Here is a 57,671-nt window from a genome sequence, read left to right as displayed (position 1 = left end):
ATGCTTGTTCTTGGCCGCATTGAACAGCTTGCCGATGATGCGGTCGTGAAGGTCGATGATTTCATCAGTGACGGTGGCCATGCCCTCGATGGCCAGTGCTACCAAGGTGGCGTAACGCCGCTGCGACTCGAACTTGGCCAGGTCGGCGGGCGTCATCTGGCCGCCCTCGCGGGCGATCTTGAGCAAGCGGTTTTGGTGTACCTGCCGTTCGATGCCAGCAGGTAGGTCAAGCGCCTGCCAGGCTTTGAGGCGTTCGATGTGTTCAAGCATGTGGCGCGAGTTCGGCTTGGCGGGCGATTGGCGCAGCCACGCTAGCCACGTCATTTTGCTACCATCCTTGCGCTTGAGCAGTTCGTCCAGGCGCTGGCGATGGACAGGTATCAAGGAATCGGCCAATGCCGCATGGATGCTCCGGTTGGCACGGGTAATGGCCTCGGCGCTTGCGCGCTCGATGGCATTCATGGCGGGTAGGATGATGCTCTGCCGCCGCAGGTTTTCAACAAGGGTGCTGGCCAGCACAATGCCTTTGTCTGTTTGCAAGGCCAGTTCGGTCAATGTATGCACGGCTTGCCGGTAGTGACTCATGGTGAAGGGCTTGAATCCAAACACCGTTTGCAGCTCGACCAAGTGCTCCCGCCGTGTCTGCTCGCGCTGGCCGTAATCGTTCCAGCTTTCCACCGGCACCTTGAGTTGTGCGGCCACCATGCGCAGCAGGGGCGGAAATGGAGGTTCATCGACGCCCAAGAAGATGCCAGGGAATCGCAAGTAGCAAAGCTGCACGGCGAAGCCCAATCGATTCGCGGCGCCGCGACGCTGACGGATCACCGACAGGTCGGTTTCGTTGAACGTGTAGTGCCGTATCAGTTCGTCTTTGGCATCTGGCAGTGCCAGCAGACTTTCGCGCTCGGTGGCGGACAGGATTGAGCGGCGTGGCATGGTCAGTCTTCCCGCAGGTACTGGTACAAGGTTTCGCGGCTGATGCCGAAGTCACGGGCCACCAAGGTTTTTTGGTCGCCTGCCGCAACTCGCCGTTTCAACTCGGCAATTTGTTCGCTGTTCAGCGATTTCTTTCGTCCCCGGTAGGCACCGCGCTGCTTGGCCAGCACGATTCCCTCGCGCTGACGTTCGCGGATCAGGGCGCGCTCGAACTCAGCAAAGGCTCCCATGACCGACAGCATCAGATTGGCCATCGGTGAGTCCTCGCCGGTGAACGTCAGCCCTTCTTTGACGAACTCCATGCGCACGCCCCGTTGTGTCAGCCCTTGGACGATGCGGCGCAGGTCATCAAGGTTGCGTGCCAACCTGTCCATGCTATGCACCACCACGGTGTCGCCCTCGCGGACGAAGGCCAGCAGCCTTTCAAGTTCGGGACGTTGTGTGTCCTTGCCTGAAGCCTTATCGGTGAATACCTTGCCGACTTCTATTTGTTCCAGTTGTCGATCAGGATTCTGGTCGAAGCTGCTGACGCGGACGTAGCCGATACGTTGACCTTGCAAGATGCCTCCAAAGGTAAAAATGTCAGGATGAAATCTATTACCCTTGGCTGAATGTGTCAATAAATATAAATTCACACTCTACTCTGACGTTGTTTGTGCTCAACATCTGACATCAGGTTAGGGCATAGCTCAAACTGACACTGTTTGCGAGATAGGCAAGCGCCTTGAATCAGCTTCGCCGCGTTGCCCTCTGCCGCGTCGAACGCAGATTGATAGTGAAAGCCACCACAGTGGTGAGCAGAACGACAAACTGCGCTAGGACCGTTTGCCACGACGGATAGATGCCAAGCAAATCGATCCGAGGGATTGCAATCGGACTGGTATGCAGGAGTCCGGCCTCTTGCAGACCCGCAATGCCCTTGCCAGCCAGGATCACCGCGAGCACTGCTACCAGCATAGAACTGGCCGCAAAAAACTGCCCGATCGGCAATCGCGCGCTGGTGCGTAGCAGTACCACTGCAAGTAGCGCCAAAAGCGCCATGCCCGTACCCAGGCCAGCGAGCAGAGGCCATCCATTACCCTCTGTCCAAAGAGCGGCGTAGAACAGTACCGTCTCAAACACCTCGCGGTACACCGCGACGAATGCCAGCGAGAACAAGAACCACGCCGTGCGCTTGTTGAGCGCCGAGGATAGCTTTTCCTTGAGGTAAATCTGCCAGCGACCGGCGACGCTCTTTTGGTGCATCCACATTCCGACGCCGAGCAGGACCACAGCCGCAAACAGTGAAGAAAAGCCTTCCGTCAATTCCCGGCTCGCACCGCTGACGCCGACCAAATAGGTCGCCACGCCCCAAGTGATGCCACCTGCCGCCAGTGCGGCCATCCATCCTGCATGCACATAGACCCCGACATCCCGGCGTTCGGCCTTCTTGAGAAATGCCAGCATGGCGACGACCACTAACAACGCTTCTAAGCCTTCCCGCAGCAAAATAGTCAATGCCCCGATAAAGGCCGCGACGGTATCGTTCTCCGAAGGGGCAAGAACTTTGTCTGCTTCATCGAGCAAGCCGTGTAACTGTTGGTGCGCGGCCTGCACTTCGGCCGGAGTACCGTTTGCCACCAATGCTCGGTAGGACACCATTGCAGCTTCGATCTGCTCGAACAACGGGCGGTTGCGGGTGGCGAGCGCCGGTTCAACGGGCTCGAAACCATCAAGGTAAGCGGACAAGGCCAACTTGGCTGCGGTCGCACGATCCCCGTTTTGCAATGCAACCACGCTCTCGCCAAGCTTGGCCTTGGCTATTGCCGTGCCTTTCGGCTTGTTTGCGTCCAACGCACTCGGGTTAGCGCGAAGATATGCGGTCAGCGCTTTAGCTGAGGGTTCATCCAGCTTGTCCGCCAAGACATGCTCGGAGGTTTGCGTCAATGCTTCCAGATTGGCAACCGTTTGACGGGCTTGCCCATTCGTTTGCCAAAGCTTTGCCCCTGCGGTCTTGTCGCTCTGTACATAGGGCAACGTACCGACAAAGAATGCCAGCGCCCAGCGATCCTCGTCCGATAATGAGCCAAAGCCTTGCATGGCAGTCCCTGGGACGCCGTTGCTGATGATCTGATGTAGTGCGAACAAGCTGCGCTCCCGCGCCCGCAAGTGCTCGGCCAGCGCGGTTGGTTTGGGGTTCAGGGAGGTAGCCAAGGGGCCATCACCGTGCCCTTGCATGCCATGACAGGCCGCGCATTGCGCCTGAAACAACTGCGCACCCCGCGCCAAGTCCGGTACGGCGGCTGGGGCCACCGGGAATGGATACGCTTTTTGCACGGCGCTGGATAGCGCATGCGCCAGTTGCGCCACGATGGCTGGATCAGCTTTATTCGCTACTGCGCGGCGAAGCTCCGTAGCTTGTTGCAGCAAGCGCGCCTTGTCGGTCTTACTCGGTAGCTCGCCCAATTGACGCTCGGCGGTGGCGACGAACTCCTGCATCTCTGCATATTCCGACGCCTTCAGCACCGTGCCATTGGCTACGGCACCGCCGTAATCGACAGCCACATAGTCCAGAAGCTGCCAAATTTGCTTGGCTTTGGTTTCGGTGCTGTCGGCTGCGAGTGCTGGCCCGCTGATAAGCGCATAAGTCGCGAGCAACAGCGCCATCAACCAGCGATAAGGTGCTCGGCAAGGCATAGGAGAGTGTCAGAATAATTTATTGTAAATGATTATAATTCTCAATTGGCTTTGCGTCCACCGCCCTGCCTTGGATCAGCCCGTTTATGATGAGCAAGACCGCCCCTGAGGTGATGGCAACATCAGCGAGATTGAAGGCAGGCCAGTGCGAGTGCCGCCAATGGAAGTCGAGAAAGTCCACGACCTGCCCGCGCAATAGGCGATCCGCGACGTTTCCAAGCGCCCCGCCGAGAATCAGGCTGTATCCCAGTGCTTCAAGGCTTGGCAACCGCTGTTTCAGCATGCGTACCAGCCAAGCCGAGACTGCCAAGCCAAGGACGATGAAGAAGTAGCGTTGCCAACCGCCCGCGCCTGCCAGAAAGCTGAATGCGGCCCCCGGATTCAGTACATGAACGAAATTGAAGAATGGCGTGACTTCGACCTGTTCGCCATAGGCATACGTGCGGACGACGGCGAGCTTGGCGAACTGGTCGGCCATGAAGGCGCACACGGCCACCACATACCAGACCGAGGCCGACGTGTGGCGAGCCGTCTGCCACGTGGGAGCGACAAGCGGTATCAGCCGTCCGGCAAGAACGGTGCTGCCCAATCCTAGACACCAGCCCGCCAGCACATCAGCCGGGAAGTGCATTCCAGCAGCAATGCGCGACCATCCGACCAAGACGGCATAAAGCACCAAACCGACGCGGCCACGGCGACCCATCAAAGGCCAAAGCGCGCCGATAACTAACGCCGAATAGGTAGCATGCCCACTGGGCAGGCTGTAGTGCCGCTCATGCTCACTGATGATGCGCACTAACTCGCCGAAGACGGCGGGCGGACGCGGGAAGTCGAGCCACAGCTTCAAGACAGTGGCGGCCAGCAAGGCCAGCAGGAAGGCGGTGCCAAAAACAATGAGCCGATGCCAAACTGCATCAGCGCGGGCTAAATTGGTTGCTGACTTCGACCACCACCACAGACCCAGCAGCGTCAAGGGCGCTGTCCAGTAATTGCCTACGAGGCTGAAGAACCACACCAGCGGTCCCAGCGCGGCAGGCGTTCCCGCATTGATGACCTGGAACAACGCGACGTTCAGACCATACCAGTCATAGAGAATGAATTTCCAGTTCATCGGCGCAACAGCCTCAAGCCATTGCCCACGACAAGCAAGCTGGCTCCCATGTCGGCAAACACGGCCATCCACATGGTCGCGTGACCAGTGAAGGTGAGTACCAGAAACACCGCTTTAATGCCCAGTGCCAGCACGATGTTTTGCATCAGTACCTGAGCCGTCGCACGTGACAGGCGCACAAAAGTCGGAATCTTGCGCAAGTCATCGTCCATCAGGGCGACGTCCGCCGTCTCAATGGCCGTGTCGGTGCCAGCGGCCCCCATTGCAAATCCGATGTCAGCACGTGCCAACGCCGGGGCATCGTTGATACCGTCGCCGACCATCCCGACCTTGCCAGTCTGCGCCAGTTGTTCGACCTCGCGCAGTTTGTCCTCTGGCAGCAAATTGCCCTGCGCCCGATCAATCCCGGCTTGTGTGGCAATTGCCTGCGCGGTGTGCGGGTTGTCGCCAGTCAGCATCATGGTGTTGATGCCGAGCGCATGCAGCTCGCCGATAGCGCTCCTGCTGCTGTCCTTGATGGTGTCTGCCACCGCGATCAGGGCTTGCGCACGCTTTGTGCTCACCAGGATCACTACAGTTTTGCCTTCGCGCTCCATCGCAGCGATGCGCTGCTCCAATTCAGGTGGACAATGCCCCAGCTCTTCGAGCATCCGATGGTTGCCAAGGTGATAGGTCACACCGTCAATGCTGCCTCGCACGCCACGACCGGGCAGTGCAACGAACTCGGCAACATCGTGTAGCGCAACCCCTTCGGCATGCGCTGCCTGCGCTATGGCTTTGGACACGGGATGGTCAGAGCGAGCCGCGAGACTGGCGGCAATGCTTCGGCTGCTGGCTGGTAGCGCATCGCCCCACGCGACGAAATCGGTTTGCGCAGGTTTGCCGTGCGTGATCGTGCCGGTCTTGTCCAGTGCCAGCCAGCGCAGCTTGCGGCCTTCTTCCAGATAGACGCCACCCTTGATAAGAATGCCGTGCCGCGCCGCCGCCGCCAAGCCGCTAACGATGCTGACCGGTGTGGAGATTACCAGCGCGCACGGGCAGGCGACGACCAGCAAAACCAGCGAGCGGTAAATCCAGTCCAGCCACGCTGCGCCCATGAATAGCGGGGGAATCAGTGCGACCGCAACCGCCACACCGAATACGGTTGGCGTGTACCAGCGTGCAAACTGATCGACAAAGCGTTGAGTAGGTGCGCGGCTACCTTGGGCAGCTTCCACCGCGTGGATAATGCGGGCCAATGTGGAGTTGCTGGCCGTGGCCGTAACGCGATACTCAAACGAGCCGGATTCGTTGATGGTGGCGGCGAACACCAGATCACCAGGCGCTTTTTCAACTGGCAGGCTTTCACCAGTGATCGGCGCTTGGTTGACCGTAGAGCGTCCTTCCAGCACTTCGCCATCGAGGGCGATACGCTCACCCGGCTTGACCCGAACCCGGCTGCCGATGGCGACCTGCTTGGCATCCTCTTCGCGCCACGAACCATCCGGCTGCTGCACCGTGGCTTGTTCCGGGGCAAGGTCGAGCAGGCCACGAATGGCGTTGCGAGCACGGTCCAGCGACTTTGCCTCGATCACTTCAGCGAGTGCAAACAGCACCATCACCATCGCTGCTTCCGGCCAGTGACCGATCAACATGGCGCCCGTGACGGCTATTGACATCAGGGCGTTCATGTTGAGGTTGCGGTTCTTGAGCGCAATCCAGCCCTTCTTGTAGGTGGAAAGGCCGCCCGCGAAGATCGCGACGAGCGCCAGAACAACGACTGACCAATGGTTGCCGTTGTGGAACCAGTAGACGGCTTCCGCAGCCAATGCAGCCGCCAAGGAGATGCCAAGCGGCCCCCAGTTGGTAGATGCGACTGTCGATATCGCCGGCGAGGCGTTGGCTTCCTCCGCATTGAGCACTTGCGCCTCGAAGTTCAGAGATTTCAGCGCGGCCAATACTTCCGGCAGGGTGTGGGCAGCATGGCGCACGGACAGGGTGCGCTGCATCAGGTTGAAATCGAGATTGGTCACCCCGGCTACCGTGGCAAGCTTGTTGCGGATCAGCGCTTCTTCGGTTGGACAATCCATCTTGGCGATGACCAGCTTGGTCGTCTGCTCGTCAGAAGCTTTATCCATGCGCACGGCCTGCATGCCGATGGCCTTCAAGGCTTGCTCAACCGGAGTCAACGATGGCAGTTCATGCCGCACGGCCAAGGTGCGCTGCATCAGGTTGAAGTCAAGCCCGACCACGCCCGGCAGCGCGGCTAGCTTGCTTCGGATCAGCGCCTCTTCCGTGGGGCAATCCATGTTCTCGATGCGGTAGACCGCTTGGGCCGATTCAGCCGTTAGCTGGGCTTGCGCAGGGGGCTGGCTGATCGGCACGGTCGAGCAGCCGCACCCCTTTGAACCGCATTCGCTCATGACAATTCCTTTACGCAGATTTCTGTATTGCTCATTAAAGACCCTATAGCTACTATAGAGTCAAGTTTTAAATGAGGATGAAATATGGAAATCAGGATTGGTGAACTTGCCAAGCGGACAAGGTGCGAGATCGTCACCATCCGCTATTACGAGAAGGAGGGGCTATTGCCAAAGCCAGCGCGCAGCGGCGGCAACTTCCGGCTATACGGTGACGCTCACGTCGAGCGCTTGCAGTTCATCCGCCATTGCCGTTCGCTCGACATGACGCTGGGAGCAATCCAGGCATTGCTGGACCTGCGAGATAACCCGAATCAGGATTGCGGCGAGGTCAATGCGCTACTGGATGGCCATATCCAACAAGTAGAGGCCCGCGTGGAAGCGTTGTTACAGTTGAAGAAACACTTGGCCGTTTTGCGCGAGAGGTGCTCAGGCGCTCGACAGGTAGAAGCATGCGGCATCTTACAAGGGCTGGCAGATTGTTGTAGCCAGGCCGTTTCCGCCTCAAATGCGCCTGTGGCGTGACCTGCCAACTGCATGATCGAGCTTTCGCTTAGCGTGCTTTATTTTCCGTTTTCTGAGGCGACCCCAAGTAGAGAAATCATCCGAAAAACTGTAGAAATAGTAAATATATATATTATTAGCAACTTATTTACTAATAGACAATTGGAAAAAGGTATTATTAATTTATAAAATGTGGAGCGCTATTAACTCAAATTCTTTATAAAAAGGCTTTAAAGAGTTTTAATAAGAAAAACGAGGGATTGAAATAAGAAAACCCTGGATTCTTCACTTATCGCTAAGGAGAGGAATGGCCCAGGGACAGTAATAATATTATAGAGTAAATTTCGTGCAAGAGCAAAATGAATTATTAGACGAGCTATTAATTATCTTTTCAAAGCAACGATTTGAAGGGTATTTGACTAAATCTTTAAATACGACAGAGGCTTTAGTTAACTATTCCTGGAATATTGAGCTTTGTCAGGGGCTTTATCCTTTTATTCAGATATTAGAAATAGCTTTACGCAATAGTCTTCATCAAAGTATTACGGTTTTATTTGATAGGGAAGATTGGTTTGAATTAGATTTTCTAGGTGAATGGGAGAAAGAACAAGTAAAGCAAGCAAAAAAGACGCTCAGTAAAAATAAGAAACCCATTGAGCCTGGTAGAGTTGTTGCCGAGCTATCTTTTGGTTTTTGGACAGCACTATTGGATGTACGTTATGAGCACAGTCAGATTTTGTGGCCAAAATTGTTTAAAACGAGACTTTTTCCTTTCTTAAAGCGGTCACAACGAACACGACATTTTCTTTCTAAAGAATTTACACAAGTACGAAGACTTCGTAATCGAATCTTCCATTACGAACCGATTTGGTACTGGCATGACTTACTTAACCGATATGAACAAATTATTTTTCTAATTAATGCAATATCTAATAAGGCAGCAAACTATTTGAGGCTCTTTGAGGATTTTGAGTATATCCATGGTAATGGGAGAAATAGTTTACAACAAAAAATCGTTAGAGTAATTGAAAATAATCATAAGGAATAAATCATTTGTAAACTTAAAGGTGGATTTAATAGCGCAAGCCAAATAAATATTTTATGACGAAAAGCAGTTGCATTAGTGGGTTGAATCCGCGCCCCACCCGCTATAATAAGTCTGATAATAAAATTAACCAGACCTAATTATATAAGTCTTCATTAAATAAAATAGTCTCACCAGTGGCGAGACTATTTTATTCATCCTCGGATAACAGTTCGTGTAATTTTTCTTGCAACAATTTTTTATCAGGAAGTTGAATTTGGTACTCTGCAATCAAGGCGGGTGATAGAGTTCTGTTTAATGAAAATTCTACAACCTCCTTATCTTTACTCGCACATAACAATAATCCTATAGAAGGATTCTCATGTGATTTTTTCACCGTTTTATCCAATCCTTCTAGGTAGAATGATAGCTTTCCTAAGTATTCAGGTTCAAACCGCCCTACTTTTAATTCTACAGCTACTAAGCAATTTAAACCTCGATGAAAAAATAACAAATCAATTAAAAAATCTCTTCCACCTACTTGTAGTGGATACTCTGTTCCCACAAAGCAAAAATCCTTACCTAGTTCAATTAGAAAGTTTTTGAGTTTCGTTAATAAGCCTCTATGAAGATCTATTTCTCCATGATCATCCTGAAGACCTAAAAATTCAATCATATAGGTATCTTTGAACGAATTTTTTGCTTCTGGGTGGGATTGCTCTAAAGCTCCTGAAATTTGAACAGGATTTAACAAGGATCTTTCATAAAGTGCGGATTTAAATTGCCGCTCTAATTCTCTTTTACTCCATTGTTCTTGAAGGCATTTATGAAGATAAAATTCTCGTTCTTCCCTTGTTTTACTCTGATTGATAATTATTAAATTATGGGTCCAAGGTAATTGTCTCACCAGTGGTGAGACAATTTGATCATTATGATAGGTTTCATAAAATTGTTTCATTCTAAAAAGGTTAGGTCTTGTGAAACCTCTAATACCGGGTTGAGTCCGGGATATATAGCTTGCCAGATGTTCTACAACTCCTTCACCCCATTCAGCAACTGAAATTTTTTGACTAATGTACTCACCAATACGCCAATATAAATCAATTAATACAGTGTTAACCGCTTGATAAGCCTTATTTTTTGAAGAGGTAATTAAATTAACAATGTCTTCAAAATTTTGCTCATGAATTTGTACGGATTGTATTTTACCCATCTTAAACCTTATTTCATAATATCTCGTAATTTTCTCATATGATTACACTCCAATACAGCTTAATCTAAAGGTTTAAAAAACGGTGATTTATTAACTATTAGAAACATTTTATAATTATCAGAAACATGAGGTTTTGGGATATTCAGTAGAAACATTCCCCTTAGCTATATTTTAATCTGCTATTACATAAATCGTACATTTTTACTGCATATTATTTGCCGATCTTCTATACGAGCATAATTAATAGTTGGAAACATATAGATAAAACTATCTTCGGCAATAAGATCAATAATTAAATCAAGATGTTCATTAGAGGATTTTTCTGCGCACAAATTAACTGCAAATTCATTTATTAATCCAGCCAATAAATCTGCTATTTGCAAGGCAGCATAATTTTCTGAATTTTTAAATTCAAAATTATGTATTGGTAAGTAATCAGGATAAATATAAAAGCACTTATCTCGCACTTTTGACTTTAATATCCTTTGTTTCTCCTCTGGATTACCTTTTAAGCTAGTAATAATCCAATCTCTTTTTTTTAATACCCAGGAATCATCATGGACTACATCAAAATTTTTACCATCAAAAAAATATGTCCAATGATTTAGTAGCTGATATACGCAGGGTAAAGTTGTATCTAACCAGGAAGGTTGGGCAGGCTCATTTTGAATTGAGTTGCCATTAATTAGTTTTACACAGTCTTCAAGAGTCGTATTTAAAATCCAGCGATAAATTAAGGCTGCCTGCTCACAGTCGTCTTTTAAAATTTTAATATGTTCAATTAAAGATTCATACCCTTCCTTCGAGCCCCTTTCCATAAAGAATGAGTACAGCTCAATTAATTTAAATATATAGCCTAGGCCTGCTATTCTAACAAAATGAAACCATAAATCCTGCATCCTAAAAAAGAGCCAATCTGGGTCGCCTGTAATATAAGATTTATTAGGAAATTTTTTCTCATAGGCACTATCATGAAAAAATGTTAGAAAAGAGTGGAATAAAAAAAGAGGTTTATATACTGAATACACTTTAAAACTAGAGTCCTCACTTTCACTTAACTCAGTCAGTACCTTATAGCATTTATTAACACGTCCTTTTTTTTCCAAGGTTTGAGTATTTAACTTCTTTAGATTGATTTCGAAAAAAGTTTCTTTCCAGAATTTTTTTGCAAGTATTTTCTGAAAAATTATGTGAAGCAAATGTAATACAAGGCTGCTTCTTATCTCTGAATCCCTGCTCGGTATTACCTGACTCATCAAAATATACGACATTTATACATTTACTTTTTATCACTCGTTGTATTTCCTTATTGAGCTAGCCTTACTTTGTAACTTTATTACAATAATAAATTTTGTGCTCTTGCCGTCTGAATTTTAGTTTCACTCCCCTATCAAAACAGGTAAATCGTATCTTTTAACAGTAGGCCGTTTCATATCCTGTACCAATATACGGAATTAACTGGTTGATATATTTAGTGTAGTCCTTCCTGCGCCAACCATTTTGCAAATAGCATGAATTAAATGTGTTTTAGTAGTATACAGTGTGTCTGCCAATTCTATTGTCCATTATAAATTTTTTCTGGCCTGCCTTTTTTAATTTTTTTGTTCAGTAAGTCTAAAAAATTAATTTAAAATAAACTTTGATTAATATACAGAGTTTATGGACTGAATTTAAGTTGAAATTTGCTATTTTAGGTAGACTAGTTGATGCGTCCGGAAACCCATCCTTTTATGGCGTTGCGGTGTATGAAAATGTTTAATTTTAAGGTAAGCCTATCTAAGGCTAATGATTAGATTTAAAATTTAAATTAACCTAATAATAGGTCTAGCACCATGGCAAACCTATCCATGAATTTTTAATAATCAATTAGCTCCTCATGGTTTTATTTTTGGCTATTACTAATTATATGATGAGGTGATTATCTCATCATATAAGGATTACTATACGAATAGATTGCAATTTAATACCTAAAATTAAAATTTGCTGTGTGGGTAATACCTAATAACTGATCATGAATTCTACGCTTAGATTCATCAACCAAAATTTCCTTAGCATTATTAATTTTTTGAAATTCTTCTGGTGCTTCGAGAGATTTATTTCTGTCAGGATGATACTTAAGGCTTAATTTTTTGTATTGCTTTTCAATATCACTCTTATTTGAGTTTTGATCAATGCCTAATACTTCATAACAACTTCCATATTTATCAATAAATACCTCTATTGGACTTATTGGTTGCTTTCTTTTATTTTGCTCAGGAAAAATAAATTCTTCTTTCAAATTTGATCTAAAAAATTTCATAAACTCTTCTTGATCTTTTTTGGGATCTCTTGTTGATTCAAATTCCAGCATATTTCTAATGAAAATTAAATCCTTTTGAGCATTGGAAAGAGAAATGGTAGGCACATCTTTGTTTTTCCCAAAGGAAAAGAAGCGTATACTATAATTAAACCAATTAGTTACAGTATTTACTCTCTGATCACCAAACAAAACATGATTAATTGCCATATCAATTAATTTGAATTTTTCATCAAAACTTATTTTCATTTTCCTTAAAGAAAAATTTATATTTTCAGTAATGGATTTAAAAATTGATACATGCTTATTTTCATCTAAATTTTGTTGATAAAGATGATTAAGTTGATCTTCTAAGGACGCCTTATCAAATTCTTCAGTAAGAAAATTAATGTAAAAAGGGGAAATTTGTATATTTTCAAGTATAGCGAGTCCAAACTCTGTCCCTCGCATAGAAGCGCTATTTAATTTGGCATGTGATAAATCCGTTCTTAATAAAAGGGCGCGATCTAAATTCGCACCTTCTAAATTGGAGTGGGTTAAATTAGTATCAGTTAAATCGACATCATTAAGATTAGCTGATCCAAAATCGGAATTTCTCAAGTCTAGTCCTGATAAATTAAGATAGCCCTTAAAATTTTCATTGTACTGATGTCTAAAAATACTAAACGATTTATGTTCTGTAAAAAAAATATTTTGTGAATAATTTATGGCTTTTAAAATAGCAATAGCTGCTTCTATACCAGTTAAAATAGTATTTTTAGTTAAATCATGACCAATGTAGTTACAAAATAAATCAAAATCGCCTTCTAATAAAGGTTTTAAGTTTGTTCCTTCCTTTTCTAAATCATTATTAATTTTTAGATAAACATTTAAGATGGCACTTTTTAAAATGTTTATATCGATTTTTTTAGTGTCTTCTGCTTTACGAGTAAGCGTTAGACAAATAATATCTTCGTCATCAAGCTCAGATATGTCTACCGAAGTTAATTTTTCATACATATCACTTGCGCGAAATTTTGTTAGAAATCCTTGAGCTTCTGATAATGAATGATTTCCTAAGGAATAAATTTTAGCCCGTGTAATTTCATCAAGAATATTCTGTTCTAGCATACTTTCCTACTAATCTTTTAATGTTATTAACTTACTCTATCGAGTTAGTATATCGTATAAACATTTTTCTAATTCAGAATAAAATGAAGAAGTTTAAAATATAAATAGGTCGTAAGATAGATTTTATCTCCCCTCTTGTTGTTTGTTACTTTGCCGTACCAAAGAATGATTTGAGATTTTCGTTTATTGTTATCGGAGTTTAAATGAGTTCTAGAAAGAAGTTGTAAGTCTAATTAACGTACTAACCAAATTTATTTACCTGGGAAACAGCTACATTACTATCTTATTTTATAAAAAGTGCTTTTTCTTTTTTCTATCTCTACAATAACAGTTTTGAAAAAGGATTTAATCATGGCAATTACTATTAGTGTAATCAGAGCAGCGCTTCAAAAATATGATAATGAGACGGGCCCGGTCAGTTATTATGGGTCATCTCTGTGGGGCGAACGAGATGGCGTTAGTGAGCTTCGACAATTTCTTACTACTTTACCTTTAGAAGACCGAGAATTATTACGGCAGGAAACAATATCACTTGCCGAAATTCTTATTAAGGTAAAGTCTATTAATAAACCTCGCCATGATGCGCTTTTCAAAGGATTAAAAGAACAGTTTAGTTTAGAAAAATTGCAGGCATTTAAAAGATTAAATGATAATAATCTCGTAGATTTATATTTTGATAAAGTCTTTCATCATGTCAATCCTGTCAGTGCCGCAAGAGCAATTACGCATTTTAGAAAAATGTCTAAAAAAGACATTGACGTTAATCTCAAAGAGCAAACATTACCAGAATTGCTCTTACAAGAAGACCCTTATAAAACGATAAAATCAAAAACTTCGATTGCGAGAGCGCTAAGCTATCTAGAAAAATGTAATTTAAATACGCCAGACAACAACAAGAAAATTCAGGAACAACCAATACCTATTCAGAAAGCACTTAGAAAGTGTATAAATAATAATATCTTAATTGATCAAAAAATTTTGTCACTTATTGAAAAGAGTAAAGAGCCAATAGATATGGCTAGTGCTCTCATAGAGCTTTTTCAATATAAGAATAACGAACATAGGATTACCATCTTAGAAGAAGCAAAAACCTGTATTGATCCTAAATTTATCAGAGGTGCACTCATTTTATTATCTAATAAGAAAAATCCATGTGATAAAGATACTCTACAACTCCTAAAGCAAGCTGAAGATCCCTGTGTAGCTGCAAAATTAATTGTTTTAGAAGAGATGAAATCTGAAATTAACAACCTAAATAAGATTACCTACTCCGCTTTAAGAGGCGTGTTATTTATTCAGGGTAAAGCTATTAGAGCGCCTGAAACTTTAATTCAAGAGGCAGAAGATAAATTAAAAGAAAGTTTTAAACATCATTAAGTATAAGAAATGTCATTACTATAAATTGATAGCAGGTTATTGAATGAGTCTGACAAATTTCTAGTCAAACTTGTCTTTAAAATACCGCCTTAAGATTTTTTTGGATAATGAACCTCCCCGTGGCAAGCCACGGGGAGGTTCATTCTTTTATTTGAAATTATACTAAAGAGCTTAGTAAGGCGTATTTAGCTAAAACTTCTATTTCAGCTATGTTCATCTTAATTAATGATTTTCTTTAAGCCAATTTATTTACACCTACTCTCAGACAAATCTATTCGGTTAATTATCAAACTCTTGGAATGTAAATCATAGACGGCATGCTTAACACTAAAAAATTTATTAGTGCCAATATAAGCGTCATAAAATTTTAATTTAATTTGTTTTAGATAATGCTTTTTCAAGAATGAGTTCGAAAACTCATCCTTTTATAAATATTATATGTCATATTTTTTACATAGAAATAATACATTAATTCAAATATTATTTAATTTTTAATTAAGCGATAATACTTAAATGTTTTTTTCAAAAGTGAAAATTATAACTCGATTAGAATTTGAAATTGGTACTTGTAGCCGAATGGGAAGTGGTGCACCTCACTCTATTGAACATAAAAGTTATGATTCTTTAAAAGAAGAGATAATAAATGTTCACAAGGAATTTTGTAGCCTTATTGAAAAATGTTATAACGAAACGAAAAAAGATTATATTGAAATGGGCGAAGATGCCTATGAATATAATGGTATAAGGGTTCTATATATAATTAAAGGAACATTAAACGAAATTAGTTTAGATGAAAAAATAGATAGCATCGAAGGCTTCTTTAATTTTGCTGAAAAATATTTTCAAGTACCTAGAGACAAAGATGTTGATATGTTATTAGAGTGTGGGAAATATAACGAGGAAAAATTTCTACTATTCTATCCAAACAATGAAGCATTAGAAAAATTAAACTACTGTTCAATAATTTAAGGCCCTATCTTTGTTTAAAAAATTAACTTTACTTTAAAATTAACTTTTAAAGTTGTTAATATAAACATTTAACTTAAGGTATTTAATTCATGTCAGATAAGGCTCGAGGGACCGTAAAGTGGTTTAAGGAAGAAAAAGGTTTTGGTTTTATTGAAGCAATGGCAAAGATTACTTTGCCCACTTTAGCGCTATTCTAAACAGTGGTTTTAAAACGCTTTCAGAAGGTGCCGAAGTTTTATTTAAACCTTCGCAAGGTCAGAAAGGACCGCAAGCTGAAGACGTTGAGGTTATCTAATTTAATGGCAATCCTTCGCCTTAATATTTAGAACCATTAAAGCGCTTGCCTTGTATTTTAAATATCAGATTGATTTAATTTATCATGATATTACTTATATTGTTACATATATGAGTAATATCTAGTTTTGAAGTTTAAGTAGGAACTATCTTATAAAATAGTTAGACGTTATAAGTTGCTAGTGTTAGTTTAAATTGAAATTGAACGAAATTTGAATATAAGTATCATTAGTCAAATTATTAAACGGTTTATTTAAATGTCTATACTCTTTCGCACCTTAAATTTTACTTCCATTTTGTTTCTTTCTTTTTCTGTCTTTAGCGAACCGCCTAAAACCTTTACACAAGCCAAAAAACAGATACGGGTACTATTTGCTCTTCAACGCGAAACATTATATTGCCGTTGTCAATTTGATGCTCGCTTACGTGTTGATTTAGCAAGTTGTAATATGCAATCTGCGGCAAGTTTTAAACGAGCGCTCCGTGTCGAGGCTGAACATATGATGCCAGCTGAAAATTTTGGCAATCACTTTGCCTGCTGGCGAGAGCCCCTGTGTATTAAGAAAAATGGGAAACGGTACAAAGGGAGGAAGTGTTGTGAAAAGTCTGATAAACAATTTAGGCAAGCAGAAGCGGAGCTTTATAATTTGTGGCCTGCTGTAGGCCTGGTTAATCAAGCCCGCTCTAATTATCGCTATAGTATGATAGAAAACCATACCCTCTTTTATGGTTGCCCTATAACGATTGATAAAGCTTTTAGGCGTGTAGAGCCGGCAGATTATGCCAAGGGTATTGTGGCGCGAGCCAATCTTTTTATGTCCGAAAAATATGGTATTGCATTAAGTGAAGCCCAACGAAACCTATTTATGGCTTGGGATAAACAATTTCCGCCCGAGGCAAATGAAAAATGGTGGGCTGCAGCCGTTGCTAAAATGGAAGGCTATCCTAATCCTTACATTACTACCCATGATTTAAAAACAACTTGTTCTTTATCAAAATAAATTTTGAAAACTCTTGCGGAGCGTAACAACCTGCGAGCTAAGTGAAGCTTGAGTCGGGGCATGTGGGTAACAAACACAATTCCTTTTTAACGATAATATTAAATTGAGATGCGCTTATAAATAATCAGTCAGTGCCTGGCCTATTAATCGCAATTCGAGGAGCTTTCCAAACCATTGAGCCTCTTCTAAATTAATTTTTAACAGTAAAGAGTCTTGCCCGGTTCCTTGGTATTTAATAAAAAAATTATCTTTTTCCTTATGGATTTTATTAAGGATAAGCCCGTACTTTTTGAAATAAACTAAGCCATAAGTTGCATCGTTAAAAGAAGCGTTTTTTGCAAGAATAGCTAAGCTTTGATTAGGCCACGGGCTATGACAAAATTTTTTATAAATATGAAATGCAAAACTCTCGTTGGGATAAGCACCATAGACACCCTCCTCTCTCACTGGCTGCTCATGAAAACTTAAGGTTTCTTGATTCCAGCTAAGAATGGGTAGGTTTATTATTTGTATTAAGGGTTGATTGGCTATGTCGGATTCTAATAAAGCAAGAATGGAAATATTAAAAAATTGCGCTAATTTCTTTATCAGTAAGGCTCTAGGTTTTTTAGTTTTACCTGATAACAGATGATGTAATGTAGGTTGAGGAATATTGGCTAACCTCGATAAACCCATCGCATTAAGATTATGTTGGAGCATTAAGCTATTTAAATTTTTTACTAATGTACCGTTTGTCATCAAATCAATTGGCTATAGAGTTGAATAATGCTGCGCTGTACTAAATAAGACGCACTTTTGCAAAAAGTATAAAAACAGCTGTTAAAGCTCCTTTAGTTAAAAATAGAATACCTGAAGCTAAATCAATAATTTAACAAATTAATTAAATATAATATTTATTATAAATATTTTAATTTCTAACCTTAATAAAGCATCTGACTTATTAAACTAAAATAAGCTTACTTTGACAAGGTCAACAGAAGCGCAGAAATTTGACAAAATACCCTACCGGGTATATACCTATAGGGGTATATTGGAGAAATCGCATGTCAAACCATCCAGAGCACCATAACGAATTATCACGCATCAATCGCGCCATTGGTCAACTTGAAGGCATTAAGCGCATGATTGAGGAGAATCGCTATTGCGTGGATATCTTAGCGCAATTACGTGCTAGCCGTAATGCTTTAAAAACCATTGAGCTTAGCGTGCTTGAACACCATGTTTTAAGCTGTTTAAAGGAAGCCGCATGTCATGGCACTCAAGAGGAAATGCAAGAAAAAATGGATGAGATTATGATGCTTCTTAAAAAATATGATTGAGGTGAGTTATGATTAATTCTGAAAACAACGCCCAACATGATACCAATGCACATAAGTGCTGTGCACATCAGGCTAAAAAACCTGTGCTTAAGCCTATACTGTCAGGCAATGCCTTTTATACGTGCCCCATGCATCCGCAAATACGGCAAGAAAAACCAGGAACATGTCCAATTTGTGGTATGGCACTTGAGCCTGAAGACGTAACGCTTGAAGCACAAAAAAGCCATGAATATCACAATATGTTCTGGCGTTTTATTCTTGCCTGTTTTGCTAGCATTCCTGTTGTGGTATTAGCTATGGGTGAGCATTGGCTAACGGCTTATGTACCTTATTCAATTTCTCTTTGGGCGCAAGCACTCCTTACCACCTTGGTAGTTTGGGGTTGTGGCTGGCCTTTTTTCGTGCGCGGTTGGCAATCCATTCGAACGCGCCATTTAAATATGTTTACTTTAATTGCTATTGGTACGGGGGTTGCCTGGGGTTACAGTGTAGGTGTCATTTTATTTCCTGAATTGCTTCCCGCCGTATTTAAAGCCCGAGGTATGCTGCCTGTTTATTTTGAGGCAGCGGCTGTGATTACAACCTTAGTTCTTCTAGGACAAGTGTTGGAGCTCAAAGCGCGAGAACGCACAGGCGATGCCATTAGAGCGCTGCTTAATCTTAAACCCACCACAGCGCGCCGATTAAATGAACATCAGCAGGAAGAAGAAGTTTCACTTGAGGCTGTCAACGTCGGTGATAAATTAATGGTCCGCCCTGGTGAAAAAATCCCAGTGGACGGTGAGGTCATGAGTGGGCAGAGCCATGTGGATGAATCCATGCTAACCGGTGAGCCTATGCCCGTTAGCAAAGAGCCTGGGCAAAAAGTCATTGGGGGTACATTAAATCAAGAAGGAAGTTTTATCATGAGGGCAGCTCTCATTGGTAAAGACACGTTACTGGCTCGCATTATTACGCAAGTCAGTGAGGCTCAGCGCAGCCAAGCGCCGATTCAGCGATTAGCAGATGCGGTGGCAGCTTGGTTTGTACCCACGGTTCTGTTTATTGCAATCCTTGCTTTTTTAATGTGGTTTTTTGTAGGTCCACCGCCTGCTTTAAATTTTGCGCTAATGGCGGCAATCTCAGTATTGATTATTGCGTGTCCCTGTGCGTTAGGGCTTGCCACGCCTATGTCTATTATGGTTGGCATTGGGGAAGGCGCAAGGCGTGGTATTTTAATTAAAAATGCAGCATCGCTCGAACGCTTGCGCAAAATGACAACCCTTGTGGTGGATAAGACTGGAACCTTGACCAAAGGCCATCCTGTTTTAACAGACATTATCCCAAATTCAGGCTGGCAAGAAGACACGTTGTTAAGGCTTGCCGCCTCTTTAGAGCACCATAGCGAACACCCTTTAGCAAAGGCTATTCGCGATGAGGCCGTGGCGCGAAAACTGTCTTTTATTGAGGTAGTCGACTTTATGGCCGTAAGCGGTAAAGGAGCAAAAGCGCAAATAAATGGACAGGCAGTTGCCATTGGCAATCGTCATTGGTTATCAGTGAAGCTAGATGAGGTACCTGCAGAGGCCTTAAAGGCACAGGAAGAAGGTGCAACCCTTTTATATTTATCAGTAGATAATCAATTGGTAGGCGTATTTATTGTTAGAGACCCTATCAAGGCCACGAGTAATCAGGCAATTGCATCACTTAAGGAAAAGGGTATTGAAGTCATTATGCTAACAGGCGATAACACGATTACAGCCAACGCGGTTGCAAAGCTTGTAGGTATTAAAAAAGTAATTGCGGAAGTGCTTCCTGAGGAAAAAAGTAGAATTGTTAGTCAATTGCAACAAGAAGGGAAGGTGGTCGCTATGGCAGGGGATGGGGTCAATGATGCGATAGCCCTAGCAAAAGCGGATATTGGACTGGCTATGGGCACCGGAAGTGACGTGGCGATTGAAAGTGCTGGCATGACGCTCCTTACCGGCGATTTAAGCCAGCTTGTGGTGGCTTATGAATTGTCTAAACAAACGGTCAAAAATATCCATCAAAATCTTTTCTTTGCTTTTATTTATAATGTCCTTGGTGTGCCCATTGCTGCAGGGGTGCTTTATCCTGTTATGGGCTTACTCTTAAATCCCATGCTTGCAGGCGCTGCCATGGCGTTAAGTTCGGTGTCAGTGATAATAAATGCGTTGCGTCTTCGGGGAAAACTAGCATAATAGAACTAATGGGCTTAACTTCATGAGGTTAGGTTTTAACAGGGACAAGGGAATGTTAAAACACAAAATGGTGTCAAAATTTGGGTGGGCTTTAATACTCGCTGGGAGCATGGTGTCAATAACGACCCACGCCATCAACCCGCTTGGCTTAAAGGAGCTAAACCAATTAGCACTTCATCAAAACAAAGACTTAAGGGCTTCCCGTTACGCGATTGCCATTGCCAAGGCTCGTCTCGTTCAAGCGGGGCTTTGGCCTAATCCCAATGTGGAAATGACCAGCAGTGATGACCGCGTATTTAAAGATGAAGGCGAGTACTCGCGAAGTATCCGATTAAATCAAGCACTACCGATTTCAGGTCGCCTGGCTAAGCAAAAAGCCGTCGCGTGCCTTGATTTGGCGCGTGCAAGAGCGGACTTACGTGAAGCAGCCCGGCAACTCAGTGCCAAAGTCGCTAATGCCTATTATGCGCTCGTTGTCATGGAAAATCGCCTGCGGCAATTAAATTATTTATATCATTTAAATCAGGTTTTGGTGCGGGTAAGTCACAATCGTTATCATGCCGCAGAAATTTCAGAGCTTGATGATAATTCAGCACGTATTGAATATGCACGCATCGGGCAAGACCGAGCCCTTTTGAAAAGTCAATTAATGAGTCAGTATGCGACATTAAATCAACTCCTTGGCCGAAAACCCACAGCTCCTTTGCTGATAAAAAAAGACATTGTGCTGCCAACGGCACAGCCTAAGTTAGCACAATTAATTAATAAGGCACTTCACTACCGCCCTGACAGACAAGGGCTAATGCTTGCCAGTCAGCGCGCTGCAGCCGAAATAGCGCTTACAAAAGCCGAGCGTTTTGCTGACTGGACCTTAGGTGTTGGTGTTCAGCAAGATAAAATTGTGGTTGAAGGCGCACCACCGCAGCAAGCGGACCGCCTATTAAATTTGGCCCTAGTCGTACCCTTGCCCTTGTTAAATGGCAATCAGGGACGCATTTTAGAAGCAGGCACTACGAAAACCCAGGCACTCATGGCCTTAAATGCGCTTAATCTTGTGATTGAAACGGAAGTGGTCAGTAATTTTAATCAAGTAAGTTTACTTAAAAAGAGCCTTTCTCAAACCAAAGCCACTTCGCTTCGCTTAAGCCTTGCGAATGTAAAACTGGCGCGCGATGCTTATCAGAATGGGCAAATGTCGCTCCTTAATGTCTTACAAGTTCAACGTCAACAAAATGATTTGCAAGCGGTGTATTTAACAACGATAGAAAAATACTTTCAATCGTATGTTGCGTTATGCACAGCAATTGGTGTTCGTGTCAGTAATGATTTTTGTGCCTACTTATCCTCGCCCAAGGAGTGTATAAAATGATAAATGGACCCGTGCTTTTGCGACATCTTCGCCGTATTTTGCTGATTGGGGCTTTTTTTTATACCGCTCTTGTTTTAGCCCATGGTGATGAAATTGAAGTTAATAATGCGGGTCCTGCGCAAGTGGTTTCATTAACGCCTGCACAAACAACCGCACTTGACATTAAAGTGGTTGAAGTCATGAAGCGCCCGATGGCTGAATTTTTGCCGCTTAATGGACAAATTCAAGTCTTGCCTAATTTGCAGGCCGATGTCAGTGTGCGCATTAGCGGGGCGGTGACGGCTATTGTGGCGAATTTGGGTGATAAAGTGACTAAAGGCCAGACATTAGCAACAGTCCAGTCGCGCCTAATAGGGGACCCACCACCCAGTGTGGCTGTGAAAGCGCCCATCACGGGCGTTATTGATGCGCGGAATGTGAATTTAGGACAGGCTGTTGAGCCTAATACTGTACTCTTTCACATCAGTAATCGCGAACAGTTATTGGTCATTGCGCAAGTGTATGAAGAAGATTTAGGGAAAATAAAAGTAGGCCAACAGGTCAACATTCATGCGTTAAGTTATCCGCGTGATGTTTTTCCAGGCAAGGTCATACTGATTGAGCCTAATTTAAATCCTGTAACACGTAGCATTAATGTACAAATTAGCTTAATGAATAAGAATGATTTATTAAAGCCTGGTATGTTTGTGCAAGCAAACGTCGTGCTTCGTTTTACACAAGCGGCCCTTGCAATTCCTAATAATGCGTTGCTTGAGGCCAATAATGAGACGTTTGTTTTTGTTAAATCAGGCGCCAGTTATGAGCGCACTGTGGTTCGCATTGGGGCAAGTGATGACAATTACACAGAAATTAAAGAAGGGTTGGTGCCAGGGGACGAAGTGGTGACCCAAGGGGCTCGCCAATTATATACCCTGTCTTTAAGTGGTAGCACCTCTAAGTCAAATCAAAAGGAAACTCATTAATGTTTACGCGATTAATTGCCTGGTCGCTTCACAATCGCCTGCTCATTTTAGCCTTAACACTTATTCTTTGTATCTTAGGCGGCTATACCTTAAAACAAATGCCCGTGGATGTGTTTCCTGAATTCGCCCCTCCGCAGGTGGTCGTGCAAACCGAAGCACCGGGCATGGCAACACAAGATGTTGAAACGCTTATTACCTACCCGTTGGAAAGTGCTATTAACGGCACACCCGGGGTTGCGAGTGTACGCTCTAAAACCTCTGTTGGTTTATCAACCATTATTGTAGTCTTTGATGATAAAACTGACATTTATCGCAACCGCCAATTGGTTAATGAGCGCATTCAACAAGTGGTAAGCCGCCTCCCGCCTGGCATTAACCCACCCGTCATGTTGCCAGTGACCTCAGCCGTTGGTTGGCTTATCAAATATGCCTTAATCAGTGATACAGCAGGGCCTGAAGTCTTGCGCACCATTTCGGATTGGACGATTAGACCACGTCTGCTTGCGCTAGGCGGGGTTGCATCTGTCGTGTCTATTGGGGGGGACGTTAAACAATATCAAGTACGCTTAATTCCTGAACGCCTGCTTGCTTATCGCATCACCATTGAAGAGGTACGACAAGCCTTAACCACCGCAAACCAAAATGTACCCGGCGCTTTTGTCCATCAGTCAGGTACAGAGCTTGTCGTCGGCACGCTTGGACGAATTCAATCCTTAGAAGACATTAAAAAAACGGCTATTACGGTACGCAAAGGCATCCCTATTACCATCGGCAATGTGGCCAATGTCTCTTTTGGTGGTGAAATTAAGCGAGGGGACGGGGCCTATAATGGAAAGCCTGCCGTGATTGGCACCATCTCCAAAGCCTATGGCGCTGATACAGTGACAACGACTGCTAAGGTAGAGCAGGCGTTAAATACTATCAAGCAAACCTTACCCCCTGGGGTTGAGTTAAAAACGGAAGTGTTTCGCCAAGCTAATTTTATTGAATCGGCAATTCGGAATTTAACGCGAGCTTTGCTTGAAGGCGCCATTATCGTGATTGCGGTACTTTTTGTTTTTTTAATGAATTGGCGAGCTTCTTTTATTACGTTTCTCGCGATGCCCGTGTCCTTTGTCATTGGCTTGTTGGTGTTGCACTATTTTAAAATTGGCATTAACGCTATGACGTTAGGTGGTATGGCGATTGCGATAGGAGAGGTGGTGGATGATGGGATTATTACGGTTGAAAATGTGGTGCATCGCTTAAGAGTCAATCGCCAAGCCATACACCCTTTGCCCGCTATCGAAGTCGTCTTTGATGCAGTCCTTGAAATCAGAGGCTCAGTGGTTTATGCCACTATAATTATTAGTCTGGTCTTTTTGCCTATTTTCTTTCTCTCTGGGATTGCCGAGCGTATTTTTAGCCCGTTAGCGATTGCCTATATTGCGTCTGTATTAGGCTCGCTTGTCGTGTCCATTACGATGGTGCCGGCACTTTGTTATCTCCTATTGGTCAAATCGAAAGAAAAAAGCGAAGACCAAGAGATAAGTCTTCATGCGTTACCTCAAAGTGAACGTCACTATACAGTAGAGCAAAAAGGAAAACAGGAAGCCGAAACGGAGACGCGTTTTGTGTTATGGCTTAAACGTCATTTTTTAACCGCTCTACACTGGTGCTTAGCCCATGTTAAAATCGTCGTTATGATGGCCCTTGTTGCTTTTTTGGCTGCTTTGGCGTTACTTCCCTTTTTTGGCACTTCTTTTCTACCTGAGTTTCACGAGGGGAATTTTATTGTTGCGATGAGCACATTGCCCGGCACCTCGTTAGACGAATCGATGCGTCTAGGGAGTCAGGTGCAAAAAACATTACTGCGCTACCCACAAGTTATCTCGATTGCGCAGCGCGCAGGCCGCAGTGAGCTCGATGAAGATGCGCTCCCGCCTAATGTGAGTGAGTTTGATGTTCGCCTTGATTTTGACAAAGACAAATCAATGGCGCCAGATGAGTTATTAAAAAATATTCGTGCGGATTTAAGTAATATTCCGGGTGCTGTGTTTAATGTCGGGCAATTTATCGCACATCGCATGGATGAGGTGTTGTCTGGCGTTCGAGCGCAAGTTGCTGTCAAAATCTTTGGTGATAATTTAACAACCTTAAATGAATTGGGGCAATCGCTTGAAGCTGTATTAAAATCAGTGCCAGGGGTGGTTGATGTGAATAAAGAGCAACAGATTAATGTGCCACAATTAATCATTAACATTGACCGCGAAAAGGCCGCTCGCTATGGGGTCAATGTTGGTCAGATTTCAGAAGACGTGCAAGTCCTTTTAAATGGCGTTAGTGTCTCAAGTATTTTAGAAGGGCAACGGACCTTTGATTTATATCTTCGGATGGATAAAGCAGGCCGTAATGACATTAAAGCCATTCAAAACATGCTGATTGATGCACATAGCCAAACTGAAAACGAGCCAGGGCAAATTCCTCTTCGCGCCGTTGCTGAAATTAAAGTGCAGCCTGAGCCTTTTGCCATTAACCGTGAAAATGTACAGCGGTTATTAGTCATTGGTTTTAATGTACAAGGACGTGACTTAGGGGGTGTCATTAAAGAGGTAGCGCAAGAAGTGCAAGAAAAAATTAAGCTGCCTGCAGGTTACTTTATTCAATATGGCGGCCAGTTTGAAAGTCAGCAGCAAGCATCCAGAGTGATTTTAAGTTTTGGTGCGTTAGTCATTTTTATTATGCTTATCTTACTCTATAAAGCGTTTGGCACGTTTAGAGAAGCATTACTAGTGATGTTTAATTTACCTTTAGCGTTAATAGGTGGGGTCATATCACTCTATCTCGCCAGTGGCGAGATGAGTGTGGCAGCCATGATTGGTTTTATTACCTTATTTGGGATTGCGGCGCGAAATGGTATTATTCTAATCAGTCACTATAATCAATTACGTTTGCAAGGCAAAACACGGGAGCAAGTGGTCATTGCGGGGACGATGGATAGATTGGTGCCGGTGTTGATGACGGCAGCCACAGCCGCGTTAGGTCTTTTCCCACTGCTTTGGGGTTCACCCGCTGGTAAAGAGCTCGAGCGCCCTTTAGCCCAAGTGTTATTAGGTGGGTTATTAACTTCCACGGTGCTAAACATGTTTGTGGTACCTACGGTTTATAATGCGCTTGAAAAAAGACGTGAACGACGGATGTCTTTAGAAAACCACAACCAGGAGAAACTAAATGAAACGAATTCTATTTAAATCTAACCTTTCTAGGGGGGTTGGCCTTCTTCTTAGTCTTTTAATTTTGGCAAGTCCGGACGTGCTTTTTGCAACGACCCATGAGACAACCAAAATCACGATTCCTGCCACCATGCCTGCTCTTTGGAAAGCCATTGATGAGCATAGCACCGCCCTTAATCAAGCGATAAAGGAAGGTAAGCTTAACTTGGTTCATGAACATGCCTTTGCTATTCGCGATTTAGCCAATGGGCTGCCGCCTTTAAGTAAGAATTTATCCCAAGAACAGAAAAAAACGCTGCAAGATACCTTAGGCTTTATCAATCAACTGGCTGGGCGTCTTGATAAAACAGGGGATGCCAATGATAAAGAAGGCACGCTTGCTAATTGGGCTAAATTACAAAAACTGTTAAACCAATTGCGGGCACTGTATCAACTACCTGTTTCTCATTAAGGATTTTTTATCGTGCAATTACCGCATACTTTAAAGAGCATGGTATTGACCATGCTCGCTTTCAATGTAGCGTCTGCTGAGACAAACGCCTTGCCCACTCAAACAATCTCCCCTTCTCAACTGCTTATTAAAAAATATCAAGTCCAAGTCAATGGGAAGCGTGTGGATTTGTTTCGTATTGAGCAACCGGATGGCACGTGGGGTTATCGAGGTATGAAAGGCGGGATGTTTGACGTCGTTGTTAAAAATCAAACCGATAAACCAACGGTGCTTCATTGGCATGGGTTAATCGTGCCTAATAATCAAGACGGGGTGCCTTATGTCACTCAGCCACCCATTCCTGCCGGTGGTGAGTATCATTATCGCTTTAAGCTTAAGCAAGCCGGAACTTATTGGATGCATTCGCATCATGACTTACAAGTGCAGCAATTTTTATCCGCACCGTTGATTATTGCTGACCCGAGCGATGTGCCGTCTAGCAAAGAAGTCACAGTGTTTATTGGAGATTTTAGTTTTAAAAAACCTGAGGTTATTTTTGCTGAGTTAAAAAAAGGAAACATGCCTGGTATGCAACATGGTAATGGGATGTCTGGCATGCCGATGAAAAAACAAACAGCGACTGATTTAAATGATGTGGCGTATGACGCGTTTTTAACCAATTATCGGACGTTAAAAAATCCTGAGGTCATCCAAGTTAAGCCAGGCGATAAGGTACGTTTGCGTTTTATCGCAGGCGCTGCCATGACTAATTTTTTTATAAACACGGGCCTTCTAGCAGGAGTTGCAATTGCGATTGACGGTGAAGCGATTAAGCCTGTGAAAGGCAATCAGTTTCAGCTGGCCGTAGGCCAACGTCTTGATGTCATAGTTACCATTCCAGCAGGCGAAAATGCTTATCCTATCTTGGCACAAGGAGAGGGTACGAATTTGCAAACAGGCCTTATTTTAGCAACGCCCAAGGCTAAAGTTCCTATGCTTAATGAACGAGCTGCATTCACAGCAGGGGCGCTTAACTATGACCAAGAATTTCAGTTTAAAGCGGCAACGCCTTTAGCAAAAAAAGCGCCTGGCCAAACGTTAATAGTTAATTTAGAAGGCGACATGATGCACTATGTTTGGACAATCAATAATCAGGTGTGGCCTAAGATTAATCCATTAAAGGTGAGTGACAATAAACGAGTGGAAATGGTATTTAATAACAAGACGATGATGGCCCATCCGATGCATCTGCATGGTCACGTGTTTGAAGTCACTGAAATTGATGGTAAAAAAATTGATGGCGGATTGCTCCATGACACCGTTTTAGTACGACCTAACTCCACAGTTAAAGTACAATTTGATACGGATAACCCAGGCAACTGGATGCTGCATTGTCATATGCTCTATCATCAGGAAAGTGGCATGATGACGATTATGAGTTATCCAGGTGTTAAGGCACCTGCTTTAACCATGCAACACGCGACACATTAAAGGTATAAATGGATTTAAATAAAAGGAGAGTTAATTAACATGAGAAAAATCACGTATAGTACTTTACCTGCTGTATTTCTGGCACTGGCGGGTTGCAGTAATAATGCAGCGCTATTGCCTGAAGCACACCTTGTCACTGTTGCTCAATCACAGGCAGCGATTAAACAGTGTAAAAATTTAGGCAAAATAATGGCCTCTGATGTCAATGGGGTCAGTCAAGCCTATCAATCGCATGAGCATTTATATCAAGATGAAGTGAATATGCTGAAAAATAAGACTGCGCAATTAGGGGGTAATACGGTGGTTATTACCAGTGACAAAGCAACGTATACGGGCAACCCCAAAACACATTCAGTAGACACCCATACCTTAGAAGGTATAGCTTATCAATGCAGGCGATAAAAGAAAGTAACGCCGTTATTTGCTTAAAAATACGTTTGTTTCTTGCTGTTAGGTGGCTACGTTAGCCTTTAAATTTTTTTATCCTGATAAAACACGCCATTGTCTTCAATACAGTGGCGGTTAACCTTTAATTAAGACGCTATCGCTTTTGATGTTTTTATCCCGTGTTTGCTGTGGTCCATCTCGTGATGTTTGCTGAATTCATACGTCAGGGAATAGAGGGTTGTAGTCACAATCGCCTACCAAGTGATGCTATAATTGATTTATTTTCCAGAAGAAAGTCTAAATGGTACGTATACGAGCGTTGTCTCCAACCTTAGCCGCTTTAGGCGCTGCTGTGTTTTTTGGTGGCAGCACCCCCTTTGCCAAAGAACTTGTTGGGCAAATCTCGCCTTTGTTACTGGCTGGCTTGTTGTATGCGGGTAGTGGTATTGGGTTAACGCTAGTGCGCTTTATTAAAGACCGCGGTTGGCAAACTTCGGGGTTAGTCAAAGACGATTGGACTTGGTTGTTGGCTGCTATTGGTTTTGGCGGCATTTTAGGCCCTATATTATTAATGGTTGGCTTACAGCAAACGAGCTCTGCAACAGCCTCTTTATTATTAAATCTTGAAGCCGTACTCACCGCTTTATTAGCCTGGCTTGTTTTTAAAGAAAATACAGCCCCACGAATTATACTTGGCATGTTTTTGATTGTTGTAGGTGGCGTCTTATTATCATGGCCTCAAGGTCAAGCAACAGCCTATAATCTGTTTGGGCCAATTGCTATTGCAGGGGCGTGTCTTTGTTGGGCTATTGACAATAATCTCACACGCAAAGTCTCTACGGGTGACCCTTTTTTTATTGCAGGAAGCAAAGGGCTTGTTTCAGGTATCGTGAGTATAAGCTTGGCGCTTTGCTTTGGATTAACCTTGCCTGCCTTCTCGACAACCGTTTATGCTGTATTGGTTGGATTTATTGGTTATGGTGCAAGCCTTGTTTTATTTGTTCTTGCTTTACGAGCCTTAGGCACTGCCAGAACAGGTGCATATTTTTCGACAGCCCCTTTTATTGGTGCGGCAATTGCCATTTTATTTTTTCATGAAAATACGTTTATGACATTTTGGATTGCATCTGGATTAATGGGGGATTGGTGTGTGGCTACATCTCACCGAACATCATGAGCATGAACATACGCATGAGCCACTAGCGCATAGTCACAGTCATACTCATGACGAACACCACCAACATTCACATGCTTTTCTTTGGGATGGCAAGGAGCCCCATACACATAACCATCATCATGAGGCGATAAAGCATTCACACCCTCATTATCCTGATGTGCATCACAGACATGATCATAAATAATTTTTACACCTATTTTCTTGTCAATTTAGAATAGATAGATTAGGAAATCACTTTCGTCTTTAACTTTTTTTCACATGGAATAAATACGCCATTGTCATCAATACAATGGCATGTTATGGCTTAATCAAGAAACCATCTTTTCACATTCCTCTGCGCACTGATAGCATGCTTTTGCACAGTGTTTGCAATGTTCCATGTGCTGATGTTTGCTACATTCATCGCCACAAGCCCGACAGATTGTAGCGCATAATCGACATACTTCTTTTACAAACTGAGAGCCACGCGCCATCATTTCAACGGCAAGGGCACAAATTGCAGCACAGTCATGGTCAAGCGAGATGCACTGAGCGAGGGCTTTTGCTTTATCTTCTTTACTACAAGCCGCGGCACAATGTTCGCATTCTACGGCACACATCTGACATGCTTTAATGCATGATTCATATTGGTGGTGTGTCATGTTATCTTCCTTGGTTTAATGGTTAGTGTGACATATGATTATCGGTAGATTGCCCACTAGACTGCTCGCTTGATTGGTTACTGCCATACCATTGCGAACGCCATGCTTTTAACTGCTGAATTTCTTTTTCTTGCGCGTCAATAATTTTTTGTGCCATCTCTTTAATTTCAGGGTGCGTTGCATTATTTAGTGCATCTTTCGCCATCATAATGGCGGCTTCATGATGCGGAATCATAAGGTCAATAAAGCGTTTATCGTATTGGTTGTCTTTTTTACCTAACTTCTCCATCATCATTTTATCCATCATGGATTGACATGTTGACATTGAGCCTGACATGCAAGGGCCATTATCCTCAGCCCAGGTGGCTATAGGCAGTAGAAATGAAATCGCAAGTGTGCTTGCGATAAGTGTTTTTTTAAACATAAACGCTCCTTGTTAACTGTTTAATTTAAGTCTCTTTAACAATAGACCTTTTTAAAGAAAGAGCAAAGGTTAGAGAGGTGTTTTTACGCCTCTTAAATGACGTTTTATTTTAAGAAATGACCCGGCTGCACTGGCAAAAGACTATTAAGACCTTATACTGAATAATAACAAAAGGATTAATTGCGTGATAAAATGAACACTCTTTTTATTCCTACAACAATGATTATTTTAGGTGTTTTATTTCTTTTAAAAGGAGGACATTTAATCCAAAGATTGCTTAAGCATACCAAAATCTATCAACATTATTGGCTCGCCTATTTATGTCTGATTGGATTTTTTATTTTAGGTTACAGTGGTTGTATTTTATATGGTATTTATATTGACCCTCATTGCCTTAATTATTTTTATGCAACTATTTTTTTACTCGGTGGGTTTTATATTTATTTATCCTGTCAATTAATGACAAAGACGATTAAAAAAATAGAAAGCATGGATGAGTTAACCTCTCGATTTGAAGCGCTTGAGCATCGTATTAAGCATGATGGGCTAACAGGCTGCAACACGCGCGACCATCTTTTCGACGTGCTTAATACGCGATTTCAGGCAATAAAACGCACGAATAAAACACTCGTGATTTTATTTATTGATATGGATAATTTTAAATTAGTTAATGACTGCTATGGCCATGATGCAGGGGATTTGGTATTAAAAAATTTTGGTCAATTATTAAAACAGCGATTACGAAAAGGCGATATTGTTGCTCGCTATGGTGGGGATGAATTTATTTTATTAATGGAAAACGTGTCCATAGATGAAGCATGTCGCATTGCCAAAGACATTATTGAGCTGACTCAGCAACTACTTTCTAACGAGCACATAACAATCAGTTGCTCTATAGGTATTTCGCAACTTCATGCCCATTCTTCTTCTATTTTTGAGGTTATTAAAGAAGCGGATAGAGCTTGTTATGCTGCCAAACAAAAAGCAACGCCGGACTCAATTTGTATTTATGATATTAATAATAGCCCGTAGTGCTATCACCCTTACTAAATTTTACTTTAAATTTTTGCTAAAAGAATTTAAAGTAATCTAAGATAAAAGGCTAAACTAAAATTGCTGTTAGAATTGAATTTCAAACATGATGAGATAATAATGACAGATAAAATACATGGTAAGGTAAAATGGTTTAATGAAGACAAAGGATTTGGCTTTATTGAAAGCAGCGGCAAGGATTACTTTGTTCATTTTAGTGCAATTCAAACAAGTGGTTTTAAACATTTGGCTGAAGGTAATCGTGTTAGCTTTAAAGTAGGGCAAGGTAAAAAAGGATTGCAAGCCGAAGAGGTTGAAGTTATTTAAGCTTTGCATACCTATTAGAACAATTACTAAAGAGGAAAGCTACTTAGATTGATATTTTAGTATATTAACTTAATTAACAAAATATTAGCAAGATTCAAAATAGTCAAATTATTCTTTGTACTGGATAAAAGTTTAAAAACTAGTCACTAGTCGCATAAGTAAACATTGAAAAAATTGGCGAAAGGCGTTTAAATTTTTAGAAAAATGGTTAAAAAATCACGAAAATGATCTATACCAATCGAAAAAAGCTATTTTGCGGTCTTCTTTGCTTACGCAATGTTTTAAGGGCTATCTTCACAGAGGCCTTCCCCATTCCCCAATCCGATGAGCCCAAACAAACCCAATAGTTAGCAGAGCGAGTATTGTGCGTTTAGATAGGCTTGGACTGCGCATGATGAAATTAGTAGAATTTATTAATGATTTTAAAGAGAAAGGCATTTAATTTTTATCGCTTGAAAATAATTTGGACACCTCAACGCCTATGGGAATGCTCGTTTTTAATATCTGCGCCGCATTTTCAGAGATGGAACTTGAATTAATCCGCAAACGAGTTAAGGCTGGGATTGACTCTGTAAAACAACAAGATAGAAAAGGTGATAGGCCAAAAGTATTAACCACTGAAAAAGCCGAAACTATAAGGGTGCCACATCAAGTTGGAAAAATGTCAGTAAAAGAAATTTGTAATACTATAAGAATAAGCCGTTCTGTATTTTATCGATGTATTAATCAATAAGAAGATAATTTTGTAAGGATTTGTATGTACGTATTTTTAGGAGTAGCTACGGTTGTAGCTACATACATTGCCGCAAAGTTAATCGGTTCAATAGCAATTTTTCCAGGTCAAATTTTTGCTAATGTTCAAGATTTAAAAAATATTAAATTTGATGAAGGATTGGATGTATCTTTTTCAGAAGAAAAAACAAAAGATAACCGAATACTTCAAACAGTTAAAATCACACCGCCTAACCCATTGGGCGATGTCATAATCATTTTTAATGGACAAAATGCTACTTTTCGTAATGAAAAAAAACTAAAAACTTACTGCCAATTGGCAAAAGATACCAAACATACTGTTATTGGATTTGATTATGGTGGAACAGGATTGAAGCGGATAACCACTTGGTCTTCTCAAGCATTGATAAATGATGGTTTTCATCTTGCATTACAAGTCTCAAAAACCATGGGTAAAAATAATGCATTAATATTAAAAGGAAATTCGTTGGGCGGTGCAATAGCAACAAAGGTAGCAAAACGTTGTCACGACTCCAAGATTAAAGCTTATCTTTGGAATGGACGCTCATTCAAATCTGCCAGCGCGGTTATTGCCGGTCAAATTCAGACCTTACACTTATCTGGACACTATGAAAATACATTAACAAAAAAACTTTCATCTATGACTCAACCAATTGCATCATTATTGTTGCGTTTAACCCAATTTGAAATGAATGTATCAGAAGATTATAAAAATATTTCATCAGAATATAAAAACTACTATATAGTTCGCTCTAATATGAAGCAGCGTCAAGTAAAAAAAGATGATGTAATGATTCCTCATTGGGCTACTTTAGAATCTGATTGCGTTATAAAAGAAGATGCTAAAAAAACGATAGTCATTGGAAACAAATTTGCACCAACGGATATTGCTTATTTTCGAAGTAGAAGAAAAATAACCTCCGAATCATCAAAAATGCTCATCCAATGCCAGAAACAGAATTATTTTGTAGAAATGATATCGATGTTTCTGCGTACGATCTTTTTCGTTTCTTTTCTAAAGAATATATAGAAAAACATAGGCTGGATGAAGCGAATACAATTTCCTTGATAACATAATGAAAGTTTTTTTGATTAATTCTGAACATTTATAAAAATCCTTTTCACCTATGTGCATAAAGGCTGTAGAGGGTTTTAAATATAAAAAGTCCTCTTTAAACATATATCCTGACTGACTCCCAATTCCATTTTGATAAAATTGGATTTAATGTTAATCTAACTCGCTTTTGTTACCAATGATATTTAGGAAATTTCATGGTTAAAGAAATTAAACGGAAATTCATAGGTGATGCTGTTAGTTATCAAAAGGCCAGACCAAATTATCCTGATGAATTGTTTTTCGCCCTTTTACAATTTTGGGAACAAACTTCTAATGGGATTAACAACCCGATTGCCGTAGATGTAGGATGTGGAACTGGTATCGCTACAAAAGGTATTTATCTTGCTTCTCAAAAAAAATGTAAAGTTATTGGAATAGAGCCAGATCTTAATATGCTCGAACAAGCGAAACGAGAAACAGCTGAAAAAAATATTGTTTATATGGTAGGGAGCGCAGAAAAGTTACCACTTGAAAAAAACTCAGTTGATATCGTACTAGCTGCTCTAGCAATGCAATATTTTAATAGACCACTTTTTTATTCTGAAGCAAAGAGAGTTTTGCGCAAAAATGGTGCAATTGCTATTATCGAAAATAATCGCAATTGGAAAGAGAACCCTTTCTTAGAAAAATATGAATCATTTCTAGAAAAGAATTCTTATGATAAAAATGTCAACTATTACAGTCGCAATTATCGAGCTTATCCTTTTCTTGATGAGTTAAACACTTCCTTCCAAAATGCGACTGAACAAGCTTTTCCTTGGTCAAAAAAAATGTTCCCGAAAGATTTTTGGGAAATGATAAAATCTTCGACTTCAGGACAACAGGCCATTGTTAATCTTGGTACCAAAAACGCAGAGCGACAAATACATGAATTAACTCATTCGTATGTAGATGAGGATGGTTTGCTTGATATTTCATACATTTCTAAAGTATATCAAGCTAAAATAATAGGTTGATTAAACTCAAATGATAAAATAGGTTTTGTAATTGATTATTGCTTGAAGCTGCTGTCATTTGATAACTTTTTACCAGGATCGGCCCGGACCTCAAATTACTTCGGTCATTTTAGCACATTAACTTAAATAATATAAAAAGTATTGCCAAGATTTAAAATACTTTATTTAAAGCTCGTTAATTAAAGAACGGATTATTTTACCCTCTTAGTTAGGAACCTATAAAACGTGAATTCGACATAAAAATAATAAGTTGTTAACCTAACATATAAGCTATTTTCTCTACCTGTCGCAAACTCGGCCAAGAAGTGCTTAAGCTACATACTAGTTCTGAGGTAATTGGTGTCCTGACTCTTTAGCCCAATGAATTAACAATGCTGCTGCGTTCGCACCGAAAGTTTAATCATAACTAAACCTCCTCTAATCGACATTTAATAGCTAATGTTGAAGCTTCAGAGGGATTGAAATATACCGCCTTCACTTATATAGCCTCTTTAATATCAGGAAATTTAACCAAATAGCGTTGGTCTTCTTTAGCAAAGGAAATACGAGCTGGATACCGTACATTTATTTTAATTGAACTCCTGTTTGTTTGCGATAGCAGCTAGTAACCCTTGACCTAAATTGCGACTTCCATGAAATTAGGTGTCGCTTATAATCGTAATATATCAAAAAAGATATATGGAGTTAACTCGCCACGGTTAATAGAAAAACGCCGATTCAAACCTGATTGGCGATAAAAGACTTATCCCTCCACAAAAAAACTGGGTGACTATTTATGGCTTTCGATATAACTCAGTGCGGCATCTGCCAGGAAAGAAGAGCGATTTTTTATGGCATGATTTTTGGCATATAAATCAATAAGGCTTAAAATACGCTCAGGCATAGTAATATTAATCCGCTTTGCTTTACCTGATATTTCGCTTAAGTCAATATCTAACAATGCCCACACACCACCTTGAAATCCCTCGTCATTAATCCAGTTATCAAGAGCACTACCTACTGGAATAGGCTCATTATCCATGAGTAAGCCTTCCAAATGACACTCAATGGCCTCAATGGCATTGGTTAGCGCCTCATCATAAGTGCTACCGGCAGAGTAGCACCCAGGGATATCAGGAACCATCACACCAAAATCACTTTGCTCATCTTTATGTATCACAATAGGATATCTCATATTATATCCTCCTTCTTAAGTCCAGCCTGTTTAAAAATGCTGGTTACGGTTTTTATAGGTAAATCTTTTTTAGGGTGCGGTACGGTTACCCTGCCTTTTTTAGTGGCATGCTTAAACTGACAGTGACTGCCCTTTTGGTGACATTGTACCCATCCATCACGTTCAATTATTTTTATTATATCTGCGCTCTTCATTATTTTAATTATACACAACATACACACAAATACAAGATTCTGCCTATCACAGGAGTACAACATGGTTATTTAAATGATTATTAGTCATCATAAAAAGGAGGCTTGTCTAAGATTACGTTTCTTAACATACATGTTAAGGCCGATATGATTACTATAACCTAAATAGGAAGCAATTTTTCTAACCGATAGCCCTAATTTTAATAACTCTCTAATTTTATCGACATCTTTATCGAACTTACTTTTCTGAATCGTTCCTTTGGGCTTACCTAGACGAATACCTTCTCTTCGTTTACTGGCAAGCGCCTCTTTCGTCCGCATACTAATTAAATCTCGCTCAAGTTCAGCAAACAGTGAAAAAAGCGTAATCATCACTTTAGATGTCATATCATGCTGCTTCATATCAAGGCCTTGTTTGATAGCAATGACTCGAACTTGTTTTTTTATTAACTCATTGATAAGCCCAATCACTTCTACCGTACTTCGACCTAGGCGACTAAGTTCTGTAACAATGAGGGTATCAGCATCATTAAGAACAGAAAGCATTTCGTCAATTCGCCGCTCTTTAATCGTCTTCCGACTGGAAATCGTCATTTGGATAAAATCATCCACTACTAATTTATTTTTCTTAGCAAACTCATAAATTTCTAATTTTTGATTGTTCAAATCTTGTTTATCTGTTGATGCTCGAATATAAGCGATGGTTTTGGCCATAATTTATCCATTTACGATGTATGTTAATAATTAACCTTATTTAAGGATTAAATTATACAGAACATATTAAATATATAAAGTGAAAAACAGATACAAATAATATAATAAATAACGGTCGTTTTATGTTATACAAATAAACAACAAAAAATATTTTATATGCGATTTTAGATTAAATTAGCTTACATCGTTCGGTTCCCGAAGGATCAGAGTAATAAACATTAGAAAACTGTTAAAGCGAAATGGAATTTTTACCGCTAACTTCAACTCCAGAATAGAGTTCCTAAATTATGATTTCCGGATTTAAGCTAGCACAGCTAACTATTCTAAAATCTACATTAATTGAGAAATAATCAAATTAGAAGTTTCATTAGTTTATGGAGACATCCTTCGCTAGTTAACCCCTAATGTATTTTTTGTATTTTCAATTGCTTTGCTAAAGTATGCCACCTGAATAATTTTTTACTTATATAACTATCAACACAGGCTACAGGAAACAATAGACTTACTATGACTCATTTTATTGAAACAGAGAGACTTTACATCCATGCTCCAACTCTTTCGGACATTGATAATTGGCAGACTTTGCATTCTGATCAAGAAACAATGAAATATTTAGGCGGTACCCGTGACCGTGGTACTACTTTGCAATGGTTGAAAAATGATATTGCGCATTATAAAAAACATGGCTTCTGCTTAGGCTCTGTATTTGAGAGAGAAAGTAAAATGTTTATAGGTATAGCTGGTCTTGTCTATTTGAACTACGATGACAACCAACAAGATATAGAAATTGGCTATCAACTGAAGAAAAGTTGTTGGGATAAAGGATATGCAAGTGAACTTGTTCAATCGCTTATTAAATGGGGATTTTTTCATTTAAAGGTAAATAGATTAGTAGCTGTTACACGACCTGATAATCATAAATCGCAGCGTGTATTAGAAAAAGCAAAAATGCAATATGAAGGAAAGATTCAGTTTCACAACAATGAAGAAGATTATCTATTTTATGTGGTTTATAAACAACGTTAATAGAGCTAAATAAAACGACCATTTGACTATAGATGTTATGATATCTCATAAACTTATTCTGTAGTAATTTTATTCGTTCGTTTTTCATTACTAATATTTTGGTGAGATGTTTTGCTGAGGGAAATCCGGGTTAACTCATATGTTAATGTGCTAAATATAAAATGTAATCCGTTGATAAATGTCCTTCAAAATAAAGAATTAACTACCTTCTCCACATACTTATCCACTGATTCTGGGGATAAGGTGTCGAGGCGCGAAATTATCTGATGCAATTATAATCAATAAGTTTTTTCTTTTCGATTTTAGGGTGAGCTAGCATATGCCAGCGCTTTAACTGGCTATTTCCACAAAATAACCTAAACGCAGTATTGTCACGTATATGTTGCTCAGTCGTTCTATCGGTTAAATTAAATAGTTATTACAACAGATAAATACCCAAATGAATACTTACTCGAAGCGATCTACCTATCTACCAAAAGCCCCGCTCAGTACGCTCTAAATAGAGTAATATTAATTCAAGAAGCTCATCCCACCAAGTGACGATCTAAGCGTATAAGTCGATGATCATCGGCGACTTTAATAGCCCGCTATCCCTCTATCAAACCTAGCTACATCTAAACTCATTATTTTTCTTTTTATAAGATGCTTAACAACAAATGCAATAAAAACCTTCTCTTTTGATTGTTTCATAATATAGTGTGTTTGATTAAAATTAATAAACACCCCTTACGCCTTTCAGTCTACTCGACTAGATCATTTCGTGACAGATACTAAAAAGTTAAATTTAAAAAAGGGGTCTATGAACCATATTTATAGATACGTTTTATAAACAGGGTTTATCAACATGATTTATAAATACCATTTATAAACTAGATTGATAAACCCGATTGATAAGCCATAAGCAAGATAGGGGTCTATGAACCATATTGATAATAATTGTTTAAATATGATTCATTAGAACTAATAAAACTACAATGATAGGGGTTTATAGACCCTTAAATGGTTATGGAATCTGAAAGGGGTTTAATAGTAGTAAAAAGTAGTAGTATTTAAATATTATTACTATTTTTAGGCGCCTACCGATTTTACATCTATGCACATTAGCCAAAACTAATAAAATGATTAAATAACCTTTTGTATAATTTAAGTTCGTATTTTAAAATCTACTCTTTAAATCCACCCTTATTTTTAAAATATAATGCAAGACTATTTAATGATTAAATAGTCTTTTTTAGCTGATAGAATTTAAATCATATTCAGATATTATCTGTGTCATAGAGGCTTATAAACCCCTTTGTACACCATATTCCATTATATTCTTAGGTTTAAAAATTGTTTCTGATTCAATTTAAGTATAATTTACAAAAATTGCCTTTGAAAAGATTTACATATCATGAAACATTAATGTATTATTAAAACATAATTTGTTTCACTGGAATAAGGAATACAAAGTGGATGTTTCCCAAATAAAAATTAGTGAACTATCCCGTCTCACAGAGATTAATAAAACTCTTATAAGTCGTTATTTTAAAGAGGCTTCTGAGCCTCTCGTCACCAGGGTAAATGATCGCATAGTTGGCTTATCTCCAGAAGCAACAACTCATTTTTTACTTGAACATAATAAATACTGCTTTAATAAAGGCGGAGTTATTTTATCAGCAAATTTATGTGGAGGAGTTGGTAAAACAACAGGCACTCACTCTCTAAGCGCATCCGCACGCAGAATTATTCATAGAGATGATCCGATAGTAGTTGTAGATACCGATCCGCAAGGCAGCTTTACAGCTTCTATGTTTGGTGCTCCTGCTGAAGATAACGAACTTATTCTTATTGATTTCCTGGAAGGAAAAACAAAGATTGAAAATATTCTTACCGAAGTTGGTCAAAATGTTTGGTTTATTAAATCTAACCTTAACCAAGTTTATATAGATAAAGTCTTATCTAAGCCTGCTGAGATAAAAAAAGGGATGTTGAATTTCTATGAAGAAATATTTAGATATTTAGGCGAAAATACAAAAATATTTCAAGATCACACTCCGCAATTATCTAGTATATTTGCTTCAAGTGTTTGTGCCATTTCACAATTGGATAAGAAATTATTAAGATCAGTCCTTATTCCAATGCGTAGTGATAATTATGCTATTGATGGTGCTGAAAAAATTCTTAATGAAATAAATGAACTGCAAGACACCTTCAATTTAGATGATGATATTGATATTCATTGTTACTTTTCAAGTATAGACCGTCGAATCTCGACAACTAGTGAAGCTATAAAAGGAGCAAAGAAAAAAGAAGCAATAATACATTATTTGTGCCCTGTTGTTATTCGATATTGCGCAGAAATCCCAAAAAGTATTCAAAAGTCAAATAATATATATAGTTCTGGTAAGGCAAACAATGCCGCAGAAGATTATCAAGATTTACTTCAATATATCTTCAGTTACACGAAAGATTCTGAGGTTGCTTGATATGGCTAGATTAGATGATCTAATGCCTGAATTTAGGGAAACTAAAAAAGATTTAAGAGCATTAAATACAAATGTAGTTACAGGTGTCAGAAGAAGACCGTGGCTAGACAAAACTGATGATACAGATATTAATAAGGATACTCGATCAATATCATCCCAAACTTATAGTGATGTAGTTAGTATACCCTCTAATAAAGAAGATTTATCAAAGGGGTCTATAAACCATGTTGATAAACCCCCTCTATCTTTTGAAGATTTAAGAAGTAATCCATTACAACTTTTTCGATATCTATACGAGCTTTCTAAACATGAAGATGACAATAATCAAACACCAAGAGTTAGATTAAAAGAAATAATGCTAAAATTAAATATTTCAAAGGACTCTGCTAGGACAGCTCTAAGATTTCTATTACGAGAGAAATTTATACAAAGAATTGCATTTCAGCCAGGACACTTAGGTTGGTCTAGATATAAATTGAATGAAGTGATTTGCCAACAACTACAAAGAGCTATTCAAAAGGGGTTTATAAACCCTTTCGATTTGGATAAAGATATAATCGTTGAAAATCCTAATAAGGGCGGGAATAACTTAAATGATCCTTGGGATGAAGTAGATATTACACCATTAGAAAACATAGGTTTTAATAAAAAACATTTATTACAGGTAAAAAATAAAATAACACCAGAACTTGCTCAGGAATCAATAAATCATTTTAGTTATGGCCTAAAATTTAATAAAAAAACAATAGAGTATTCAAATCCTATTGCTACTCTTATATCGGTATTGAAAAGGGGTGAAGCATGGATTGAGCCCCTTTATAAATCACCTCAAGAATTGTCTCAAATAAAACTCCTTGAAATGAAAAAGGCGGAATCTGAAAGAAAGAAAAAACTTGAAGAAGAATTATATGATCTAAGTCTCAATGAATGGCTAGAAAATTTAAGCGAAGAAAGAAGCAATGAAATAGCTCCGGATAATAGGAAAAAAGGCGATTTAGTTCCTCCAAGAGCTAAACTAACTAGTTATTTTAAAGAAAATGTTTGGCCTGAAAAAAGAAAAGCGTATTTAATCGAAGAATAAAAAATTTAGGAAATTAAGTATTATGTATAACTTAAATTATTTTGAAAAGCTTGCAAATACAGCAATTTTTAGTAAAGAAAAAAAAGAAGTATGGAAGGAAATAGGTAAAGATAGCTTAGCTTTAAGGAAGGATTTATCTAATAAGTCCCACTTTAGTGATACTACTAAAGTAGTGAATTTCAAATCTTGTGAGTAAGCGTTTAGCTCTAGTTGGTTCAGGCATTAAATCAATTTCGCATCTGACAATTGAAGCACAAACCTATATTCAACAAGCAGAATATGTTTTGTATTTAATTAATGAACCAATATTAGAAGATTGGTTAAAACAAAATAGTAAAAAATGCACTTCGCTGGAGCCCATATATTTCTCATGTGATAAAAGAGAATTAGCCTATAAAAAAATATCAATTGAAATTCTAAATTTTTTACAATTTTATAATTTTATTACGGTGGTCATTTATGGTCACCCAACAGTATTTTCATCTCCAGGATTAGAGGCTGTAAAAACTGCAAAAAAAAATAATATTGAAACTGTTATTATACCTGGTATTTCAGCCGAGGATTGTCTTTTTGCTGAATTAGGTATTGATCCTAGCGAAAGTGGCTGTTTTACAATTGAGGCAACCAATTTCTTAATTTCTAACGAGTCTTTAAGTAAATATTCTGATTTAGTTATTTGGCAGCTAGGTATGATAGGAAATTTTACTCCCATCAGAAGTAATAAATTTAGAAATTATATTAATTTAGTTCAGAAAAAGTTATTAGAAATTTATTCCACAAGACATAAAGCTATTTTATACGAAGCTTCTCTATACCCTGGAATCGAATCAAAGATTATTTATTTTCCTATAGAGAAGCTTAATGAACAGGAAGTTAGTACAATTTCAACCTTGTATATACCTGCAGAAAAAGGTGGAGACTTTAATAAAGAAATGTTAGCTAAGTTAAAATTATTAGCAGAGGATATTATATAAATATATTAGGGAATATTATGGATATAATTAAACAATATTTTGCCGATTTCAAAAAATTAAATAACAAATGCAAGTTGTATTTATTTTTTTACATGATTCAATCAATATCATTTGGAATATCTTTCTTTATAGCAATTTTTCTTAATGAATTTTTACTAATCAAACCTGATACTATAAGTTTAATAGTGGGGTTTTTTATAGCTGGAAATTTGGTCGGCTCAAAATTAATTTCAAGTTTTTTAGATAAAAATAATCCCTTTAAATTATCTAGTGCAGCTTTATTCATACAAGCAATTTGCTTTTACCTTATAACCTTTACAAATGTAGTATCAATCCTAGTTATTACTATGTTTATTCTAGGAGCCTCAAGTTATATTTATGTTATCTGTAATGATTATCTAATTACAAATTTATCAGGAGATTTAGAAAGTGAAAGGGCAACTGCTATTAGTTTATTAAATGTCTCATCAAATATAGGGCTGGGTATAGGTGGTGTAATTATTAGCTATATGTCAAAAAACAATCCTGTATTAATGTTCACATTTATCGGCTCAACTCTATTAATTTCTTCTATAGTTTATTATCTAGATAGTAAGAAGTTTTTATATGCACTAAAAAAAGAGCTTCAAGAGCCTTCCTTAACTTGTTTTAATCAAAATTTTTATAGAGTTAGTTTGTTAATAATATTTTTACTTGGTTTAATTTTCGCTCAGCAACGCGTAGGATACTCTCTTTTTTTAACTAACTATTTTAATGAATCTGGAGCAAGTTTTATCTTTTTGTTGAACTCAATTCTTATCATATTTTTTCTACCTACTGTAACTAGATATGCCATAGAAACAAATCAAATTATAACGATGGGCTTTGGGTCATGTATTTTAGGAGTGGGCATGTTTCTACTAAGATATGCATCTCATTCCTTTTCGCTAGTAGTATTTATTTGTCTAATTACCACGTTAGGTGAAATGCTGGGAACTACCTTGTCTCAACTTATTTGTTTTCAAAATGCTTCGGGACATAATAAAGGTAAAGCAATGGGTAATTATAAATTTTTATATTCATTAGGAACAATAATAGGTACTCTTGTTGGTGGTAAAATGCAAATATATTTTAATTCTAATAGTGTCTGGATTTTTTGTGGGATAAAAAGTACTGATTGTATTTTGTGTTTTAGGAGAAAAAGCTCTAGTAGTTGGGTATTGCATTGAATAATATACGCTTGCCGAATTGTTAGCTAATAAAAAGTATTGGGGTGCGATTATTGTAGGAATATATTTTTTTAATCCATATGAATATGTAAGTGTATGTTGAATTAATTTTAAAGGTGCTAAATCGTCATTAACTATAGGGGCAAGACCTGGAAAAGCAGAGACAGCTATATCTAATATATGCCTAGCGGTATCAGTTAAGTAAGGATTAATACTAAAATTTCCTTTTTCCTGCATTAATGAATATGCAATATCAAAGTAAAATTGATTACGTGTATATTCTGATTCTTTCCAAGCCAATTGAAATAAAAAAGATTTGACATGATTCCATTTAATATCATTAATAATACTATCTATCCAATTTTTTGAAAAATAGATAAGCTGCATATTCCAATTACCTTTATTGGAACTTGCATTAACCATGTCTTTAAAAAGTTGCCAATGATCATAAGGTCCTGATGGAAGTTTACTAAGAACACCAATTTCCCTTTCTAATTTTCTAAATGAGGTATTACAAGTCAAATATGGTAAGGAAAAAATAGTTCTAGCTCCCGCTGAAGCATTCAAAATACTATTTGGAGCATAGGGTAGAGGCTTATATTCGCTTAAAAATCTAGTAAAGTTAAAAAAATTACCTGGCTTCATAATTGCGATTGGAATTGTTCTATTCTTTTCTGGGAGATCAACAAAAAACTCCATGCTTTTATTTAAAACCATTCCCAGAGGTGAGCTATCTGACCCATACCCTAAATCATTGAAAATATTTTTAGGGGTCTCGCTAGACGTTAATCGGTAAAATGAACCATCTCCATTAGGTATGAATTGACTCCTATCATCTCCAATAATGGAGCCAAAAGGAAAATTTAAAATATAAAGAGGGTAGTTGTGATTAGGAGATATAGAATCTACTAAGCTAGTAAACTCTGGTGCAACATTATAAAAATTTTCTCTAATATCTTCCCAATAAACACGTTCTATTCCATAAAACATTATTATTCCAATAAAATTTATTTGTTTTCAATTTACTCAAAAACAAAAATTATATCAATAAAAAAAGGGGTTTTTTAATAATTTATAATTTTTTTTTGACATGTTTTACTACTCGAAAATTCAAATCATATTTAAATCTAAAATAGGTATAGGAATTAATTATGGATGATACGAGCGGATATAAAGCTGTATATATCACTCTGCGGATTTCTAAAGAAGAAAATGAATTACTGTCTATATCTGCGGAAAGATCAGGTCGTAATAAAAATCAAGAAGCAAAAATTAGGCTGCGGCATAGCTTAGGAGAATTTAGAACTATTTCAGAAAGATATTGTCTTCTTAAATAAATAAGGAAATACAAATGATAAATAGATATATTGGATTAAGAAACACAATTTTAATCAGTGCTACAGTTCTACTAACAGCGTGTGCAGCAACTCAAACTGCACTAGAGCATGGCACCTTACAAGTAAGCACGAAACAAAGCGAAACTATCTTTTTAGATCCTGTTTCCAAGGCTCAAAAAACCATTTATGTCTCAGTCAAAAACACATCAGATGAAGAGGTAAACATTGCGCCACAATTAAAAACAGCGTTAGTAAGCCATGGCTATCAAATTGTAAGTCATCCAACTAAAGCCCATTATCTGCTGCAGGCAAATATTCTTAAAGTAGGAAAGATGAGTGTGGCGGCAAGCCAATCAGCTTTAGGTAGCGGTTATGGCTCTGCCATTGCAGGAGCCGTGGCTGGGGGGGGTGCTGCAGGCAGTTTTACTAACTCAGGAACTGCCGTAATAGCAGGGGGGCTGGCAGGTGGTGTCATTGGCCTTGCAGCAGATTCTTTAGTTAAAGATGTTAATTATACCATGATTACTGATGTTCAAATTAGTGAACGAGTGGCTCAAGGCGTGAGAGTTAACGAACGATTTCAATCCTATTTTAAAAATGGTAGCAGTACTATCACTTCTCAAGTCGCATCACGCGATAGCAACTACAAACGTTATAGAACCAGGGTGGTGTCTAATGCAGATAAGGTTAATTTAAAATTTGCTGATGCCCGCCCTATGTTAGAGCAAGGCTTAGTCAAAGCTATTGCAGGAATATTCTAATGATTCCTTAGCCTATTAGAAATGGGTAAGCCGGATGCATATATAACCTGTAATTAAATCCTAAAAAATAAATTCAGCATGATTAAAAAAGGTGCTTTTACAAGCGCCCTGGAGGAGGTTTGTCAGTGAAAAAAGAGATTGGTTTTAAAACGTTAATCGTTATTAGTTTGCTGGCAGGCGCTTTAAGTGAGGCGAGTGCCAATGAGGTTACTCAAATTGGGCGTTACGCAACTGTTTCTAATAAACCCCTTGCAGCACAAGTTAACCCCTTATTAGCAATACAACAGGTTCATTTTAACGCTGACATTCATACGGTAGGAGAAGCCTTGAACCATTGGCTTTTACACTCCGGCTATGAATTAGTCGCAGAACAAGAACAAGCAGACGCACTTAAAGCGGTGCTTAAAAAAACGTTACCCCAAGTTGACCGGGATTTAGGGCCTTTATCCATTAAAGAGGGACTCGAGGTTTTAGTAGGTAAGGGTGTGTTTGACTTAGTCGTTGACCCACTTAATCGCCGCGTGAGTTTTACTTTATTGCCTAAATACGCTCAGTTTAATAAGAGACAAGGAGCTAAAGCATGAAAAAAATACTCTTGCCCAGTCAGTGTTTATCAATCATGAAGCAGCCACTCACGTGGGCTATTGGGATGAGCGCAATAATTGGCACTGTTGCAGGATTGGCTATGTCTCATGAGCCAAGCGCACCTAATCCGGCTTTAGCCGTCAGTGAGGCCGTCATTAATCGTTTAAATGAGTTACAGAATCATTTAATCTCTCTGGAAGCTGCCAGTCAAAAACCACTGCCAAAACTGAATTTATCCGCGTTAGAGCAAAAAATTAAAGACTTAAGCCACGATGTTGCAGCACTTTGTCAATTTAATCCTGAGGCCTTAAATAATCATTTTGAGCAAAGGCTAACGCAAACTGAGCACAGTTTATCGCAGCAATTAAACACGCTTAATCATGCAGTCACCGACATTAAATCAACGTATCACGCCATTAAATACCTTCCTGCCCAATCGTTACCTTTTAAGGTTGCAAGCATTGATAGCATTCAAACTATTCCTGTGGCCTCTATACAGTACGACTACAAAACAATTCCACTAGAAAAAGGGGATTCGCTAGCTGGTTGGACACTCGTGCGCGTTGATTTCCCACATCAACAACTTGAATTTGAAAATGGGAATAAAGAGCACGTGTTAATTAAGCAAGAGCACATTGGTTAGGAGTAAAGTCATGAAAAAATTGATTGTGCTTGCAGCGTTTCTTCATGCGTTTTCAAGCAATTTGTCTGCGCTTGATATTCCAGCGTTTGCAGAACTCTCGTCACGGCCCTTGACTATCACCGATAAAGCGCTTGCTAGACGGGGGCTCACGCACTATCAAGATGATGTGACTGCATACCAAGCGATAGAGTCCATGACATTGGATGAAAAAGCGATGCATGAAGCGCGTGTTTGGGGGCTTACCGAGCTTGAGGAAAAGCGCTATTTAACCCTAATGCGCAATCGCAGCGCCGTATACTACAAGGGGCTACATTTAACGCCTATTGATATCTTAGGACTTAATGCCCGTAGTGAACAGGAACGCGCACATTTTGCAGCCATGAGTGCGGAGCTTGAAGCGCAAAAGGTCGCTCAAAATTTAGCTTGGAATAGTGCGTTTGCTAAAGCCTATAACGAACTGTTTAAACACGACTCCGTGGTGTCTGACACGTTTGACCCCACGCCTTATTCTCCCATGGCGCATAAACCCGTGCCCTTAACGGCAGGTGATGCGCTCTTTTTATTCGTAAAACCGACTGATGCTTGTAAAAGCATAGTTATGACCTTAAGTGAAGCGGTCTTGCAAAATCCTGGTACGCGACTGCATTTAATGGTTTTAGAGGCAGATAATGGCGAAATTCAAGACTTAGCGCATCGCGTAGGACTTTCCTATGACGCAGTGAAGTCTGGCTTAATCACGCTCAATCACGGAGAGCTTCACTATGAAAGTTTAACACTGGCGGACAAGCAAACACCGCTTTTGGTTTTGGCGCGCCTCGGCGTCTCACGCATTGTTGATTTAGGGAGGATTTAGCATGCGATTGTTGGCGGCAAGCGCGGGTGTGTTGTTAATCAGTAGTGTTTATGGATTAAAAGTACTCGATATACAGGGGCCAGTTACGGCTATTAAGCCTTATCTCTTTTCTTATGTAGCACCAACAAAAGAATTTGAGCTGACTTCGCACCCTAGGGCTTTTGGTGTGCCCATGACAAGCAAAGCATCAGTAGGTATGGTTGTCTCTAAAACCGTGCCAGATTACCTGTCGCTGACTATGCTGGTGATTGGCAACGATGAGGTCTCAAAGCGATGGTTAGCGACACAACAACCCTTTTTAAAAACGTTTCAAGGACTAGGGTTGGTGGCCAATGTAGAGACTGAAGCGCAATTGAGCGCACTTCAAAAGCGAGCCGGAATTCCTTTGGTGGCTGCAAACGTTGATGCACTAATGGCGCTCATTCATCAAACACATTACCCCTTAGTCATTGAGAAAGGGCGGGTTTGGCAATGAAGGCTCAACACACTATAAAAAAACGTCCCACAAGCCTTTTAGTTCGCAGTCTCGCCGCGGTCTTGGTGTCGGGTAGTCTTGGTTTTTTTGTGCTGTTTGCGTGCTCACTTTTTTGGTGGTGTAGCGTAAGCTTTAAGGATGCCTTCATGCGTGTAGAGCGCTTAAGCATGCAAGAAAGGGGGCTTGTTAATGCGCTACAACCGCTTGCATGGCATTTAGAAGGCTCAACGTCTAGGTCTTTTAAAAACGAGTGGCAACACTGGCATGCTCAAGCGGCGCAAACCGCACACCAATTTAAGCAAGCGCTTGATTTACCCCTACAAACTTTAAACGCTGAGTTCAAAGCGACTCGCGCCTCATCATCCCTAACTGATTTTCTGTCAACGCTTACAACCTTTTTTAAGCGTGTTTATCTCTTGGGGTGCGCTTGTGCTCATGTGCTGTGGCTAAAAATCCTCTTGTGTATAGCTGCAATTCCCTTGTTTGTCTTAACAAGTCTTGCAGGACTTATTGACGGTTTAAATCAGCGAGCCATTCGAACTGCCTCCTTAGGTAGAGAATCCACCTATGTGTTTCACAAGTCCTTACCACTGGCACGTAAAACATTGTTTTGGGTGTTGGTGATGTGGCTTGCGTTACCTTTTTGTTTTAATCCAACTGGTTTGTTTATGGGTTTGAGTGTAGGACTTGCCATCGTCATGAGTACGTCAGCCAGTCGATTTAAGAAGTATTTATAGGAGGAAGCCATGACTAAATTAAAAATGCTTAGTGGGCTGTGTGGGTTACTGCTGTTAGTTAACACAGGGTGCGCTGACAATGCAGCCCTTAATGAGACATTAGTGCGCCTGATTAATCAAATTAACGCCATGATGCCGCTCCTTGATGAAGCCCAAGACGAGCAAGAGCCTAATGCGCGAATTGCCCTGCACGTTGAGCGCTTTGTGGATGGGGAGGGAAAAACGCATGCGGGTCTTAGAGACGATTTAGTTGCCATTCGAAATAGCCTCATTGATTTTATTAATCAACCCGCCATTGCGCCTAAAATCATTAAACCGTTGGCCTTAGATTATGTAGGGAGAGGTTAATGATGATGGCAGAAGTTTCCACGCTCTTTTCGCAAGCCTTTGCTGAAGCGTCTAAGCATACGCCATCTGTGTATGCCAATTTACTGCGTTTTGTTGGCATGACGCTGCTCTTTATTGGCTGCTCGTTCGCGGTGAGTCAATTTTTAAGCCTTGATGCGAAAAAGGAAGATGAGTTTATGTTTAATCTCGTAACGAGGCTTATGAAACTGCTCTTTGGGGTCACACTCGTTGTTTTGCTCTTTAAACTATAAGGAAGAAAAATGAAAAAACTAGCACTAAAATCCATCGCCTGCAGATTTTTAGCTGCAGCCGCAAGCTTAATGACTACCTCAGTACAAGCTGCCGATTGGTTTCCAACAGCCTTGGTCGGTAAAAATACAACCAATAAAGAAGCGATGTTGGTGTTTTCCGATTTGCTCGTTAAGGGCTTTAAAATTTTACTCTTTGTCGTGTGCATTGTGAGCTTTTATCAATTTGTGATGACGGTATCCCATGGCATTGAAGCGGCGAAGAAAAGCGAGGGGGGCTTGATGGCTGTGTTTAGCTCCTATGCCGTCATGTCCTTTATTTATCTCTCCATCAGTATCGTTTGTGCGTATTTTGGTTTTACCGCCGTGACTAATTTTAGTCTCTAAGGAAGAGCAAGATGAATTACCCTTCGAGTCGCTCCCTCACTCATGACTTTATTGCTTATCAAGGGTTGACCTTAAAAGAGCTGTTGCTAACAGGCCTCATTGGTATGGGTCTTACGTGTGTATTGATGACTATCGTAGGTGCTCTTCTTGGCCGGGCAGGTACGGCTGGCGCACTGGGTTTGGTGCTTGGTTTTTTCTTAAGTGTGCGCGTTTTTCCTCACAAGATTGCGCGCCATAAACTTGGAAAGCCTGCGGGTTTTTTAAGAAAAAAATTTATCCTGCAGGCCGTGCGTTTTGGGCTGATGCAATCGCCTTATCTACATCATCAAGGCTTGTGGCGAAAAGACAGGAGACTTGGAGACAGCGATGTTTAACTATTATAAGAAAATAGATAGTTTAAATGAGCTTAATCGGCTTTTACTGGTTTGTTGTGGCGCTTTCTTTCTCTTAACCCTTTGGCTGGGGTGGGCACTCATGAGAGCGCCAAGTCAATTGCAAATTTGGTTAACGCCTGCGATGAGTGCCAATGGTGGTTTAATTAAAGCAGATGACATTCCCGATGAATATGTGCATGGGTTTGTAGCAACGCTTATTCCTGCGCTCAATTCCTGGCCTGCCGGTGGGGAAGAAGGCGTTAATCAAAGGATTTTGGCCTACCAACATTACTTCACGCCTCGTTTTCGAGATGTGATGGTGGCAAATCAAGAGGCACTGAACAAAGCAGGTCTTTTTTCAAGAACACAACTTGCAAGTCTTTATCGGTTTTTAGAGCCTAATGATGTCAAACGACTCAGCCACAACGTTTGGGAAGTGCACGTTGTGCTTAGACTTACCCAAAAACTCAATGACCAGTCCGCCATGGTGATTGCTGATAAAGTGGTCGATTACTACTATCGCGTGGTCAAAGTTAATGTCTCTAAATTACAAAATCCTTTTGGGTTAGCGCTTGATGGTTACAGTCAGCCTGAGCGATTAGTGAGCGATTTATTAAGTTCAGAGGTTAAAGGAGAATCCCATTCATGAACATAAAGTGGTTGATGATTATCATTGGGCTTTTGATAAGCGTTTCGGCACAAGCATTAGAAACAGAGCATGTGCTGTGGGAAAAAACACCGCTTTCGATACAACTTCCCTTAAAAGAAGAGCGTGTGATTCGCTTTCCAGCCCCTATTTCGATTATTGATTCCGAATTAGATGACGATTTAAACGTGCTTAAACTTGACGATGCCTTATATATCAAAGCAATTAAACCCTTTCATCATAAGCGCTTGATTGTGCAATTGATGCCAGACGATGAGCTTGTGGTGCTCAATTTATCAGCCAATGACAACGACCATCCGGTGGCACCAATAGAAATTTTAATGCCGTCTAAAGAGGGGGCATCGATTGAAGAGGCTGACAACCAAAGCGCCTCAAGTAAGGACTTAAGCGCTGACACGTCAGCGCTTAAGTCAAATGACCTGATTAATCCTGTCTCGTTAACGCGTTTTGCCATTCAGTCGCTCTATGCGCCCGCGCGTCTTTTATCCCCGCTACCAGGCGTGGTTAGAACGCCGATGCAGACTCAAAAAACGGTGACGTTGGTGTATGGGGCTGCAGTCACTGCACACCCATTAATTTCCTGGCAAGCAAATGAGTTGTATGTAACGGCCGTTGAATTAAAAAATGACTTAAATAAAGCGATTGTGCTTGATCCAAGGCGCTTGCTGGGCGAGTGGCAAACGGCAACGTTTTACCCAACCAACACATTAAAGCCCCGTGCCATGCACGAAACCACCACAGTATTCTTAGTGTCGTCTCGGCCGTTTGGTGATGCGTTAAAAGCAATAAAGGGGTATGTGCGATGACTCGACATACAGGCCTTAAAGTCTTAACTGGGGTGGTGGTGCTTCTTGTGTTGGTGGTGCTTAGTAATGGCAAGCCCACCTCGCCAAAGCCTGAGGCGACTGAGTCGGTTAACAATGTCAACCAAGCCATTGCCAGTCAATTTAATGACAATATTCGGGATGTGTCGGCGCGCCTCCTGGAAGATGAAAAAAAAGATTGAACGTTTAGCACAAAAAAATAAAGACTTGATGGTACAAAATGAAACGCTATTAGCGGCAAAAGAGCCAGGGGGCGCGGTGGTGCGTGAAGACTTAGCACCTGAAGTCAAAGCGATGGTCGAGGCACTTAAAGAAGAATTGGCGCAACTCAAAGCAGAAGGCCAAAAGCAAAAAGAGCTCCCCCAATATGCCTTAAATGACGAGGCCTATTTGCCTGCAGCCAATGCGCATCTTAAAGACATTGACGCCTTGCTGGTTAAGCGAAAATTATCGGAGGAGGAATTAAGTTATTGGCAAAAACTTAAGAAAAAGAGGGCAGTCATTGCTAACAAGACGCACCTTAAAACGAAAGGGCCTGCTAAAAGCGATGAAAAGACAGGCATTCCTTATTACACGCTGCCCGCTGGTTCTGATTTGGGCCATACCGTTTTACTCTCAGCCCTCATTGGTGAGGTGCCGGTGGAAGGCAAATTAATGCAGCCTTTGTTTCCCTTTTCAGCACTTGTCAGTCGCGGTGACTTAATGGCCTCTAATGGGGTGCCGCTGCCGCCTGATATTTCCGGGATGAAAGTCAATGGGTATGCAATTGGCGTTGGCTCTTTTCTCGATAACATTTCCTGCGTGAGGGCCTATGTGACCTCGGTGCTTTTTACCTTTCAAGATGGTCATTTTGTAGTGGTTGGCAATGAGGAAATGAAAAACTCAGCCGAGCTTGTCAATAATGAAAGCCTTGGCTATTTAACCACCCCCTTTGGCAATCCCTGTATTCATGGCACTTATTTTACCAATGCGCCACGGGTGCTTGCTGCCATGATGGCCTCTGGCGGTATTCAAAGTGGCGGTAATGCGTTGTCCCAATGGCAAATGAGTTATTTTGCAGGGCCTAATGGCGGCGCGGCACTGCCAACTGGCTCGTTCGCTAAGTATGCGGGTGGCGAAATGTTGACAGGTAGTGCGGTGAAGGCGTCCGATTGGCTGGAAAAGCGAGTTCAAGGCAGCTTTGACATGGTGTTTGTGCCAGCGAGTTTTAAGTGCCAAGAAGGCCGCCAACTCGCTTGGTGCGTTAACCGTGTCTCACTTCATTTAACCAAAACCATATCTATTGATAAAGAACCCCGAAAGAGAGTAATTCATTATGGTCATACACAACACTATAACCGCGATTTTTCTTTGCGTTAATAGCTTAGTTTTTTTAAGTGGCTGCTCTAAAAATGTCACGGCAGGCGGCGTGCCTGAAGCAGGATTAACGGTAAGCCAAATTTATCATCAGAGCATGGCAGAATCGATGAGAGACTTGCCAATCTCTCATCATGAGGGGCGGCAAAAAGTAAGCTATGAGGGCTATGTTCGTGAAGCTCACAATGAGGTGCAAACGAAATTTAAAACGGTGGAGAATCCCGCGATTCCTATTTTTATTTATCCTCATGTTGCCCAGTTAGGTGATGAACATTGATAAAGCCTGGCTTTACTTCCGAGTTTTTTCTCTACAAGCAAAACCAGTTTGCGCTGGCGAAGTGAACGGTATTAAGGAAGATTAAGATGCGACAACTTCATAAAGCACTCGATTGGGTAATAGGGCCTCAAAACAAAGACAAAGTCTCTGTTAAGGCTATTAAAAAAAGATATGAAACCCACTTGCCCTCGTTAGCAGCGCATTGGGCTTGTGTTGATTTTTGTGATGAAAAAAATCTTTTTTTGTTGGCTGATGGCATTAGTGTGGGCTCAGGGTTTGAAGTAGGGGATATTGCGGCTGAAGCGGTGTCGCCTGCCTATATTCAAACGCTTTTTGAGCGTATTAAAGAAACCTTTTCTTATGTTGTTCCGCTTTATCAAAGAAAACCCCTGGGTTATGCAGCTTTTTGTCCAGGATGAATACAATCTTAAGCCGTTTTAAAAAGCATTGCCAACGCTTGTCGTGCCTGCTTGCCTTGGCAGCCAGTTCACCGCGGATTATCTCGAGAGACTTAATGATTTAATGACCAAAATGACCCGGGAGCAAGGGTTGTTTATCGATCCTAAAACCGATTTACCTTACCGAGGACGCCAACGGCGCATTCGCGTTTTATTTTACCGATTATACCAACAAGGCCTCAACGTGACTCGAGCGGCGGCGGTAGAGGAACATGAGGCTATTCTTGAAACAGATTTATACCAAGTTAAAAGCCCCAGGCTTAACCTTAAAACGTTTAACGGGTAAGAATTATTATCAATGGTGGGCCAGGTGGTTTCATCCGCGCCCGGCAGAAACAGACGGTGATGTGAATGCCTGGCTTGCTAAACTGCCTTACCCTCTTGATAAACCGGCAGGCTTTACACTCACGCAGTCCATCCTTGGTGAAGTTAAGAGTAATGATAAAGGTTTTTATTTTGATGGTTTGCCGCATCGCGTGATGTATGTCGAAGGCCTTAAAGCGCCACCGGTGCCAGGGCTATTGTCCCGCGAACGTCCACAAGATAACCCTAAGCATTGTTATGCCTCACTCGATAAATTACCGGAAGGGTCGATATATACGCTCTCGGTGGTTTTTGCAGATGACGCGGCCATTCATGCCCATCTTCAGCGCCTTGAAAAAGGCATTATTGGCACAAGTAGCCTGCCGACGCTTGCCCGTGAGGATATCAAAGAAGCTCGTCATGAACTCGGTGTAGGTAATCGCTTATATTGGGTCAATCAAGCGGTGCTTTATCGTGCATCAGATGAGGAGGCGTTGTTAAAGGTTGAAAAAAACCCTTAAACATCTCTTCTTTGATATCAAAATGCCGCTCATTGATGTGGCGTATGATGTGCATCCTCTAAGTAGCTATTTAAATTGTTTGCCCTTTAATTTTTCACCTCTCTATGCTCGCAAACATTTAAGTTTTGAACGCTTAATGTATGCCTCAGAGCTTGCAAGCCTTTTGCCCGTTTATGGGCGCTTTAAAGGAGCAAAGCAGCTGCCTTGTTTTTGTTTTTTTAATCGTTTGGGCGAACCCATACTCTTTGATGTTTTAAGTCATGCCTTTGTCAGTCAAAACTCTCACATGGCGCTTTTTGCAAGCTCAGGCGGCGGTAAATCAGTGTTGACCGGTTACATGGTCAATGCCTTAATGGCGATGAAAAACGCACGCATTGTCTTATTTGAAATGGGCAATAGTTTTGACCGCCTTTTGGTGCATTGCGAGCACTACGGGAAAAAAGTCAGTCGCATGCTTTTGAGTAAAGATAAGTCTAAAGCTGTTCCTTTAAATCCTTTTTGTGATGCGTATTTAGCCTTGCCTGAGCTGGGCTATTGCAAAGATGAGACAGCATTAAATCAAAAAGCGAAAGCCCTTCATAAGTTAACCGCAAACTTAGACCAAACGGCGTTAACCGATGAAAGCTTGATTGCTGAGTCAAGAGATTATTTATCGGAGTTAGCGCTTGCGCTAAGAACGATGTTAACAGAGGCCAATGAAGGGGAAGAGCAAGCTTTTACGCTTGCGGATGAATCACTGCTACTGCAAGTGTTAAGTGATGCGATTGTGCATTCCTGGGAGGCGGGTATTTCTCAGATGTTGACTGAGCATCTGGTCGCTGCTTTTAAGCGGCGAATTGAAGTTGAAGAATCAAGTCGCAAAAAAGAGCGTTTGCAAGACATGCACGATAGGTTGCTCAACTATGTGCTTAATCCAACCAAAGCCGCTTTTTTTAATGTACCCACCGACCCCTTAAACGATTTTGATATTTTTCATGTTGATGTCTCGGCGATGAAAGACAACAAGGGTCAGCTGGCACTCGTGATGGCCTCGCTTTTACCACGCATTTTAGCACTAGCTGAAGCCACGCAAGACACCGAGCGCCCAACCTTTTTAGTGATTGATGAAGCGCATTTGCAGTTTGATATTGAGGTCATTGTGGCCCTTTGTTTGTTGATTGCCAAAGTGGCTCGCAAATTGGGACTTTGGCTTGTGCCGGTCACTCAAAACATCAGCGACTTAAGTTCAGCGCGTGCCACCAAGATTCTATCCCTTTTAGAAACCTGGATAGTGCTTGGATTTAACGAGCAAGAATTAACGGACTTACAACGCTTTAAAGCCATTACGCCTGAGCAAGAAGCACTCCTTCGAAGCATTGACTCTCAAAAAGGGCTCTATGCGGAAGCGGTGGTTCTAGGTTCACGTTATCAAGGCCTCTTTAGAGTGATTCCATCACGCTATTTACTCGCCCTTTTAATGACTGAAAAACAAGAAAAAGCTGCACGCAAAACATTGGAGCAAGAACATGGCATTCTTAAAGCCGCTGAACTCATGGCAAGTCAGATGGAAAACAAGGCAACCGCACATCACCAAGAGGATTATTTTTTCGATGATGATTTTGTTTAATTCAGACCTTGCCTTGTCGCAAATACGGTCGCTTAAAACCATCGAGCTTTTTACTTTAACTACAATGCCTTGCTCGCTTGGGCACTATCCTGTAGCGGTTTGTCTCATGGACAAAAAACGCTTGCTCGATAGCACGCTTGATGCAGAACTGCCGCCTCAATTGCTTCAGGAAATCGTTAAAAAAAGCGCGAACGACTATAGAGCGTTTTTTAATTGTGAGCTTAAAGCAGAGACTTACCAATTGGTTTACCTGCCCGCTGTCGTTTTTAATGGTGAGGCCGTTATGTATGGGGTGAGTGAGATTGAAAAGGCTGTTGCCCTTTGGGAGGTACGTCATGATTAAAGGCGTGACCTTTTGGCTTGCGTTACTGTTGCCTGCTGTGCTCTTTGGGTTGGAAAGTACAAAGCCGCCTAAGCCATTAACCACGCTTGAGCTTGGGCTTAAAATCACCTCGAAAGTATTTACGCATTCCCATGTGCAAGTAAAAGGGGTTTGTGTGTGGCTTACAAGGCGTTTTCCACCTAAAGTGATTACTTCTCCTGCCATTTCCCAATTTGTACCCGATTTGATTGTAACCGTGTCCAATAGACCTGGTGAAAACCCCTGGCTTGAAGCACGCCACTTGGTTGAAAACAAAGCAGCTTTAAGCGGGTACCAGCGTGTTTATCAAACAGCACGCGGCTTTCCGTTAGGCTTTGGCAATGACAGTATGCAAACGAATCCTTCGCATTTAAATGAAGGACATACTCGTGTTGTAAGCGTCTTTGGTGCCCCTACGCACTATCTTCGCCTACCTGTTTTAACGCACAAACCTGAAACGACATTTCCATCCATTTATTATTCATCCTTAGCCGATGCCGTGATGGAGCGAAGCGAGGTGGCAGAGCTCGCCTATTTAGCCACGCGTCCCCATCTCTTATTAGGTCATGAAATTGGCACCACTTTAAACCATTGGGGCTTTGAAATGCCGCGGTTAATGTATCTAACACAACCCTCTCGGTTTAGAGCCTCTGTGGTGGCAGCGATGCATGCTGCCGACATTGTCACCAATCAAAAAAGCCTGCATTTAAGCTACCCCACCACCAATCGTTGTGGCAAAGATTGCATCATTAGCAACGTCACGTACGACCCTAAAAGAAAGCACGTCATTTGGCAAGAAGTCTATCCGCGTAACCGTCTGATTGTACCCGGGAAATCGGATGATTTTGGCTTAAAAATGAGGCCGCCGGCAACGGCAATTACATTTTTGTGGTTTGGCGAAAATACGAGGGCTGCGTTGAGCAGAAAGGCAGATTATCGCGGGCGTTGGCATGGGTCGCCCCCATCGACGGTGAAAAGGGAAAGGTATGAAAAAATCATTATTGGG

General features: G+C 40.9%; 55 protein-coding genes and 4 pseudogenes (1 of these 59 running past the window's edge). 44 read left to right on the top strand and 15 right to left on the bottom strand.

The annotated features are described in order from the left end of the window. The 5 genes from DYE47_RS14315 to DYE47_RS14295 all read right to left on the bottom strand — a co-directional run. Positions 1 to 936 carry the 5' end (the start) of a Tn3 family transposase gene (locus DYE47_RS14315; protein ID WP_105731065.1) on the bottom strand. 2,037 nt of this gene lie to the left of the window's left edge, so only the first 936 of its 2,973 coding nucleotides appear in the window; the start codon lies at positions 934 to 936; its stop codon lies off the left edge, out of view. A gap of 2 nt (positions 937 to 938) precedes the next feature. Then, entirely contained in the window at positions 939 to 1,496 is a 558-nt protein-coding gene (locus DYE47_RS14310) for a recombinase family protein (RefSeq protein ID WP_001162010.1), read from the bottom strand. 169 nt (positions 1,497 to 1,665) lie between these two features. Continuing rightward, positions 1,666 to 3,582: a cytochrome c/FTR1 family iron permease gene (locus tag DYE47_RS14305; protein ID WP_112220629.1), complete on the bottom strand. Its 1,917-nt coding sequence runs from the start codon at positions 3,580 to 3,582 to the stop codon at positions 1,666 to 1,668. A gap of 49 nt (positions 3,583 to 3,631) precedes the next feature. Then, positions 3,632 to 4,723 carry a signal peptidase II gene (gene lspA / locus DYE47_RS14300; protein WP_003052308.1) on the bottom strand — a complete coding sequence of 364 codons (1,092 nt, stop codon included), beginning with the start codon at positions 4,721 to 4,723 and terminating at the stop codon, positions 3,632 to 3,634. Continuing rightward, complete coding sequence (locus tag DYE47_RS14295; protein WP_058523796.1) at positions 4,720 to 7,125, bottom strand: heavy metal translocating P-type ATPase; 2,406 nt, start codon at positions 7,123 to 7,125, stop codon at positions 4,720 to 4,722. Before DYE47_RS14295 ends, lspA begins: the two co-directional genes overlap by 4 nt. Positions 7,126 to 7,209: 84 nt before the next feature. Here DYE47_RS14295 and cadR point away from each other — a divergent pair, with 84 nt between their 5' ends. Both cadR and DYE47_RS14285 read left to right on the top strand, forming a co-directional pair. Continuing rightward, a complete protein-coding gene (cadR, locus tag DYE47_RS14290) occupies positions 7,210 to 7,647 on the top strand; it encodes a Cd(II)/Pb(II)-responsive transcriptional regulator (protein WP_003052301.1) in 438 nt (145 codons plus the stop codon). 325 nt (positions 7,648 to 7,972) lie between these two features. After that, the gene (locus tag DYE47_RS14285; RefSeq protein WP_115304140.1) at positions 7,973 to 8,674 is read left to right on the top strand and encodes a hypothetical protein; all 702 of its coding nucleotides are present in this window, start codon (positions 7,973 to 7,975) and stop codon (positions 8,672 to 8,674) included. A gap of 187 nt (positions 8,675 to 8,861) precedes the next feature. Here DYE47_RS14285 and DYE47_RS14280 read toward each other — a convergent pair whose 3' ends face one another. The 3 genes from DYE47_RS14280 to DYE47_RS14270 all read right to left on the bottom strand — a co-directional run bounded on the left by DYE47_RS14280 (position 8,862) and on the right by DYE47_RS14270 (position 13,269). Then, on the bottom strand, positions 8,862 to 9,863 hold the full coding sequence (locus DYE47_RS14280; RefSeq protein WP_115304139.1) for a PDDEXK nuclease domain-containing protein: 1,002 nt from the start codon (positions 9,861 to 9,863) through the stop codon (positions 8,862 to 8,864). 182 nt (positions 9,864 to 10,045) lie between these two features. After that, positions 10,046 to 10,891, bottom strand: coding sequence for a DUF3800 domain-containing protein (locus DYE47_RS14275; protein WP_147285934.1), 846 nt, complete (start codon positions 10,889 to 10,891; stop codon positions 10,046 to 10,048). A 932-nt stretch (positions 10,892 to 11,823) separates the two neighbouring features. Then, positions 11,824 to 13,269, bottom strand: coding sequence for a DnaJ domain-containing protein (locus tag DYE47_RS14270; protein WP_115304137.1), 1,446 nt, complete (start codon positions 13,267 to 13,269; stop codon positions 11,824 to 11,826). 351 nt (positions 13,270 to 13,620) lie between these two features. Here DYE47_RS14270 and DYE47_RS14265 point away from each other — a divergent pair, with 351 nt between their 5' ends. From DYE47_RS14265 to DYE47_RS14250, 4 genes and pseudogenes are all read left to right on the top strand, one after another. After that, the gene (locus tag DYE47_RS14265) at positions 13,621 to 14,646 is read left to right on the top strand and encodes a hypothetical protein (protein WP_115304136.1); all 1,026 of its coding nucleotides are present in this window, start codon (positions 13,621 to 13,623) and stop codon (positions 14,644 to 14,646) included. Between the two features lie 513 nt (positions 14,647 to 15,159). Then, a complete protein-coding gene (locus DYE47_RS14260; protein ID WP_115304135.1) occupies positions 15,160 to 15,615 on the top strand; it encodes a hypothetical protein in 456 nt (151 codons plus the stop codon). An 89-nt stretch (positions 15,616 to 15,704) separates the two neighbouring features. Continuing rightward, a pseudogene (locus DYE47_RS14255) lies at positions 15,705 to 15,910 on the top strand (cold-shock protein). Positions 15,911 to 16,166: 256 nt separating this feature from the next. Continuing rightward, positions 16,167 to 16,910, top strand: coding sequence for an endonuclease (locus DYE47_RS14250; RefSeq protein ID WP_115304134.1), 744 nt, complete (start codon positions 16,167 to 16,169; stop codon positions 16,908 to 16,910). Positions 16,911 to 17,024: 114 nt separating this feature from the next. Here DYE47_RS14250 and DYE47_RS14245 read toward each other — a convergent pair whose 3' ends face one another. Beyond that, positions 17,025 to 17,648, bottom strand: coding sequence for a helix-turn-helix domain-containing protein (locus DYE47_RS14245; RefSeq protein ID WP_115304133.1), 624 nt, complete (start codon positions 17,646 to 17,648; stop codon positions 17,025 to 17,027). A gap of 305 nt (positions 17,649 to 17,953) precedes the next feature. Here DYE47_RS14245 and DYE47_RS14240 point away from each other — a divergent pair, with 305 nt between their 5' ends. The 9 genes from DYE47_RS14240 to DYE47_RS14200 all read left to right on the top strand — a co-directional run bounded on the left by DYE47_RS14240 (position 17,954) and on the right by DYE47_RS14200 (position 29,458). Further along, a complete protein-coding gene (locus tag DYE47_RS14240) occupies positions 17,954 to 18,229 on the top strand; it encodes a metal-sensitive transcriptional regulator (RefSeq protein ID WP_115304132.1) in 276 nt (91 codons plus the stop codon). A gap of 8 nt (positions 18,230 to 18,237) precedes the next feature. After that, on the top strand, positions 18,238 to 20,430 hold the full coding sequence (locus DYE47_RS14235; protein WP_115304131.1) for a copper-transporting P-type ATPase: 2,193 nt from the start codon (positions 18,238 to 18,240) through the stop codon (positions 20,428 to 20,430). A 52-nt stretch (positions 20,431 to 20,482) separates the two neighbouring features. After that, positions 20,483 to 21,799, top strand: a complete 1,317-nt coding sequence (locus tag DYE47_RS14230; protein ID WP_242604259.1) for a TolC family protein — start codon at positions 20,483 to 20,485, stop codon at positions 21,797 to 21,799. Next, complete coding sequence (locus DYE47_RS14225) at positions 21,796 to 22,761, top strand: efflux RND transporter periplasmic adaptor subunit (RefSeq protein ID WP_115304130.1); 966 nt, start codon at positions 21,796 to 21,798, stop codon at positions 22,759 to 22,761. The genes DYE47_RS14230 and DYE47_RS14225 overlap by 4 nt, the downstream gene beginning before the upstream one ends. Next, complete coding sequence (locus DYE47_RS14220; RefSeq protein WP_115304129.1) at positions 22,761 to 25,991, top strand: efflux RND transporter permease subunit; 3,231 nt, start codon at positions 22,761 to 22,763, stop codon at positions 25,989 to 25,991. The genes DYE47_RS14225 and DYE47_RS14220 overlap by 1 nt, the downstream gene beginning before the upstream one ends. After that, positions 25,972 to 26,424 (top strand): transporter, encoded by a 453-nt coding sequence (locus tag DYE47_RS14215; protein WP_115304128.1) that lies wholly within the window; start codon positions 25,972 to 25,974, stop codon positions 26,422 to 26,424. The genes DYE47_RS14220 and DYE47_RS14215 overlap by 20 nt, the downstream gene beginning before the upstream one ends. A 12-nt stretch (positions 26,425 to 26,436) precedes the next feature. Further along, complete coding sequence (locus DYE47_RS14210) at positions 26,437 to 27,894, top strand: multicopper oxidase family protein (RefSeq protein ID WP_242604260.1); 1,458 nt, start codon at positions 26,437 to 26,439, stop codon at positions 27,892 to 27,894. Between the two features lie 39 nt (positions 27,895 to 27,933). After that, positions 27,934 to 28,296, top strand: coding sequence for a DUF4156 domain-containing protein (locus tag DYE47_RS14205; protein ID WP_115304127.1), 363 nt, complete (start codon positions 27,934 to 27,936; stop codon positions 28,294 to 28,296). Positions 28,297 to 28,582: 286 nt separating this feature from the next. After that, positions 28,583 to 29,458 (top strand): DMT family transporter, encoded by an 876-nt coding sequence (locus DYE47_RS14200; protein WP_278043877.1) that lies wholly within the window; start codon positions 28,583 to 28,585, stop codon positions 29,456 to 29,458. Here DYE47_RS14200 and DYE47_RS16515 read toward each other — a convergent pair. The 3 genes from DYE47_RS16515 to DYE47_RS14190 all read right to left on the bottom strand — a co-directional run bounded on the left by DYE47_RS16515 (position 29,443) and on the right by DYE47_RS14190 (position 30,523). After that, positions 29,443 to 29,598, bottom strand: a complete 156-nt coding sequence (locus DYE47_RS16515; protein WP_278043878.1) for a hypothetical protein — start codon at positions 29,596 to 29,598, stop codon at positions 29,443 to 29,445. The genes DYE47_RS14200 and DYE47_RS16515 overlap by 16 nt on opposite strands. 168 nt (positions 29,599 to 29,766) lie before the next feature. Further along, positions 29,767 to 30,099 carry a four-helix bundle copper-binding protein gene (locus DYE47_RS14195; protein ID WP_115304126.1) on the bottom strand — a complete coding sequence of 111 codons (333 nt, stop codon included), beginning with the start codon at positions 30,097 to 30,099 and terminating at the stop codon, positions 29,767 to 29,769. A gap of 22 nt (positions 30,100 to 30,121) precedes the next feature. After that, the gene (locus tag DYE47_RS14190; protein WP_242604261.1) at positions 30,122 to 30,523 is read right to left on the bottom strand and encodes a DUF305 domain-containing protein; all 402 of its coding nucleotides are present in this window, start codon (positions 30,521 to 30,523) and stop codon (positions 30,122 to 30,124) included. A 192-nt stretch (positions 30,524 to 30,715) separates the two neighbouring features. Between DYE47_RS14190 and DYE47_RS14185 the strand changes: the two genes are divergently transcribed. From DYE47_RS14185 to DYE47_RS14165, 5 genes and pseudogenes are all read left to right on the top strand, one after another. Continuing rightward, positions 30,716 to 31,555, top strand: a complete 840-nt coding sequence (locus tag DYE47_RS14185) for a GGDEF domain-containing protein (RefSeq protein ID WP_242604262.1) — start codon at positions 30,716 to 30,718, stop codon at positions 31,553 to 31,555. Positions 31,556 to 31,675: 120 nt separating this feature from the next. Further along, the gene (locus DYE47_RS14180) at positions 31,676 to 31,882 is read left to right on the top strand and encodes a cold-shock protein (protein ID WP_115304125.1); all 207 of its coding nucleotides are present in this window, start codon (positions 31,676 to 31,678) and stop codon (positions 31,880 to 31,882) included. Between the two features lie 457 nt (positions 31,883 to 32,339). Beyond that, positions 32,340 to 32,615 (top strand): annotated as a pseudogene (locus tag DYE47_RS14175) (recombinase family protein); the annotation flags it as partial. 24 nt (positions 32,616 to 32,639) lie between these two features. After that, positions 32,640 to 33,665 carry a hypothetical protein gene (locus tag DYE47_RS14170; RefSeq protein ID WP_115304123.1) on the top strand — a complete coding sequence of 342 codons (1,026 nt, stop codon included), beginning with the start codon at positions 32,640 to 32,642 and terminating at the stop codon, positions 33,663 to 33,665. A gap of 242 nt (positions 33,666 to 33,907) precedes the next feature. After that, entirely contained in the window at positions 33,908 to 34,708 is an 801-nt protein-coding gene (locus DYE47_RS14165; protein ID WP_115304122.1) for a class I SAM-dependent methyltransferase, read from the top strand. Between the two features lie 769 nt (positions 34,709 to 35,477). Here the strand turns inward: DYE47_RS14165 and DYE47_RS14160 are convergent. From DYE47_RS14160 to DYE47_RS14150, 3 genes are all read right to left on the bottom strand, one after another. Continuing rightward, complete coding sequence (locus DYE47_RS14160; protein ID WP_115304121.1) at positions 35,478 to 35,882, bottom strand: type II toxin-antitoxin system HicB family antitoxin; 405 nt, start codon at positions 35,880 to 35,882, stop codon at positions 35,478 to 35,480. Continuing rightward, entirely contained in the window at positions 35,879 to 36,076 is a 198-nt protein-coding gene (locus DYE47_RS14155) for a type II toxin-antitoxin system HicA family toxin (RefSeq protein WP_115304164.1), read from the bottom strand. The genes DYE47_RS14160 and DYE47_RS14155 overlap by 4 nt, the downstream gene beginning before the upstream one ends. Positions 36,077 to 36,163: 87 nt before the next feature. After that, entirely contained in the window at positions 36,164 to 36,787 is a 624-nt protein-coding gene (locus DYE47_RS14150; protein ID WP_115304120.1) for a recombinase family protein, read from the bottom strand. A gap of 507 nt (positions 36,788 to 37,294) precedes the next feature. Here DYE47_RS14150 and DYE47_RS14145 point away from each other — a divergent pair. The 24 genes and pseudogenes from DYE47_RS14145 to DYE47_RS14035 form a co-directional block, all read left to right on the top strand. After that, a complete protein-coding gene (locus DYE47_RS14145; RefSeq protein ID WP_115304119.1) occupies positions 37,295 to 37,813 on the top strand; it encodes a GNAT family N-acetyltransferase in 519 nt (172 codons plus the stop codon). Between the two features lie 1,451 nt (positions 37,814 to 39,264). Then, positions 39,265 to 40,281: a ParA family protein gene (locus tag DYE47_RS14140; RefSeq protein WP_160149911.1), complete on the top strand. Its 1,017-nt coding sequence runs from the start codon at positions 39,265 to 39,267 to the stop codon at positions 40,279 to 40,281. A 1-nt stretch (position 40,282) separates the two neighbouring features. Then, positions 40,283 to 41,362, top strand: coding sequence for a hypothetical protein (locus DYE47_RS14135; RefSeq protein WP_115304117.1), 1,080 nt, complete (start codon positions 40,283 to 40,285; stop codon positions 41,360 to 41,362). A 22-nt stretch (positions 41,363 to 41,384) separates the two neighbouring features. Continuing rightward, positions 41,385 to 41,558 (top strand): hypothetical protein, encoded by a 174-nt coding sequence (locus tag DYE47_RS16090; RefSeq protein ID WP_160149910.1) that lies wholly within the window; start codon positions 41,385 to 41,387, stop codon positions 41,556 to 41,558. Next, positions 41,551 to 42,336 (top strand): SAM-dependent methyltransferase, encoded by a 786-nt coding sequence (locus DYE47_RS14130; RefSeq protein WP_160149909.1) that lies wholly within the window; start codon positions 41,551 to 41,553, stop codon positions 42,334 to 42,336. Before DYE47_RS16090 ends, DYE47_RS14130 begins: the two co-directional genes overlap by 8 nt. Positions 42,337 to 42,353: 17 nt before the next feature. Beyond that, positions 42,354 to 43,544, top strand: coding sequence for an MFS transporter (locus DYE47_RS14125; RefSeq protein ID WP_115304115.1), 1,191 nt, complete (start codon positions 42,354 to 42,356; stop codon positions 43,542 to 43,544). 1,151 nt (positions 43,545 to 44,695) lie between these two features. Continuing rightward, positions 44,696 to 44,881 (top strand): TraY domain-containing protein, encoded by a 186-nt coding sequence (locus DYE47_RS14120; RefSeq protein ID WP_115304114.1) that lies wholly within the window; start codon positions 44,696 to 44,698, stop codon positions 44,879 to 44,881. Positions 44,882 to 44,895: 14 nt separating this feature from the next. Beyond that, entirely contained in the window at positions 44,896 to 45,642 is a 747-nt protein-coding gene (locus tag DYE47_RS14115; RefSeq protein WP_115304113.1) for a complement resistance protein TraT, read from the top strand. A 125-nt stretch (positions 45,643 to 45,767) separates the two neighbouring features. Then, the gene (gene pilL2 / locus DYE47_RS14110) at positions 45,768 to 46,226 is read left to right on the top strand and encodes a PFGI-1 class ICE element type IV pilus protein PilL2 (protein WP_115304112.1); all 459 of its coding nucleotides are present in this window, start codon (positions 45,768 to 45,770) and stop codon (positions 46,224 to 46,226) included. After that, the gene (locus DYE47_RS14105) at positions 46,223 to 46,870 is read left to right on the top strand and encodes a hypothetical protein (protein ID WP_115304111.1); all 648 of its coding nucleotides are present in this window, start codon (positions 46,223 to 46,225) and stop codon (positions 46,868 to 46,870) included. The genes pilL2 and DYE47_RS14105 overlap by 4 nt, the downstream gene beginning before the upstream one ends. Positions 46,871 to 46,880: 10 nt before the next feature. Beyond that, positions 46,881 to 47,723, top strand: a complete 843-nt coding sequence (locus DYE47_RS14100; protein WP_115304110.1) for a TIGR03759 family integrating conjugative element protein — start codon at positions 46,881 to 46,883, stop codon at positions 47,721 to 47,723. Between the two features lies 1 nt (position 47,724). Continuing rightward, complete coding sequence (locus DYE47_RS14095; RefSeq protein ID WP_115304109.1) at positions 47,725 to 48,198, top strand: PFL_4695 family integrating conjugative element protein; 474 nt, start codon at positions 47,725 to 47,727, stop codon at positions 48,196 to 48,198. After that, a complete protein-coding gene (locus DYE47_RS14090; RefSeq protein ID WP_244924158.1) occupies positions 48,195 to 48,935 on the top strand; it encodes an IncC plasmid conjugative DNA transfer DtrJ family protein in 741 nt (246 codons plus the stop codon). The genes DYE47_RS14095 and DYE47_RS14090 overlap by 4 nt, the downstream gene beginning before the upstream one ends. A gap of 24 nt (positions 48,936 to 48,959) precedes the next feature. Continuing rightward, positions 48,960 to 49,283 carry a hypothetical protein gene (locus DYE47_RS14085; protein ID WP_115304162.1) on the top strand — a complete coding sequence of 108 codons (324 nt, stop codon included), beginning with the start codon at positions 48,960 to 48,962 and terminating at the stop codon, positions 49,281 to 49,283. Beyond that, complete coding sequence (locus DYE47_RS14080) at positions 49,283 to 49,534, top strand: hypothetical protein (protein WP_115304108.1); 252 nt, start codon at positions 49,283 to 49,285, stop codon at positions 49,532 to 49,534. The genes DYE47_RS14085 and DYE47_RS14080 overlap by 1 nt, the downstream gene beginning before the upstream one ends. A 9-nt stretch (positions 49,535 to 49,543) precedes the next feature. Then, positions 49,544 to 49,918, top strand: coding sequence for a hypothetical protein (locus DYE47_RS14075; RefSeq protein WP_115304107.1), 375 nt, complete (start codon positions 49,544 to 49,546; stop codon positions 49,916 to 49,918). A gap of 11 nt (positions 49,919 to 49,929) precedes the next feature. Continuing rightward, positions 49,930 to 50,292: a DUF3487 family protein gene (locus DYE47_RS14070; RefSeq protein ID WP_115304106.1), complete on the top strand. Its 363-nt coding sequence runs from the start codon at positions 49,930 to 49,932 to the stop codon at positions 50,290 to 50,292. Beyond that, positions 50,285 to 50,941: a DUF2895 family protein gene (locus tag DYE47_RS14065; protein ID WP_115304105.1), complete on the top strand. Its 657-nt coding sequence runs from the start codon at positions 50,285 to 50,287 to the stop codon at positions 50,939 to 50,941. Before DYE47_RS14070 ends, DYE47_RS14065 begins: the two co-directional genes overlap by 8 nt. Next, positions 50,938 to 51,765 carry a TIGR03749 family integrating conjugative element protein gene (locus tag DYE47_RS14060; protein ID WP_115304104.1) on the top strand — a complete coding sequence of 276 codons (828 nt, stop codon included), beginning with the start codon at positions 50,938 to 50,940 and terminating at the stop codon, positions 51,763 to 51,765. Before DYE47_RS14065 ends, DYE47_RS14060 begins: the two co-directional genes overlap by 4 nt. After that, a pseudogene (locus tag DYE47_RS14055) lies at positions 51,762 to 53,142 on the top strand (TIGR03752 family integrating conjugative element protein). The gene DYE47_RS14060 and the pseudogene DYE47_RS14055 overlap by 4 nt, the downstream one beginning before the upstream one ends. Beyond that, a complete protein-coding gene (locus DYE47_RS14050) occupies positions 53,099 to 53,416 on the top strand; it encodes a TIGR03751 family conjugal transfer lipoprotein (protein ID WP_244924157.1) in 318 nt (105 codons plus the stop codon). The pseudogene DYE47_RS14055 and the gene DYE47_RS14050 overlap by 44 nt, the downstream one beginning before the upstream one ends. A gap of 86 nt (positions 53,417 to 53,502) precedes the next feature. Further along, positions 53,503 to 56,304 (top strand): annotated as a pseudogene (locus DYE47_RS14045) (conjugative transfer ATPase). Continuing rightward, a complete protein-coding gene (locus tag DYE47_RS14040; RefSeq protein WP_160149908.1) occupies positions 56,288 to 56,647 on the top strand; it encodes a DUF1525 domain-containing protein in 360 nt (119 codons plus the stop codon). The pseudogene DYE47_RS14045 and the gene DYE47_RS14040 overlap by 17 nt, the downstream one beginning before the upstream one ends. Then, the coding region (locus DYE47_RS14035) for a TIGR03756 family integrating conjugative element protein (protein WP_425324457.1) at positions 56,640 to 57,671 on the top strand (1,032 nt) is incomplete at its 3' end. The genes DYE47_RS14040 and DYE47_RS14035, both read left to right, overlap by 8 nt.

It is taken from the genome of Legionella beliardensis (assembly GCF_900452395.1).
GTDB lineage: Bacteria > Pseudomonadota > Gammaproteobacteria > Legionellales > Legionellaceae > Legionella_C > Legionella_C beliardensis.
This window is presented reverse-complemented; position numbering and strand designations above follow the sequence as displayed.

Bases quoted from the DNA above. Each gene is read 5' to 3' on its own strand.
- DYE47_RS14070 (WP_115304106.1), top strand. From the start codon at position 49,930: ATGAATTACCCTTCGAGTCGCTCCCTCACTCATGACTTTATTGCTTAT.
- DYE47_RS14075 (WP_115304107.1), top strand. From the start codon at position 49,544: ATGAAAAAACTAGCACTAAAATCCATCGCCTGCAGATTTTTAGCTGCA.
- DYE47_RS14280 (WP_115304139.1), bottom strand. From the start codon at position 9,863: ATGGGTAAAATACAATCCGTACAAATTCATGAGCAAAATTTTGAAGAC.
- DYE47_RS14145 (WP_115304119.1), top strand. From the start codon at position 37,295: ATGACTCATTTTATTGAAACAGAGAGACTTTACATCCATGCTCCAACT.
- DYE47_RS14205 (WP_115304127.1), top strand. From the start codon at position 27,934: ATGAGAAAAATCACGTATAGTACTTTACCTGCTGTATTTCTGGCACTG.
- DYE47_RS14190 (WP_242604261.1), bottom strand. From the start codon at position 30,523: ATGTTTAAAAAAACACTTATCGCAAGCACACTTGCGATTTCATTTCTA.
- DYE47_RS14150 (WP_115304120.1), bottom strand. From the start codon at position 36,787: ATGGCCAAAACCATCGCTTATATTCGAGCATCAACAGATAAACAAGAT.
- DYE47_RS16090 (WP_160149910.1), top strand. From the start codon at position 41,385: ATGTATAACTTAAATTATTTTGAAAAGCTTGCAAATACAGCAATTTTT.
- DYE47_RS14065 (WP_115304105.1), top strand. From the start codon at position 50,285: ATGTTTAACTATTATAAGAAAATAGATAGTTTAAATGAGCTTAATCGG.
- DYE47_RS14220 (WP_115304129.1), top strand. From the start codon at position 22,761: ATGTTTACGCGATTAATTGCCTGGTCGCTTCACAATCGCCTGCTCATT.
- DYE47_RS14135 (WP_115304117.1), top strand. From the start codon at position 40,283: ATGGCTAGATTAGATGATCTAATGCCTGAATTTAGGGAAACTAAAAAA.
- DYE47_RS14200 (WP_278043877.1), top strand. From the start codon at position 28,583: ATGGTACGTATACGAGCGTTGTCTCCAACCTTAGCCGCTTTAGGCGCT.
- DYE47_RS14160 (WP_115304121.1), bottom strand. From the start codon at position 35,882: ATGAGATATCCTATTGTGATACATAAAGATGAGCAAAGTGATTTTGGT.
- DYE47_RS14170 (WP_115304123.1), top strand. From the start codon at position 32,640: ATGTACGTATTTTTAGGAGTAGCTACGGTTGTAGCTACATACATTGCC.
- DYE47_RS14155 (WP_115304164.1), bottom strand. From the start codon at position 36,076: ATGAAGAGCGCAGATATAATAAAAATAATTGAACGTGATGGATGGGTA.
- DYE47_RS14090 (WP_244924158.1), top strand. From the start codon at position 48,195: ATGAAGGCTCAACACACTATAAAAAAACGTCCCACAAGCCTTTTAGTT.
- DYE47_RS14250 (WP_115304134.1), top strand. From the start codon at position 16,167: ATGTCTATACTCTTTCGCACCTTAAATTTTACTTCCATTTTGTTTCTT.
- DYE47_RS14105 (WP_115304111.1), top strand. From the start codon at position 46,223: ATGAAAAAAATACTCTTGCCCAGTCAGTGTTTATCAATCATGAAGCAG.
- DYE47_RS14095 (WP_115304109.1), top strand. From the start codon at position 47,725: ATGCGATTGTTGGCGGCAAGCGCGGGTGTGTTGTTAATCAGTAGTGTT.
- DYE47_RS14125 (WP_115304115.1), top strand. From the start codon at position 42,354: ATGGATATAATTAAACAATATTTTGCCGATTTCAAAAAATTAAATAAC.
- DYE47_RS14050 (WP_244924157.1), top strand. From the start codon at position 53,099: ATGGTCATACACAACACTATAACCGCGATTTTTCTTTGCGTTAATAGC.
- DYE47_RS14040 (WP_160149908.1), top strand. From the start codon at position 56,288: ATGATGATTTTGTTTAATTCAGACCTTGCCTTGTCGCAAATACGGTCG.
- DYE47_RS14180 (WP_115304125.1), top strand. From the start codon at position 31,676: ATGACAGATAAAATACATGGTAAGGTAAAATGGTTTAATGAAGACAAA.
- DYE47_RS14245 (WP_115304133.1), bottom strand. From the start codon at position 17,648: ATGACAAACGGTACATTAGTAAAAAATTTAAATAGCTTAATGCTCCAA.
- DYE47_RS14195 (WP_115304126.1), bottom strand. From the start codon at position 30,099: ATGACACACCACCAATATGAATCATGCATTAAAGCATGTCAGATGTGT.
- DYE47_RS14120 (WP_115304114.1), top strand. From the start codon at position 44,696: ATGGATGATACGAGCGGATATAAAGCTGTATATATCACTCTGCGGATT.
- DYE47_RS14265 (WP_115304136.1), top strand. From the start codon at position 13,621: ATGGCAATTACTATTAGTGTAATCAGAGCAGCGCTTCAAAAATATGAT.
- DYE47_RS14270 (WP_115304137.1), bottom strand. From the start codon at position 13,269: ATGCTAGAACAGAATATTCTTGATGAAATTACACGGGCTAAAATTTAT.
- DYE47_RS14235 (WP_115304131.1), top strand. From the start codon at position 18,238: ATGATTAATTCTGAAAACAACGCCCAACATGATACCAATGCACATAAG.
- DYE47_RS14080 (WP_115304108.1), top strand. From the start codon at position 49,283: ATGATGATGGCAGAAGTTTCCACGCTCTTTTCGCAAGCCTTTGCTGAA.
- DYE47_RS14260 (WP_115304135.1), top strand. From the start codon at position 15,160: ATGTTTTTTTCAAAAGTGAAAATTATAACTCGATTAGAATTTGAAATT.
- DYE47_RS14225 (WP_115304130.1), top strand. From the start codon at position 21,796: ATGATAAATGGACCCGTGCTTTTGCGACATCTTCGCCGTATTTTGCTG.
- DYE47_RS14115 (WP_115304113.1), top strand. From the start codon at position 44,896: ATGATAAATAGATATATTGGATTAAGAAACACAATTTTAATCAGTGCT.
- DYE47_RS14305 (WP_112220629.1), bottom strand. From the start codon at position 3,582: ATGGCGCTGTTGCTCGCGACTTATGCGCTTATCAGCGGGCCAGCACTC.
- DYE47_RS14185 (WP_242604262.1), top strand. From the start codon at position 30,716: ATGAACACTCTTTTTATTCCTACAACAATGATTATTTTAGGTGTTTTA.
- DYE47_RS14100 (WP_115304110.1), top strand. From the start codon at position 46,881: ATGAAAAAATTGATTGTGCTTGCAGCGTTTCTTCATGCGTTTTCAAGC.
- DYE47_RS14085 (WP_115304162.1), top strand. From the start codon at position 48,960: ATGCTTAGTGGGCTGTGTGGGTTACTGCTGTTAGTTAACACAGGGTGC.
- DYE47_RS14165 (WP_115304122.1), top strand. From the start codon at position 33,908: ATGGTTAAAGAAATTAAACGGAAATTCATAGGTGATGCTGTTAGTTAT.
- DYE47_RS14230 (WP_242604259.1), top strand. From the start codon at position 20,483: ATGTTAAAACACAAAATGGTGTCAAAATTTGGGTGGGCTTTAATACTC.
- DYE47_RS14060 (WP_115304104.1), top strand. From the start codon at position 50,938: ATGAACATAAAGTGGTTGATGATTATCATTGGGCTTTTGATAAGCGTT.
- DYE47_RS14215 (WP_115304128.1), top strand. From the start codon at position 25,972: ATGAAACGAATTCTATTTAAATCTAACCTTTCTAGGGGGGTTGGCCTT.
- DYE47_RS14240 (WP_115304132.1), top strand. From the start codon at position 17,954: ATGTCAAACCATCCAGAGCACCATAACGAATTATCACGCATCAATCGC.
- lspA (WP_003052308.1), bottom strand. From the start codon at position 4,723: ATGAACTGGAAATTCATTCTCTATGACTGGTATGGTCTGAACGTCGCG.
- DYE47_RS14295 (WP_058523796.1), bottom strand. From the start codon at position 7,125: ATGAGCGAATGCGGTTCAAAGGGGTGCGGCTGCTCGACCGTGCCGATC.
- cadR (WP_003052301.1), top strand. From the start codon at position 7,210: ATGGAAATCAGGATTGGTGAACTTGCCAAGCGGACAAGGTGCGAGATC.